The sequence below is a fragment of the Serratia sp. JSRIV001 genome (assembly GCF_019968745.1).
Classification (GTDB): domain Bacteria; phylum Pseudomonadota; class Gammaproteobacteria; order Enterobacterales; family Enterobacteriaceae; genus Chania; species Chania fonticola_B.
Genome location: NZ_CP074147.1, coordinates 2304564 through 2360914, shown reverse-complemented (window position 1 = coordinate 2360914; position 56351 = coordinate 2304564). Strand labels below are relative to the sequence as shown.

General features: G+C 53.0%; 59 protein-coding genes, 3 tRNA genes and 1 riboswitch (2 of these 63 cut by a window edge). Of the genes, 31 read left to right on the top strand and 31 right to left on the bottom strand.

Translation table 11 applies throughout. The annotated features are described in order from the left end of the window. The 6 genes from pyrC to KGP17_RS10650 form a co-directional block, all read left to right on the top strand. Nucleotides 1-526, top strand: the 3' portion of a protein-coding gene (gene pyrC, locus KGP17_RS10675) for a dihydroorotase (protein WP_223499280.1). The gene continues 524 nt to the left of window position 1, outside the view; 526 of the gene's 1050 nt are visible here — the last part of the coding sequence; the start codon falls outside the window, past its left edge; the stop codon is at nt 524-526. A gap of 74 nt (nt 527-600) precedes the next feature. After that, on the top strand, nt 601-840 hold the full coding sequence (dinI, locus tag KGP17_RS10670) for a DNA damage-inducible protein I (protein ID WP_021178315.1): 240 nt from the start codon (nt 601-603) through the stop codon (nt 838-840). Between the two features lie 134 nt (nt 841-974). Further along, nucleotides 975-1253: a hypothetical protein gene (locus KGP17_RS10665; protein ID WP_021178316.1), complete on the top strand. Its 279-nt coding sequence runs from the start codon at nt 975-977 to the stop codon at nt 1251-1253. A gap of 241 nt (nt 1254-1494) precedes the next feature. Further along, entirely contained in the window at nt 1495-1749 is a 255-nt protein-coding gene (gene bssS, locus KGP17_RS10660; protein WP_024485935.1) for a biofilm formation regulator BssS, read from the top strand. Nucleotides 1750-1894: 145 nt separating this feature from the next. Then, complete coding sequence (solA, locus tag KGP17_RS10655) at nt 1895-3007, top strand: N-methyl-L-tryptophan oxidase (RefSeq protein ID WP_223499279.1); 1113 nt, start codon at nt 1895-1897, stop codon at nt 3005-3007. A 214-nt stretch (nt 3008-3221) separates the two neighbouring features. After that, nucleotides 3222-3863, top strand: coding sequence for a LuxR C-terminal-related transcriptional regulator (locus tag KGP17_RS10650; RefSeq protein WP_037374869.1), 642 nt, complete (start codon nt 3222-3224; stop codon nt 3861-3863). A 3-nt stretch (nt 3864-3866) separates the two neighbouring features. Here the strand turns inward: KGP17_RS10650 and KGP17_RS10645 are convergent, their stop codons facing one another. Next, nucleotides 3867-4925 carry an AI-2E family transporter gene (locus KGP17_RS10645; RefSeq protein ID WP_094982283.1) on the bottom strand — a complete coding sequence of 353 codons (1059 nt, stop codon included), beginning with the start codon at nt 4923-4925 and terminating at the stop codon, nt 3867-3869. 427 nt (nt 4926-5352) lie between these two features. Here KGP17_RS10645 and KGP17_RS10640 point away from each other — a divergent pair, with 427 nt between their 5' ends. Then, nucleotides 5353-5907: a cytochrome b gene (locus KGP17_RS10640; RefSeq protein WP_021804727.1), complete on the top strand. Its 555-nt coding sequence runs from the start codon at nt 5353-5355 to the stop codon at nt 5905-5907. Between the two features lie 26 nt (nt 5908-5933). Continuing rightward, the gene (locus tag KGP17_RS10635) at nt 5934-6512 is read left to right on the top strand and encodes a YceI family protein (protein WP_021804728.1); all 579 of its coding nucleotides are present in this window, start codon (nt 5934-5936) and stop codon (nt 6510-6512) included. A 71-nt stretch (nt 6513-6583) separates the two neighbouring features. Here KGP17_RS10635 and KGP17_RS10630 read toward each other — a convergent pair whose 3' ends face one another. Then, the gene (locus KGP17_RS10630) at nt 6584-7636 is read right to left on the bottom strand and encodes a rhodanese-related sulfurtransferase (RefSeq protein WP_021804729.1); all 1053 of its coding nucleotides are present in this window, start codon (nt 7634-7636) and stop codon (nt 6584-6586) included. Nucleotides 7637-7844: 208 nt separating this feature from the next. Here KGP17_RS10630 and KGP17_RS10625 point away from each other — a divergent pair, with 208 nt between their 5' ends. After that, entirely contained in the window at nt 7845-8942 is a 1098-nt protein-coding gene (locus KGP17_RS10625) for an NADH:flavin oxidoreductase/NADH oxidase (protein ID WP_223499278.1), read from the top strand. 19 nt (nt 8943-8961) lie between these two features. On the opposite strand, the gene KGP17_RS10620 is transcribed toward KGP17_RS10625, so the two are convergent. After that, nucleotides 8962-9123 carry a hypothetical protein gene (locus KGP17_RS10620; protein ID WP_059200549.1) on the bottom strand — a complete coding sequence of 54 codons (162 nt, stop codon included), beginning with the start codon at nt 9121-9123 and terminating at the stop codon, nt 8962-8964. 327 nt (nt 9124-9450) lie between these two features. Here KGP17_RS10620 and KGP17_RS10615 point away from each other — a divergent pair, with 327 nt between their 5' ends. The 4 genes from KGP17_RS10615 to KGP17_RS10600 all read left to right on the top strand — a co-directional run bounded on the left by KGP17_RS10615 (nt 9451) and on the right by KGP17_RS10600 (nt 14169). Further along, nucleotides 9451-10371 carry a Kdo(2)-lipid IV(A) acyltransferase gene (locus KGP17_RS10615; protein WP_024486561.1) on the top strand — a complete coding sequence of 307 codons (921 nt, stop codon included), beginning with the start codon at nt 9451-9453 and terminating at the stop codon, nt 10369-10371. A gap of 59 nt (nt 10372-10430) precedes the next feature. Beyond that, the gene (locus KGP17_RS10610; RefSeq protein ID WP_021804733.1) at nt 10431-10715 is read left to right on the top strand and encodes a YciI family protein; all 285 of its coding nucleotides are present in this window, start codon (nt 10431-10433) and stop codon (nt 10713-10715) included. Nucleotides 10716-10902: 187 nt separating this feature from the next. After that, the gene (mdtG, locus tag KGP17_RS10605; protein WP_209522166.1) at nt 10903-12138 is read left to right on the top strand and encodes a multidrug efflux MFS transporter MdtG; all 1236 of its coding nucleotides are present in this window, start codon (nt 10903-10905) and stop codon (nt 12136-12138) included. 477 nt (nt 12139-12615) lie between these two features. Next, nucleotides 12616-14169 (top strand): peptide MFS transporter, encoded by a 1554-nt coding sequence (locus KGP17_RS10600; RefSeq protein WP_037374874.1) that lies wholly within the window; start codon nt 12616-12618, stop codon nt 14167-14169. A gap of 47 nt (nt 14170-14216) precedes the next feature. Here KGP17_RS10600 and KGP17_RS10595 read toward each other — a convergent pair whose 3' ends face one another. Next, on the bottom strand, nt 14217-14615 hold the full coding sequence (locus KGP17_RS10595) for a VOC family protein (RefSeq protein ID WP_037374876.1): 399 nt from the start codon (nt 14613-14615) through the stop codon (nt 14217-14219). 132 nt (nt 14616-14747) lie between these two features. Between KGP17_RS10595 and KGP17_RS10590 the strand changes: the two genes are divergently transcribed. Then, nucleotides 14748-15548 (top strand): helix-turn-helix transcriptional regulator, encoded by an 801-nt coding sequence (locus KGP17_RS10590; protein ID WP_223499277.1) that lies wholly within the window; start codon nt 14748-14750, stop codon nt 15546-15548. Here KGP17_RS10590 and leuA read toward each other — a convergent pair. Then, nucleotides 15520-17187 carry a 2-isopropylmalate synthase gene (leuA, locus tag KGP17_RS10585; protein WP_223499276.1) on the bottom strand — a complete coding sequence of 556 codons (1668 nt, stop codon included), beginning with the start codon at nt 17185-17187 and terminating at the stop codon, nt 15520-15522. The two genes, KGP17_RS10590 and leuA, sit on opposite strands and share 29 nt — an antisense overlap. A gap of 175 nt (nt 17188-17362) precedes the next feature. On the opposite strand from leuA, the gene KGP17_RS10580 reads away from it, so the two are divergent. Both KGP17_RS10580 and KGP17_RS10575 read left to right on the top strand, forming a co-directional pair. After that, nucleotides 17363-17740: a MysB family protein gene (locus tag KGP17_RS10580; RefSeq protein ID WP_021804739.1), complete on the top strand. Its 378-nt coding sequence runs from the start codon at nt 17363-17365 to the stop codon at nt 17738-17740. Nucleotides 17741-17838: 98 nt separating this feature from the next. Continuing rightward, complete coding sequence (locus KGP17_RS10575) at nt 17839-18387, top strand: GNAT family N-acetyltransferase (RefSeq protein WP_223499275.1); 549 nt, start codon at nt 17839-17841, stop codon at nt 18385-18387. 3 nt (nt 18388-18390) lie between these two features. Here the strand turns inward: KGP17_RS10575 and KGP17_RS10570 are convergent, their stop codons facing one another. From KGP17_RS10570 to KGP17_RS10560, 3 genes are all read right to left on the bottom strand, one after another. Next, nucleotides 18391-18630, bottom strand: coding sequence for a YceK/YidQ family lipoprotein (locus tag KGP17_RS10570; RefSeq protein WP_021804741.1), 240 nt, complete (start codon nt 18628-18630; stop codon nt 18391-18393). Nucleotides 18631-18711: 81 nt separating this feature from the next. Further along, nucleotides 18712-21273: a glucans biosynthesis glucosyltransferase MdoH gene (mdoH, locus tag KGP17_RS10565; RefSeq protein WP_037374880.1), complete on the bottom strand. Its 2562-nt coding sequence runs from the start codon at nt 21271-21273 to the stop codon at nt 18712-18714. Then, complete coding sequence (locus tag KGP17_RS10560) at nt 21266-22834, bottom strand: glucan biosynthesis protein G (protein WP_223499274.1); 1569 nt, start codon at nt 22832-22834, stop codon at nt 21266-21268. Before KGP17_RS10560 ends, mdoH begins: the two co-directional genes overlap by 8 nt. 252 nt (nt 22835-23086) lie before the next feature. On the opposite strand from KGP17_RS10560, the gene mdoC reads away from it, so the two are divergent. The 3 genes from mdoC (at nt 23087) to KGP17_RS10545 (ending at nt 26749) form a co-directional block, all read left to right on the top strand. After that, entirely contained in the window at nt 23087-24214 is a 1128-nt protein-coding gene (gene mdoC, locus KGP17_RS10555; RefSeq protein WP_223499273.1) for a glucans biosynthesis protein MdoC, read from the top strand. A gap of 310 nt (nt 24215-24524) precedes the next feature. After that, nucleotides 24525-24749: a hypothetical protein gene (locus KGP17_RS10550; RefSeq protein WP_021178338.1), complete on the top strand. Its 225-nt coding sequence runs from the start codon at nt 24525-24527 to the stop codon at nt 24747-24749. Between the two features lie 278 nt (nt 24750-25027). Next, complete coding sequence (locus KGP17_RS10545; RefSeq protein ID WP_021804745.1) at nt 25028-26749, top strand: potassium/proton antiporter; 1722 nt, start codon at nt 25028-25030, stop codon at nt 26747-26749. A gap of 417 nt (nt 26750-27166) precedes the next feature. On the opposite strand, the gene KGP17_RS27910 is transcribed toward KGP17_RS10545, so the two are convergent. The 3 genes from KGP17_RS27910 to KGP17_RS10535 form a co-directional block, all read right to left on the bottom strand. Beyond that, nucleotides 27167-27298, bottom strand: a complete 132-nt coding sequence (locus KGP17_RS27910) for a hypothetical protein (RefSeq protein WP_021178340.1) — start codon at nt 27296-27298, stop codon at nt 27167-27169. Between the two features lie 68 nt (nt 27299-27366). Next, on the bottom strand, nt 27367-27870 hold the full coding sequence (locus KGP17_RS10540) for a YlaC family protein (protein ID WP_223499272.1): 504 nt from the start codon (nt 27868-27870) through the stop codon (nt 27367-27369). A gap of 119 nt (nt 27871-27989) precedes the next feature. Beyond that, nucleotides 27990-28295 carry a hypothetical protein gene (locus tag KGP17_RS10535; RefSeq protein WP_021804748.1) on the bottom strand — a complete coding sequence of 102 codons (306 nt, stop codon included), beginning with the start codon at nt 28293-28295 and terminating at the stop codon, nt 27990-27992. A gap of 144 nt (nt 28296-28439) precedes the next feature. On the opposite strand from KGP17_RS10535, the gene KGP17_RS10530 reads away from it, so the two are divergent. The 3 genes from KGP17_RS10530 to KGP17_RS10520 all read left to right on the top strand — a co-directional run bounded on the left by KGP17_RS10530 (nt 28440) and on the right by KGP17_RS10520 (nt 32279). Further along, nucleotides 28440-28853 (top strand): Exc2 family lipoprotein, encoded by a 414-nt coding sequence (locus KGP17_RS10530; RefSeq protein ID WP_094982293.1) that lies wholly within the window; start codon nt 28440-28442, stop codon nt 28851-28853. A gap of 433 nt (nt 28854-29286) precedes the next feature. Further along, a complete protein-coding gene (gene proP / locus KGP17_RS10525; protein WP_059200539.1) occupies nt 29287-30789 on the top strand; it encodes a glycine betaine/L-proline transporter ProP in 1503 nt (500 codons plus the stop codon). Nucleotides 30790-31028: 239 nt separating this feature from the next. Continuing rightward, nucleotides 31029-32279 carry an MFS transporter gene (locus KGP17_RS10520; RefSeq protein WP_223499271.1) on the top strand — a complete coding sequence of 417 codons (1251 nt, stop codon included), beginning with the start codon at nt 31029-31031 and terminating at the stop codon, nt 32277-32279. A 46-nt stretch (nt 32280-32325) separates the two neighbouring features. On the opposite strand, the gene KGP17_RS10515 is transcribed toward KGP17_RS10520, so the two are convergent. Next, nucleotides 32326-33282 carry a DMT family transporter gene (locus KGP17_RS10515; protein ID WP_223499270.1) on the bottom strand — a complete coding sequence of 319 codons (957 nt, stop codon included), beginning with the start codon at nt 33280-33282 and terminating at the stop codon, nt 32326-32328. Between the two features lie 139 nt (nt 33283-33421). Between KGP17_RS10515 and KGP17_RS10510 the strand changes: the two genes are divergently transcribed. After that, the gene (locus tag KGP17_RS10510) at nt 33422-33916 is read left to right on the top strand and encodes an Lrp/AsnC family transcriptional regulator (RefSeq protein WP_024485698.1); all 495 of its coding nucleotides are present in this window, start codon (nt 33422-33424) and stop codon (nt 33914-33916) included. An 86-nt stretch (nt 33917-34002) separates the two neighbouring features. Here the strand turns inward: KGP17_RS10510 and KGP17_RS10505 are convergent, their stop codons facing one another. Beyond that, entirely contained in the window at nt 34003-34422 is a 420-nt protein-coding gene (locus KGP17_RS10505; RefSeq protein ID WP_115158355.1) for a hypothetical protein, read from the bottom strand. 256 nt (nt 34423-34678) lie between these two features. Here KGP17_RS10505 and KGP17_RS10500 point away from each other — a divergent pair, with 256 nt between their 5' ends. Then, nucleotides 34679-35131 carry a hypothetical protein gene (locus tag KGP17_RS10500; protein WP_223499269.1) on the top strand — a complete coding sequence of 151 codons (453 nt, stop codon included), beginning with the start codon at nt 34679-34681 and terminating at the stop codon, nt 35129-35131. Between the two features lie 55 nt (nt 35132-35186). Here the strand turns inward: KGP17_RS10500 and KGP17_RS10495 are convergent, their stop codons facing one another. The 8 genes from KGP17_RS10495 to uvrY all read right to left on the bottom strand — a co-directional run bounded on the left by KGP17_RS10495 (nt 35187) and on the right by uvrY (nt 40875). After that, nucleotides 35187-35591 (bottom strand): hypothetical protein, encoded by a 405-nt coding sequence (locus KGP17_RS10495; RefSeq protein WP_059200536.1) that lies wholly within the window; start codon nt 35589-35591, stop codon nt 35187-35189. Nucleotides 35592-35770: 179 nt separating this feature from the next. Beyond that, complete coding sequence (locus KGP17_RS10490) at nt 35771-37099, bottom strand: PD-(D/E)XK nuclease family protein (protein WP_059200535.1); 1329 nt, start codon at nt 37097-37099, stop codon at nt 35771-35773. 243 nt (nt 37100-37342) lie between these two features. After that, nucleotides 37343-37428, bottom strand: a tRNA-Leu gene (locus tag KGP17_RS10485). Between the two features lie 10 nt (nt 37429-37438). Continuing rightward, nucleotides 37439-37512, bottom strand: a tRNA-Cys gene (locus KGP17_RS10480). Nucleotides 37513-37568: 56 nt separating this feature from the next. Then, nucleotides 37569-37644, bottom strand: a tRNA-Gly gene (locus KGP17_RS10475). Nucleotides 37645-37788: 144 nt separating this feature from the next. Next, a complete protein-coding gene (pgsA, locus tag KGP17_RS10470) occupies nt 37789-38337 on the bottom strand; it encodes a CDP-diacylglycerol--glycerol-3-phosphate 3-phosphatidyltransferase (protein ID WP_021804755.1) in 549 nt (182 codons plus the stop codon). 56 nt (nt 38338-38393) lie between these two features. Next, entirely contained in the window at nt 38394-40226 is a 1833-nt protein-coding gene (gene uvrC / locus KGP17_RS10465) for an excinuclease ABC subunit UvrC (protein WP_071680541.1), read from the bottom strand. Beyond that, the gene (gene uvrY / locus KGP17_RS10460; RefSeq protein WP_021178351.1) at nt 40219-40875 is read right to left on the bottom strand and encodes a UvrY/SirA/GacA family response regulator transcription factor; all 657 of its coding nucleotides are present in this window, start codon (nt 40873-40875) and stop codon (nt 40219-40221) included. The genes uvrC and uvrY overlap by 8 nt, the downstream gene beginning before the upstream one ends. A 792-nt stretch (nt 40876-41667) precedes the next feature. Between uvrY and KGP17_RS10455 the strand changes: the two genes are divergently transcribed. Next, nucleotides 41668-41892, top strand: a complete 225-nt coding sequence (locus tag KGP17_RS10455) for a DUF2594 family protein (protein WP_021178352.1) — start codon at nt 41668-41670, stop codon at nt 41890-41892. Between the two features lie 373 nt (nt 41893-42265). Here KGP17_RS10455 and KGP17_RS10450 read toward each other — a convergent pair whose 3' ends face one another. Further along, on the bottom strand, nt 42266-42694 hold the full coding sequence (locus tag KGP17_RS10450; RefSeq protein ID WP_021804757.1) for a universal stress protein: 429 nt from the start codon (nt 42692-42694) through the stop codon (nt 42266-42268). A 630-nt stretch (nt 42695-43324) separates the two neighbouring features. On the opposite strand from KGP17_RS10450, the gene cycA reads away from it, so the two are divergent. Continuing rightward, nucleotides 43325-44725, top strand: coding sequence for a D-serine/D-alanine/glycine transporter (gene cycA / locus KGP17_RS10445; protein WP_024486730.1), 1401 nt, complete (start codon nt 43325-43327; stop codon nt 44723-44725). 66 nt (nt 44726-44791) lie between these two features. Here cycA and KGP17_RS10440 read toward each other — a convergent pair whose 3' ends face one another. Continuing rightward, entirely contained in the window at nt 44792-45706 is a 915-nt protein-coding gene (locus KGP17_RS10440; RefSeq protein WP_218519463.1) for a DMT family transporter, read from the bottom strand. 146 nt (nt 45707-45852) lie between these two features. Then, entirely contained in the window at nt 45853-46026 is a 174-nt protein-coding gene (locus KGP17_RS10435) for a hypothetical protein (RefSeq protein ID WP_021804758.1), read from the bottom strand. Between the two features lie 389 nt (nt 46027-46415). Here KGP17_RS10435 and KGP17_RS10430 point away from each other — a divergent pair, with 389 nt between their 5' ends. Further along, nucleotides 46416-46730, top strand: a complete 315-nt coding sequence (locus KGP17_RS10430; protein WP_024528493.1) for a hypothetical protein — start codon at nt 46416-46418, stop codon at nt 46728-46730. Between the two features lie 114 nt (nt 46731-46844). Here the strand turns inward: KGP17_RS10430 and KGP17_RS10425 are convergent, their stop codons facing one another. Next, entirely contained in the window at nt 46845-47078 is a 234-nt protein-coding gene (locus tag KGP17_RS10425; RefSeq protein ID WP_024486733.1) for a hypothetical protein, read from the bottom strand. A 502-nt stretch (nt 47079-47580) separates the two neighbouring features. On the opposite strand from KGP17_RS10425, the gene KGP17_RS10420 reads away from it, so the two are divergent. The 3 genes from KGP17_RS10420 to KGP17_RS10410 are packed head-to-tail and all read left to right on the top strand — an operon-like array spanning nt 47581 to nt 50015. After that, entirely contained in the window at nt 47581-47991 is a 411-nt protein-coding gene (locus KGP17_RS10420; RefSeq protein ID WP_021178360.1) for a GNAT family N-acetyltransferase, read from the top strand. Between the two features lie 25 nt (nt 47992-48016). Beyond that, the gene (locus tag KGP17_RS10415; protein WP_037374900.1) at nt 48017-48706 is read left to right on the top strand and encodes a PAS and helix-turn-helix domain-containing protein; all 690 of its coding nucleotides are present in this window, start codon (nt 48017-48019) and stop codon (nt 48704-48706) included. Nucleotides 48707-48725: 19 nt separating this feature from the next. Further along, nucleotides 48726-50015, top strand: coding sequence for a cytosine permease (locus KGP17_RS10410; protein WP_218519464.1), 1290 nt, complete (start codon nt 48726-48728; stop codon nt 50013-50015). 92 nt (nt 50016-50107) lie between these two features. Here KGP17_RS10410 and cobT read toward each other — a convergent pair whose 3' ends face one another. From cobT to cbiB, 6 genes are read right to left on the bottom strand one after another with little or no spacing between them, the layout of a single operon-like run. Further along, nucleotides 50108-51166: a nicotinate-nucleotide--dimethylbenzimidazole phosphoribosyltransferase gene (gene cobT, locus KGP17_RS10405; protein WP_223499268.1), complete on the bottom strand. Its 1059-nt coding sequence runs from the start codon at nt 51164-51166 to the stop codon at nt 50108-50110. 3 nt (nt 51167-51169) lie between these two features. Beyond that, nucleotides 51170-51787 (bottom strand): adenosylcobalamin/alpha-ribazole phosphatase, encoded by a 618-nt coding sequence (locus tag KGP17_RS10400; RefSeq protein WP_218519466.1) that lies wholly within the window; start codon nt 51785-51787, stop codon nt 51170-51172. Nucleotides 51788-51796: 9 nt separating this feature from the next. Continuing rightward, nucleotides 51797-52537, bottom strand: coding sequence for an adenosylcobinamide-GDP ribazoletransferase (gene cobS, locus KGP17_RS10395; protein WP_218519467.1), 741 nt, complete (start codon nt 52535-52537; stop codon nt 51797-51799). Beyond that, nucleotides 52534-53079 (bottom strand): bifunctional adenosylcobinamide kinase/adenosylcobinamide-phosphate guanylyltransferase, encoded by a 546-nt coding sequence (cobU, locus tag KGP17_RS10390; RefSeq protein WP_059200491.1) that lies wholly within the window; start codon nt 53077-53079, stop codon nt 52534-52536. The genes cobS and cobU overlap by 4 nt, the downstream gene beginning before the upstream one ends. Further along, the gene (locus KGP17_RS10385; RefSeq protein WP_223499633.1) at nt 53076-54617 is read right to left on the bottom strand and encodes a cobyric acid synthase; all 1542 of its coding nucleotides are present in this window, start codon (nt 54615-54617) and stop codon (nt 53076-53078) included. Before KGP17_RS10385 ends, cobU begins: the two co-directional genes overlap by 4 nt. A gap of 49 nt (nt 54618-54666) precedes the next feature. Next, nucleotides 54667-55623: an adenosylcobinamide-phosphate synthase CbiB gene (gene cbiB / locus KGP17_RS10380; protein ID WP_223499267.1), complete on the bottom strand. Its 957-nt coding sequence runs from the start codon at nt 55621-55623 to the stop codon at nt 54667-54669. A gap of 148 nt (nt 55624-55771) precedes the next feature. After that, nucleotides 55772-55965: riboswitch (cobalamin riboswitch) on the bottom strand. A gap of 222 nt (nt 55966-56187) precedes the next feature. Here cbiB and cobD point away from each other — a divergent pair. Next, on the top strand, nt 56188-56351 hold the 5' portion of the coding sequence (gene cobD / locus KGP17_RS10375; RefSeq protein ID WP_223499266.1) for a threonine-phosphate decarboxylase CobD. It continues 910 nt past the right edge of the window; 164 of the gene's 1074 nt are visible here — the first part of the coding sequence; its start codon is at nt 56188-56190; its stop codon lies beyond the right edge, outside the window.

Here is a 56351-nt window from a genome sequence, read left to right as displayed (position 1 = left end):
GTTCGAGCATATCACCACCCGGGAAGCCGCTCAGTACGTGCAGGAGGGCAATCGTTTTCTTGGTGCCACCATTACGCCACAGCACCTGATGTTTAACCGCAACCACATGCTGGTAGGCGGGATCCGGCCACACCTGTTCTGCCTGCCAATCCTCAAACGTAACATCCATCAGGAAGCGTTACGCAGCGCCGTTGCCAGCGGTTGTGACCGCTTCTTCCTCGGCACCGACTCGGCACCTCATGCCAAACACCGTAAAGAGACCAGCTGTGGCTGCGCAGGGGTATTTAACGCCCCGAACGCGATGCCCGCCTATGCCACCGTATTTGAACAATTAGGCGCGCTGGAGCACCTGGAAGCCTTCAGCTCGCTGAATGGCCCCCGCTTCTACGGCTTGCCGGTTAATCAGGACTTTATCACGCTGCAACGCCTGCCGGTGGCCCAGCCAGAGGAGATCACTTTGGGTAATGAAGCCGTGGTGCCCTTCCTGGCCGGTGAGACCATCAACTGGTCAGTGACAGACTGCTAAATATTTTATTTCTGCTCTTGCCTCCGGCGCCAGTTGACTGTATAAATATCCAGTAGACAGTTCCGGGGGCAATTATGCGTGTTGAAGTCACTATAGATAAAACCAAACCACTGCCGCCGGGGGCTATCGAAGCCCTGACCGGCGAATTCAGTAAACGGGTCAATCGCCAGTTTCCTGACACTACCGTCCAGATCCGTTATGCCGGTGCCAATGGCCTTTCCGTCATGGGCGGTGCCAAAACAGATAAAGACCTGATCGAGGAGATACTCCAGGAAACCTGGGAAAGTGCCGACGATTGGTTCAGTGCAGAATAATTCTGCAATGTCGTTGTTGCCGGGGGTCGCTCTCCGGCTTTTTTGTTTCTGCCGTATCGTCGTTTTGCCTGGAAGAAACAGCACTTGTGGTCTGTAATGATTAGACAACTTATGGTGCAACAAAGGTATAAACAATGGTTCCTGATAAAGACAAGCCCGAAGAAGCGATGACCTTTGGCGAGTTGCTGGCCCTGATCGCCGATCAAAAACGGCGACTGAGCGTACTCGAGGTCGCTTTCTCTTATTTGTCTTTTGGCTTGAATGACAAAGCCAACCAGTTGCTGATCCACAGCCTGAAACTGGAAGCACAAAATCAGAACCGCGATCCTGAAATGCAAAAGCATTTCGCCCATTTGGCAGCCGAATTGGAAAGTCATGCGCACGTGAAACTTCCTCCTGCCGCCGAAGAGTAATATTGTTAGATGACTTAAGCACGGGCGCAGCATGCAGCTGCCCCAACCCTTTACCTAAAACCCCCAGCTATCCACTCCGCTAGCCGATTAATTACGCAAAAAATATTTATTTGCAATAAACCGCAGGAAAACACCCCACGCCAGATCCTGAATGCGTATACTGTAAAAGCTCACCATGAAGGTGAGACACATTGATCCTCGTTAGTAACTCCAGCTAGTCACTACTTGATAAGGGGTCTTTATGGACAGAAATGATGAAGTAATACAGACACATCCGCTTGTTGGCTGGGATATCAGTACCGTCGATGTTTATGATGCCATGATGATTCGCCTTCATTACCTGTCTTCACTAGACCAAACAGCCGAAGAAGCGCAAGTGGATCGGACTCTTTGGCTAACCACAGACGTTGCCCGCCAATTAATCAATATTTTAGAGGCTGGCATCGCCAAGATAGAATCTACGGATTATTTAGACCTTGATCGAAGAAAACATTAACCCATTCACCCTCAACCGCTAAGGCGTCGGCAATTAACCGGCGCCTTTTCTTTTGTATCGACCCGCATCGGTTCATGGTGCATTACCGCCGCCAAACTCTTATCATATCTGCCATCAGCGACACATCAAAGAAAGGACATGGCACGTGGAATATGACTTGATCATCGTGGGTAGTGGCTCGGTTGGGGCTGCTGCAGGCTATTATGCGACAGCCGCAGGCCTTAAGGTCTTAATGATCGACAGCGCTTTCCCCCCGCATCGTCAGGGCAGCCACCACGGCGATACCCGTATCATCCGCCATGCTTACGGCGAGGGCGAAAAATATGTGCCTTTTCTGCTGCGTGCCCAGGCACTGTGGAATGGATTAGAGCAGAAAAGCGGCGACAAGCTGTTTCATCCCTGTGGCGTGCTCACCCTGGGGCCACAAGACAGTGAATTTGTCACCACGGCACAGCGCAGTGCCAAAAACTTTAACCTCAATACCGAGTTACTGAGCGCCGAACAGATCCAACAACGCTGGCAAGAGTTCACCGCGCCAGCGGGTTATGTCGGCCTGTTCGAACCAGATGCAGGAATACTGCGCTCGGAACTGATTGTTGCCAGCTACGTCAGATTGGCCAGAGAAGCGGGCTGCGCCCAACTGTTTAATTGTCCGGTAACCGCCATCGAGCCAATCGAACAAGGGGTTGAGGTCGTGACTTCAGAGGGGCGCTACCAAGGGCGTAAAGCCGTGGTCTGCGCGGGAACCTGGGTCAAAAATCTGTTACCACAGCTTCCTGTTTCACCGGTGCGTAAGGTGTTTTCGTGGTATCAGGCAGATGGTCGTTACAGCGAAAACAACCGCTTTCCGGCTTTCACCGTTGAAGCGCAAGACGGCTGCCACTACTACGGTTTCCCCTCTGAGAATGACGGCTTAAAGGTCGGTAAACATGATGGTGGACAACCGATGGAGACAGCGGATCAGCGCAAGCCGTTCGGCTCCCTGGCCAGCGACGGTACCGAAGTATTCGGCTTTCTGCGCCACTTCCTGCCAGGGCTTGGCGTCTGTCTGCACGGTGAAGCCTGTAGCTATGATATGAGCCCGGATGAAGACTTTATTATCGACACCCTGCCTGACTGCCAGCGCCTGATGGTGATCACCGGCCTGAGTGGCCACGGATTTAAGTTTGCCAGCGTACTGGGTGAGATAGCCGCGCTGTTTGCGCAAGATAAGCCTTCATCCCTGGATATCACGCCCTTCAGCCTGCGGCGTTTCTGACCGTTCAATCCCCTGTTCGCCCCGCTCTGGCCAGCGGCAGGGGAAAACCCCAGCGATATGAATACACCAACCTACTGATATTAATGAAAAATAAGCTATGGACGGAAATATCTTCCTATAGCCACTGGATTTCCGAATTGATCCCACAACCGGGTAAGGCCTATTTTACATAATTAGGCTCTAGCCGTTTTGTATCTTCAACAAGGACGTCACTATGAAACTACTCGTTGTGGACGAATGCTGTTTCACTCGTATTGGGATCGCCAACCACTTTACTGACAACGTGTTTGCGTCAGTAAACTGCTGCCCAGACATCGACACCGCGCTTCCTCTACTGGCCAGTTTCAAACCCAGCCATATTTTGGTGAATCTGTCCAACTACTGCCGCTGCACAACAGACAATCAACTGCTTTCAGCGTTTATCACGGCGGCCTGGCGTGCAACGGTATATATTTATCTGGATGCTCCTTATCCCTACAGTGAAAGCCCGCTGCGTATTGCCAGCAATACTTTTTTATTCAACAAAACCGTGCTACCCATTGCGCTAAAAACGCTAAGTAAAAGCCCAAGTGAGCTAATGAAGGATGAAGAGGCTCATTCGCTTTTCAGCCCGCAAGAATTGACGGTAATGCGCTATTGGATGTCCGAAATGCCGAATTATCGCATCGCCAAAAAATTACAGATCAGCGCCCATACGGTGTACGTGCATAAACGCCATATCACCGAGAAAATAAACGTGCGTAACCGGCTTGAATTTTATTCACTGTATAACATACTGCGTTATTTCTATCCGCCAGAACCCACCACCTTTAAGCCGGTGGGTTCGGCTTCGTTAGAGCTGCGGGCCGCCGTTTAAGCCTTATTTCGGCGTGATTTCGTTTATCTGGCGCCCATCGCCGAGGAGCATGGCCACCTTGCGTCCTCCGTCCATAGTTTCCAACGTGATGCGCGCGATAATGGTCAAGGGGACCGAAAGCAACATCCCCACGGGCCCCATCAGCCAGCCCCAGAAGATCAGGGAAAGAAACACCACCAACGTAGAAAGCCCCAGCCCACGGCCCATGATCCGCGGTTCCAGCATATTACCGATGATCAGGTTGATCAGGATATAACCCGCAGCCACCACGGCCGCATCGGCAAAGCCGTTAAACAGCAAAGCCTGGATCAGCGGCGGAATAGCGGCAATGATCGAACCAATATTGGGCACATAGTTGAACATGAACGCCATCATGCCCCAGATAAAGGCAAAACGAACGCCAACCCAGCTCAAAAAGCCCCAGACGATCAGACCTGTGGCCAGGCTGATGGCGGTCTTGATCACCAGATAGTGCGTGACCCCTTGCAAGGCCCTGCGGATAGTGGCCATCCCTTCGGTGGGATTATCCAGCGCCTGCTGCAGCTTAAAGGGCAAGACCTTTACCTCAAACAGCATAAAGACCACCGTCATCAATAACAGGAAGATGCTGGTCATCGCGCCGGAAAGTTGCCCTAGCAGGCGGGTCACCAGGTTCATGGTGGCGCCAGGATCGACATATTTGACCACCGCATCTGCCGAGAAGGTAATATCCAGATTGAAGCGTTGCGCCTGGTATTGCAGTTCACTCAACTTCTCCAGCATCATGCCCCGATACTGCGGCAAGGAGCGAGCAAACTCATTTAATGAAGCACCCAGCATACCGATCAAGGTCAGCAACAGCAGGACAATGGCAATCACCAACAGCGTCACCCCCAGCGCTCTGGGCACCCGAAAGCGTTCCAGTAGCAGCACCAGCGGGTTTAACACGATGGCCAAGAACACCGCCAGCAGGAATGGCACCACAATATCTGCCGCCGCCTTTATGCCAGCCAGGATCACCACCAGCATGGCCAGCATCATGATCAAACGTAGCTTGCGGTCATTAAACTCGGGTATGCCCATGAAAGTTCCTTGTGTGATACTGGCCCGCCAGGCCATTGATAAATACATGTTAGCAAATTATTCCTTGCTGTCGCAGGCATATCATCCTCAAGTTGCTGAAGGAATTAAATTAATCTTGGTCGACAGAGTGAACAAATAATCGTCGCTAGTCGTTATTCAATTATTTGCCAAGGTTTTTGGTGGTATTTACGAAAAATGACAAAAGCTGACAATGAAGAATAAAGTCGATAGATTTCAATTGGCCAGCATTTCCCCAATATCGCCAAAAAAACACCCTCTCCAACGATTCCTTTGACCAACTTGCCACAACTCAAACAAATCTACTGATTAATATTTTTATGATGTTACTTAGTTAAATTTATTATTGATTTATGTTTCTTAAAGTTTAAGTATTGCTGTCGGTAAATGAGTTTTGTAAGGAAAACTGATGCTCTGGAAAAATACCGCCGACCGCTTTGGTCACGTTTCTGTACTGATCCACTGGCTGGTGGCGCTGACCGTTTACGGCATGTTCGCCCTCGGATTATGGATGGTGACGCTGGGCTACTACGACGTTTGGTATCACCAGGCGCCGGAGATCCACAAAAGTATTGGCACGCTGCTATTTATCGTCATGGTGGTACGAGTGGTTTGGCGTTTTATCTCGCCGCCGCCCAAGCCCCTGGCAAGTTATAGCCGTCTTACGCATATCAGTGCCGTGCTCGCCCATATCGCACTTTATACCGTGCTGTTCGCCATCCTGATCAGCGGCTACCTGATCTCGACCGCCGATGGTCAGGCAATCAGCGTATTTGGCTGGTTTGACGTACCGGCCAGCGTGACCGGTTTGCCACAGCAGGCCGACACCGCCGGGACTATCCACCTTTATCTGGCTTGGGCCGTCGTCGTGCTTTCAGTACTGCACGCCCTGGCCGCGCTTAAACATCACTTTATTGATGGTGATGTGACTTTGAAACGGATGCTGGGACGCAGCACCGATTAACCCTTTGGATTTATGGAGATATTGCTATGTTGAAGAAAACCGTATTAGGCTTGGCCGCGGGTGCCCTGCTGTTAAACGCCGGTTCCGCTCTGGCTGCCAACTATAAAATCGACAAACAAGGCCAGCACGCCTTTATCGAATTCCGCATCCAGCACCTGGGCTACAGCTGGATTTATGGCTCTTTCAAAGATTTTGACGGTGGCTTCACCTTCGATGAAAAAGACCCTGCTAACGACAAAGTCAACGTAACCATCAACACAGCCAGCGTAGACACCAACCACGCCGAGCGTGACAAACACCTGCGCAGCGCCGATTTCTTGAACGTCGAAAAGAACAAGCAGGCTACCTTTACCTCTACCGAAGTGAAAAAAGACGGTGAAGGTTATGCCGTAGTCGGCAACCTGACGTTGAACGGCGTGACCAAGCCGGTCACGCTGGCAGCCAAACTGGTCGGCGAAGGTAAGGATCCTTGGGGCGGTTACCGCGCTGGTTTCGAAGCCAACGGTAAAATCAAGCTGAAAGACTTTGGCATCACCACCGACCTCGGCCCGGCTTCCCAGGAAGTTGAGCTGATCATCTCGGTCGAAGGCGTTCGCGAGAAGTAATACATTCTTTATACAACAAGGGCGCTGAATTTCAGCGCCCTTGTTTCTATTTCTATCCTACGCGCAACACCCTACTCTTTCGGTTCTGGGATATGCATGGTGGTTTGCAACAGCCCTTTGGACTTATTGAAGATTTTTACGCCATTCTCGCGGCCAGCCCGGCGGGCTCGCTGTTCTTCACGCGGTAATTTCAGCTCTTCACGGCAGGTCTCGCTGCAGCAGCCAGCAAACTTCTCGGCACAGCTTGGGCACTGGATAAACAGCAGATGGCAGCCGTCGTTCAGGCAGTTGGTGTGAGTATCACATGGCGCACCGCACTGATGGCAGTTGGCGATCACGTCCTCTGAGATACGTTCCCCCATGCGCTCGTCAAACACAAAGTTCTTGCCGATGAACTTCAGTGGCAACCCCTTCGCCTTCGCCTGGCGGGCATACTCGATAATACCGCCTTCCACGTGATAGACGTTTTTGAAGCCATTATGCAGCATATAGGCGCTGGCTTTCTCACAACGGATCCCACCGGTACAGTACATGACAATATTTTTGTCTTTCTGCTCCTGTAGCATCTCCACCGCCATCGGTAGCTGATCGCGGAACGTGTCGGAAGGCACTTCGATCGCCTTCTCAAAGTGCCCGACCTCGTACTCATAGTGGTTGCGCATATCGACGAACACCGTATTCGGATCGTCGATCATCTGGTTAACGCGATCGGCCTGCAGATACTCACCCACATTGGCAGGGTTGAAGGTCTCATCTTCAATCCCATCGGCCACAATACGTTCACGCACTTTCAGACGCAGTACCCAGAAGGATTTGCCATCGTCTTCCAGCGCAATATTCAGGCGCACCTGGTCCAGAGCCGGGTGCGAAGCAAACAACACGGTTTTGAACGCGTCAAAGTGACTCTGCGGCACGCTGATCTGCGCATTGATGCCCTCTTTGGCCACGTAGATACGGCCAAACACCTTCAGCTTATCGAACTGAATATACAGGCTATCGCGAAATGCTTTGGGGTCGTCAATGGTGAAATATTTATAAAAAGAAACTGTGGTGCGTGGCTCGGTTTCGGCCAGCATACGCGCCTTCAGTTCCTCATTAGAAATTCGGTTATGTAACACTGGCATGGTGTACTTTCCTGTCTTTCGGGAGGTGACTGATTGAGTGCCCACGGGCCGTTAGCCCGCGCGCGGCGCACATCATACCCGAAAATAGGCGGCAACACAGCATTAACCCGGCGGCAATGATTTCCGCACAAAGCTTGACGTTATTGGCAAATACCGATAAGCCTAGTGCAAGTTGTAGCAACGAATTTTGACGGACCATGAGGAAATTATGAGCCAGCTGTTTACTCCGATCACCCTGGGGCTACTGCGGTTGCCTAACCGTATCATTATCGCCCCCATGTGCCAGTACTCTGCCGACAACGGTAAAGCCACCGAATGGCATACGATGCACCTTGGCCATCTGTCTCTTTCCGGGGCGGGTTTGCTGATTGTGGAAGCCACTGCGGTATCACCAGAAGGACGTATTTCTCCGGGGGATCTGGGCCTGTGGGACGACGCTACCGAACAGGCACTTGCCGACGTGGTACAGGCGGTGAAAAAACACGCCACCATGCCTTTGGGGATCCAACTGGGACACGCTGGCCGCAAAGCTTCCTGCGCTCTTCCCTGGCAAGGTGGAGCCCAGTTGGCCAGGAGTGAGGACGGTTGGCAAACGCTCTCTGCCTCTGCCCAGCCCTTTAACCCTCTGGATGAGGCTCCACAGGCCATGAGCCTGGAGCAAATTGAGCAGTTGAAGGCGCAATTTGTTGCAGCGGCACGGCGTGCCGACCGTCTCGGCTTCGATCTGATCGAACTGCACGGGGCACATGGTTACCTGTTGCACCAGTTCCTTTCGCCACTGGCCAATCAGCGCACCGATCAATACGGCGGATGTCTGCAAAATCGGATGCGATTGTTGCTGGAAATTTTCAGCGAGGTGCGGGCGGTGTTCCCCGCCAACAAAGCGCTTGGCGTGCGGATCTCCGCCAGTGACTGGGTTGAAGGCGGCTGGAACGAACAGCAGTCCGTTGAGCTGACCAGCGCTTTAAAGGAATTGGGCTGCGATTACATTCATATTTCCAGCGGCGGCCTGTCGCCGCAGCAAAAAATCCCGGTGGGGCCGAACTACCAGGTCCCCTTTGCCGAAACCATCAAACATAAAGTAGGGATACCAACCATCGCCGTGGGGTTGATCACCGAACCGGAGCAGGCAGAAGCGATCGTCGCCACCGGTCAGGCCGATATGGTCGCGCTAGCGCGCGGTATTCTCTATAACCCACGCTGGCCGTGGCACGCAGCCGCCAAACTGGGGGCCCAAGTGCAGGCTCCGCCGCAGTATTGGCGCTCAGAACCACACCGGGTGAAAGGATTGTTCAAAGACCATTAAAACGGCCTCAAGCGGGTGTCTAGCGCCCGCTTGACCATTCCGTTGCCCCAGAAATAACCGCTCCAGCCAGCAGTCCGCCCCCCGCTACGGCTAGCAAAGGGTTGTACTGCATATAGGCACCAAGACAGCCAAGTAACCCACCGATCACCAATAGCCCAGCGCTTAACCATGATGTCAACATAGTTACCTCCTGAATCAATAAACGGATAAAACACTGCCTGACTTATAGGCCGATTCTTACTTCATTTGGCCAAAAAACCAACAACCGCACCTAATTTAGGCCTAAAAAGGGTGTTTTAATGCGGTGAGTTTTCCTGTTACATAAGAAAAATGTCACAATACGCTACTATAAACGGCAGAAAACCATTGCATAGACCGAGTCGTTCAAGCAACCCGTGGCCAGCAAAAAATTCTGATGGCGACCCACAACAAGACTTATGGCAACTCGACGTGCCTATGCATTTTATCTGTTATTACTGTTAAATGACTGCTTCTAAGCTGAGAACCTATGACGCAAGTTCCTTCTTTCAATCGATCTTTACTGCATCCACGCTACTGGCTTACCTGGTTTGGCATCGCCTTACTCTACCTGCTGGTCCTGCTGCCCTACCCAATCATTTATCGTTTGGGGACCGGATTAGGTCGCTTTTCAATGCGTTTCCTCAAACGCCGGCGAGCGATAACTGAGCGTAATCTGGAGCTGTGCTTTCCGGATATGCCGAGAGCCGAACGTGATGCGTTGATCGCCAAGAACTTCGAATCCGTGGGGATGGGGCTGTTTGAAACCGGCATGGCCTGGTTTTGGCCCAACTGGCGTATCGAGCGCTGGTTCAGCGTCAGCGGCCTGGAGCACATTCAAAAGGCACGGGACAATCATCAAGGGGTGCTGCTGATCGGCCTGCACTTCCTGACGCTGGAGTTGGGTGCTCGTATCTTTGGCATCCACAATCCGGGGATCGGCGTCTACCGTCCACACGACAACAAGCTGATGGACTGGCTACAGACCTGGGGCCGTATGCGCTCGAACAAATCCATGCTGGATCGTAAAGACGTCAAAGGGATGATCCGCGCCCTGAAACAGGGTGAGATCATCTGGTACGCACCGGATCATGACTACGGCCCGCGCAGCAGCGTGTTTGCCCCGCTGTTTGCAGTGGAAAAAGCAGCGACCACCACCGGCAGCTATGTGTTGATACGCATGGGGAAACCGGCGATCATTCCCTTTACGCCACGCCGCCTGCCAGAAGGTAAAGGGTACGAACTCATCATGCAGCCAGCAGTGGAAAATTTCCCGCTGGATAACGAAGTCGAGGCTGCAGCCTTTATGAACAAGGTGGTAGAAAAAGAGATCCTGATGGCGCCGGATCAATATATGTGGCTACACCGCCGCTTCAAGACCCGCCCAGAAGGTGAGCCTTCTCTCTATTAATCGCTACGGGCCGAGATGGCCCGCATGATATTGTCGCTTTCCCAGCAACAGGAGCTTCTATGTATATCGTCAGCCTGACCTACCACCGCCCGATTGAAGAAGTAGAAGGCCATCTTGAAGGGCATATCGCCTGGTTGAAGCACCATTTTCAAGCTGGCAGCTTTATTGCCTCTGGCCGTAAGAACCCACGTACTGGCGGCGTGATCCTGGTAAAAGACATGGAGCGCTCCAAGCTGGATGCCATCCTGGCAGAAGATCCCTTCGTCGCCGTGGCCAATTATGAGGTGACAAACGTCGCTCTCACCACCACCAACGCCGGATTCGAAGCCTTGGCCGGTGTCTGAAACCCTCGTTCCCGCGTTGTCCTGCGCGGGAATAATTGTCATTCCCTGTTTTAAAACTTTATTTCATTTTCACGCAAAATCACACAGTTGCTCAATTGATAACCTGCGTTATTAGGCGCATACTTACCAGGCTAACTTTTTTTGCCTTGCGTAATCGCCAGGCATATCTTCCCCCGCACGGAAACCTATGGCCCCGGCAGCAGAACCTATCAATTGGCAACGTAACCTGTTCATCACCTGGCTGGGCTGCTTTCTGACCGGTGCGGCCTTTAGCCTGATCATGCCGTTCCTGCCGCTTTACGTTGAAGCTCTTGGTGTTACCGGCCATCAGTCGCTGAATATGTGGTCCGGATTGGTATTCAGTATCACTTTCCTGTTCTCCGCTATTGCCTCACCGTTCTGGGGCAGTCTCGCCGATCGCCGTGGGCGTAAGCTGATGTTGCTGCGTTCTGCGCTGGGAATGGGCATTGTAATGGTGCTGATGGGCATGGCGCAGAACATCTGGCAGTTTCTGGCACTGCGCGCGGTGCTGGGGCTGCTCGGCGGCTTTATTCCCAACGCCAATGCGCTGATTGCTACCCAGGTGCCGCGCCATCGCAGCGGCTGGGCGCTGGGCACTCTATCGACCGGCGGCGTCAGTGGCGCCCTGATTGGCCCATTGATTGGCGGTTTGCTGGCTGACCAATATGGCCTGCGCCCCGTGTTCTTCATCACCGCCACGGTGCTGTTTATCTGTTTCCTGCTGACGCTGTTCTGCGTACGAGAACAGTTCACTCCGGTACAGAAAAAAGACATGCTGCATGCGCGCCAGGTGTTTGCCTCGCTCAAAAGCCCCAAGCTGATCCTCAGCCTGTTTGTTACCACCATGATTATCCAGATCGCCACTGGCTCGATTGCCCCAATCCTCACGCTTTACGTGCGCGAACTGGCGGGCAACATCAGTAATCTGGCATTTGTCAGCGGTTTGATCGCTTCGGTACCCGGCGTTGCCGCCTTGATGAGTGCGCCACGGCTGGGCAAACTGGGCGACAGGATCGGCCCAGAGCGGATCCTGGTGTTTATGCTGGTGATTTCCGTGCTGTTGCTGATCCCGATGGCCTTTGTCCAGACACCGTGGCAACTCGGCGTGTTGCGCTTCCTGCTCGGCGCTGCCGATGGCGCACTGTTGCCTGCTGTGCAAACCTTACTCATCTACAACTGTACCAATCAGGTTGCCGGGCGAATATTCAGCTATAACCAATCTTTCCGAGATATCGGCAACGTTAGCGGCCCACTGCTCGGCGCTGCCATTTCTGCCAGCTATGGATTCCGCGCGGTATTCTGCATGACAGCGCTGGTGGTGCTATTTAACGCGTTCTATTCCTGGTGGTGTCTGCAGCGGCGGCCAGCCAGAACGCGTGAAGACACGTTGCAAGAAGAGTAATAGCGCTATTTATCGCCAGTTGTTCTGATAAATATTACCCAAGCCCCGTTTCCCTTACTTTTACTATTGTTACCATCCCGCTTCATCCCGCCCCCAATCTCGAAGAATAATATTATTAACACCTTGTTTTTATACATAAAAATCAAAAACAGAGCAATAAACCACCTGTCAATAAAAATAACGCCACAACCAACATAAAAACCAATAAAGTAGATGTTTGTCGACTTTTCGTCTAAAAAATGGGATACAGGTACTAGACAAAGCCACCATTCAGTTATCAAATGGTTAAATAATATCACGCCAGAAGTAACATTCTGACCAAGTGAATAAAATAGCCTGCAGGGTTTTCAAGCTTAATAGGCACTGCGGCTGAGGTTTTGTCAGGTAATCCGCATCAGCGGGATTACCTCACTTACAGACACAGACATACCACAGTATCTGCTGCCGGCGCGCAGCACATTATATTGGGAAGACTTTATGCAATCCTCTGTTAATCAGAAAGAAAGCCGGACGTTCCTCGGCCATCCATATCCTCTCGGCTCGCTGTTCTTCACTGAAATGTGGGAGCGCTTCTCGTTTTATGGCATTCGTCCGTTACTGATCCTGTTTATGGCCGCCACGGTTTATGACGGCGGCATGGGTTTGGCGCGCGAAAACGCCTCGGCGATCGTTGGTATCTTTGCTGGCAGTATGTACCTGGCGGCACTGCCGGGTGGCTGGTTAGCCGATAACTGGCTCGGCCAGCAAAAAGCCGTTTGGTACGGTTCGATTCTGATCGCTTTAGGCCACCTGTCGATTGCCCTGTCCGCTATTATGGGCAACGACCTGTTCTTCGTCGGCCTGATGTTTATCGTGCTCGGTTCCGGCCTGTTCAAAACCTGTATCTCGGTGATGGTCGGTACCCTGTACAAAAAAGGCGATGCACGCCGTGACGGTGGCTTCTCGCTGTTCTATATGGGTATCAACATGGGCTCCTTTATCGCCCCGCTGATTTCCGGCTGGCTGATCCGCTCACACGGTTGGCACTGGGGCTTTGGCATCGGTGGTATCGGGATGTTGGTGGCCTTGGTGATTTTCCGTGTGTTCGCAGTACCGGCCATGAAGCGCTATGACAGCGAAGTGGGTCTGGACTCAACCTGGAACAGCCCGGTTGCCAAGAAAAATGGCGTGGGTGCCTGGCTGATTGCGCTGGCCGTGGGCGTTGCCGCGATCGTGATTATGATCTCACAAGGTATCATCGTGATTAACCCGGTCGCCGTTGCCAGTATGCTGGTTTACGTCATCGCCGCCTCGGTCACGCTGTACTTTATCTACCTCTTCTTCTTTGCTGGTCTGAGCCGCAAAGAACGTGCGCGTCTGCTGGTCTGTTTTATCCTGCTGATCTCTGCCGCCTTCTTCTGGTCGGCCTTCGAACAGAAACCGACCTCGTTCAACCTGTTTGCTAACGATTACACCAACCGCATGATCGGCGACTTCGAGATCCCGGCGGTATGGTTCCAATCGATTAACGCACTGTTCATTATCCTGTTGGCGCCAATCTTCAGTTGGGCCTGGCCAGCTCTGGCCCGTAACAAAATCCGCCTGAGCAGCATCACCAAATTCGTGATTGGTATTCTGTTTGCCGCCGCAGGCTTTGGCCTGATGATGCTGGCCGCGCAACAAGTGTTGGGCAATGGCGGCGCTGGCGTGTCACCGATGTGGCTGGTGGGCAGTATCCTGATGCTGACGCTGGGTGAGCTTTGCCTGAGCCCGATTGGCCTGGCGACCATGACGCTTCTGGCACCGGATAGAATGCGTGGCCAGATGATGGGCCTGTGGTTCTGTGCCAGCGCGCTGGGCAACCTGGCCGCGGGCTTGATCGGTGGCCACGTGAAAGCGGATCAGTTGGACATGCTGCCAACCCTGTTCGCCCGCTGCTCTATTGCTCTGGTGATCTGTGCCGCCGTGCTTATCCTGCTGATCGTCCCGATCCGCCGCATGCTGGAAAACACCCAGGGCAAAAGCGGTGACAAACCGGTCACGCATGCCTGATAGACACTAAGTAATCAGCCTTTAGCCAGCGCAAAGCGCTGGCTTTTTTATGCCTGCCAGGCACGTGCTTGCAACACCACGCGATAACCATCCAAATCTTCAAACGTTTGTCCATGCACATCCCAATAAGGGTTGTAGGCCTGCACTCGTTCAAAACCACTGGCTAGCATCCGATCGCACCTTCTCTGCCAACATGTTATTTCCGGCACATAAAATACCAACAGGTTGTCCTGTGTCGGTGCGCGTCCAACCAGTACACCACGGTGATGAGTGAATTCCAGATGATAGGCATGGCGCGGATGGCCAAGCATAATGCCATCGAACCCCTGGTGATCTGCAAACTCACCCAGTTGTTCAAACCCGAGCCCCTGGCAATACATTTTGGCAATCGCGGCCAAATGATCGGTGGGCCGGGCGATCCGTAATACCGCGTTGGCAAGCTCCATATTTCCTCCCGTTGGCAAACAGCTAGCCTAAGCCGTTTCATGGCAAAACGGCGTACAGGAAATGCGCTTTGCGGTAGCGGCAAGACATGGCATGCTGCAACAGACACGTCATCAGGATCCAGAGGAGAAACAATGCTGTTTAACGTCGATTTTCTCCCAGAGAATCAGTCTATCGTGCCATTTTCAAAGGACTATCAGGATGGTGATAGCGAACCGGATCACAGCCACAACTGCGCTCAACTGATCCATAGCCTTAGCGGTGTGGTACAGGTGAATACACACGTGGGCAGTTGGGTAGCCCCCCCAGGCCGTGGCGTTTGGTTACCGGCCAAAGTGGAACATAATCTGCGTTTTAGCGGTAACGTGGCGATACGCACGCTGTTCGTCGATCCCCTGGCCCGTGCCGATTTACCTGCTCAGTGCCAGGTTGTGCAGATTTCTCCCTTATTGCGTGAACTGATTATCAGCGCGATGGATATTCAGCCCGGCTACCGGCCCGGCGGACGAGAAGAACGTATTATGGAACTGATCCTCGATGAGTTGCGTATGCTGCCGATCCTGCCCCTACACCTTCCCGAGCCACGCGATGGCGTCTTATTGGCCCTGTGCCAGCACATTCAGCAATCTTTGGCGCTGCCTTGGGAGTTGGAGCTGGCGGCGCAGCACATCAACGTCAGTGGCCGTACGCTGTCCCGTCGCTTCCAACGTGAGACTGGCCTACGCTTTAGCGACTGGGTGCGTCGTGCCCGCCTGCTGGCGGCGCTCAACGCCCTGGCCGCCGGAAGATCGGTGCTGGAGGTGGCTTTGGATCTGGGCTATGACAGCCCCAGCGCATTTAGCGCCATGTTCCGCCGCCTGCTTGGCGTTTCCCCCAGCACCTATTTTGCCCAGGCTCAGCCAGCGATCACGGCAAACAGCGGCCAGCCACGTTGAACAGAGCCTGGAGCGAGGCACTGGCCGAGTCGGCGTCAATCCCTACGCCGTAAATTGCCTCCCCCCTTGCTGGGGTACAACGGATATAGGTTACTGCCCGGCTATGGCTCTGATGCCCCAGGGTGTGTTCATGGTAATCGTCGATAGCCAGCACCAGGCCAAAGCGCTGGCATAACGCATCTACCGCGCTGGACAACAGCCCATTACCGCTGCCTTGCAACTGCATGGGTTCCCCCGCCAGAGCCACCTGCGCCGTAAAGCTGTAAGCCGCCCTACCCTGGCTTTGCGTTTGATAGCTGAGCAGCTGTAAGCGCGGCTGTTCCACCAATCCGTAACTGTTGCGGAACAGTCGCCAGATTTCCGCCACCGTCATCTCCTTGCCGCTTTCATCCGTGGCCTGTTGCACCACTTTGCTGAAATCGATCTGCAAGCCACGTGGCAAACGCAATCCATGATTCTGCTCCAGCAACCACGCGGCACCGCTTTTGCCAGACTGGCTGTTAACGCGGATCACCGCCTCATAGCTGCACCCCACGTCCGCCGGATCGAGCGGCAGATAAGGCACCTGCCATAACCCATCTTCACGCTGCTGTTGGGCGGCAAAGCCTTTCTTGATGGCGTCCTGATGCGAACCCGAGAACGCGGTAAACACCAACTCACCGGCATAAGGATGGCGCGGATGTACCGGTAACTGGTTGCACTGCTCCACCACTTCAACCACTTCCTTCAACCGGCTGAAGTCCAACCCTGGCGCGATGCCCTGGGTGTACAAATTGAGCGCTAACGTCACCAGATCGACATTGCCCGTGCGTTCGCCGTTGCCAAACAGGCAGCCTTCCACTCGGTCAGCCCCCGCCAGCATGGCCAACTCGGCGCAAGCAACACCGGTACCGCGATCGTTATGCGGATGCACGCTGATGGTCACCTGCTTCCGCTGGCTGAAGTGGCGACAGAACCATTCGATCTGGTCGGCATAAATGTTCGGGGTACTCATCTCCACGGTGGCCGGCAGGTTGATAATCATGGGCCGCAGGCGTTCAGGTTGCCACACGTCCGCTACCGCCTCACAGATTTGCAGGGCAAACTCCAGCTCGGTAAAGCAGAAAGTCTCTGGAGAGTACTCGAAGCACCAGTCGGTTTCCGGATGTCGATCGCACCATTGGCGAATACGGCGTGCGCCATTCACCGCCAGCGCCACGGTAGCGGCCTTGTCCTGCTTGAAAACGATATCGCGAAACATCGGGGCGGTGGCGTTATACAGATGCACGATGGCACGTGGAGCCCCTTGTAACGACTCCATCGTGCGATCGATCAGATCGTCTCGTGACTGCGTCAGCACCTGGATTGAGACGTCATCCGGGATCAGCCGTTGCTCGATCAAGTGACGCACAAAGTCAAAATCGGTTTGCGATGCGGAAGGAAAAGCCACCTCGATTTCCTTAAACCCGCAGGCCAGTAACAGTTGGTAGAACTGTAGCTTGCGAGCGTTATCCATCGGCTCGGCCAACGCCTGATTGCCGTCACGCAGATCGCTGGAACACCAGCGCGGTGCCTGCTGCTGGGTACGCCCCGGCCACTGACGATCGGGTAAATCGATGGCCGGGAACGGCCGGTACTTGCTTGCTGGGTTGGCTAACATCCTGATTCTCCTACAGACCAAAGGGTGTAGCCATTATTTCCTGCCCGTAGCCAGGCGTCTCCCGGCTGATGGACAATCATCGTCGCAAAACGGACAACAAAAAATTTGCATCCTGCGACGATGCGACAACAATTAATGCTGATGTTCCCCAAGATGATTGAAAAAGGAGATGAGCATGAGCCTGTATGCCACGCTGGAAGAAGCGATCGAAGCCGCTCGCGAAGAGTTTATCGAAACGGCGGAAGGCGGCGATGATGATGAGCCGCCGGTACCCCAACAGTTTAACCTGCAGAAATACATCATGCTGGATGGCGATACGATGTGGCAGGCCGAGTTTTTCGAAGAGGAAGGTGAGTCTGTCGAATGCATGACGATGCGCAGCGGTGCTGCCGCCCAGGCCATTTTTGACGGTGACTACGACGAAATTGAGATCCGCGCCGAGTGGATCAACGAAAATACGCTGCATGAGTGGGAGGAAGGGGATTTTCAGCTCGATCCTCCGCTGGATACTGAAGAAGGCCAGAGCGCTGCCGACGAATGGGATGAACGTTGAGCCAGTTGGGTGGGCGCCTGGTCGCCCACCCTCGCCTTGACGCCCCTGGCTACGCATTGCATGCTACTACATTCTCCCCCTTGACACAGGCAGGTATCATGCTCATCAGGCAAGCGGTTCCCAGTGATTATCCCGCAATTCTGGCGCTACAGGCGCAAAATACTCCAGAGCAACTTAGCCCCCAGCAGCGGCAACAGGGCTTTATCGTCTCGCAGATGAACGAAAAACAGCTGGCAAGTATCAACAGCGGCCTGGGTATTTTGATCGCTACCGAAGAAGAACAGTTGGCTGGTTTTGTCTGCCTGATGCCAACCGACGCCCAACCCCGACCGCCGGTAGTGGATGCCATGCTGCACACGTTGGCCACACAGCGGTTTCAAAGTCAGGCATTGGATCAACAACGGGTATTTCTGTACGGCCCGGTATGCCTGAGTGCCGATTGGCGGGGAAAAGGCGTGCTACGCCAGTTGTTTACAGCGGTGAAAGCGCAAACTCAGCAGGATTTTGACGTTGGCGCGCTGTTTATTAATGAGGATAACCCGCACTCGCTGGCCGCCCATGTCGCTGGCCTGGGAATGACGTCGTTGACCACTTTCGATTGCAATAACCAAAGCTATCAACTGGTGGTCTTCGCAACCAGAGGCTAGAACCTATTCGTAAGGCCCGTGCTGAGCATCAAACGGCAGCATAAAGGTATCCACCACCAGCGAGAGCGGTACATCAATCACCATAACACTGCGCCAGGGAGTATCACGCAAATCCCATTGCACCCCTGGATAATATTGGTGCCCGTGGCCTGCACCAGGCACCGTACGGCTGATAATGCTACCGCAGCCAGATAATGTCGTCGCCATAGCGGCCAACAGTGCCAGACGGACTAGTGAAGCCATTTTCAACATCCAAACTTTTTTGAGATTGAAACGAAAAAGGGGAACACGCAGTGCGCATTCCCCTTTAATTAATACTAACCGTCAGCGTTGGCCGACGGGGTGAGCCAGTTCATTATGCGGTAATTGCCGATAATGTTCGCGCCAAGCCTCGCCCTGCGGCAGCAGCCAAATGCGCTGATGCAGGCGTGACAACGCCACCGGATCGCTTAGCAGCTCAAGGCGTTTGGCTTTCGCCAACTTCTCTGGCCCTACTTCCAGCGCCTCGTTCACCCGCTCTTCCCGCGTCCGATCGATAATGGCGCGCAGATGGTGACGAGCCGTTGCCAGCGCGGCAGCCAAGGCGTTGTAGGACGGGTCCACCGCAGCATGCATAAAACCGTTGCGCAAGGCACGCTGGCGATTAAGCTGCAGATAGGTGTCTGTGGCAACCAGCTCACGCGGCGGATCGTACTCTTCCGGGATCAGGAACAGCTTGGCTCGCTTGCTCTTGAGACCGAGCGTAGCGCGACTCGACAGCGCCGAAACAAACGGTGACAGGATCAGCGAGAAGACGATCGGTGACAGCCACCACAGGAAGTTCAGATCCAGCAATGCCATGCCGCCACCCCAAACCAGCCCCAGCAACATTTGCGAACCGTGACGCTTGAAGGCTTCGCCCCAAGGGGTGTCATCATCATCACGCTGCGGCGAGTTCCACACCACTTCCCAGCCCAGGAAGGCGCTGACCACAAACACGGTATGGAACAGCATGCGCACCGGCGCCAACAGCACAGAGAACATCACTTCCATCAGCATGGAGATCAGCAGCCGGATCGGCCCGCCGTACTGCTTCGAGCCTTTTGCCCAGACCAGCACGATACTCAGCAACTTCGGTAAGAACAGCAGCACCATGGTGGTAGAGAACAGCGCAATCGCCAACTCTGGCTTCCACTGTGGCCACACCGGGAACAACTGCCGGGGTTGCAGGAAGTATTGTGGCTCCACCAGGGTATGTACTATCTGCAAGGCAGTGGACAGCGCCAGGAACATAAACCACAACGGTGCCGACAGGTAGGACATCACGCCTGTCAGGAACACCGCGCGGTGTACCGGGTGCATGCCTTTTACCAGGAACAGACGGAAGTTCATCAGGTTGCCATGACACCAGCGGCGGTCGCGTTTCAGCTCGTCCAGCAGGTTAGGCGGTAACTCTTCATAACTGCCCGGCAGATCGTAGGCGATCCACACGCCCCAGCCAGCACGACGCATCAGTGCGGCTTCCACAAAGTCATGGGAGAGGATGGAACCGGCAAACGAGCCCTCACCCGGCAACGGTGCCAACGCGCAGTGCTCGATAAAGGGTTTTACCCGGATGATGGCGTTATGACCCCAGTAATGGGATTCGCCCAACTGCCAGAAGTGCAGACCAGCGGTGAACAACGGGCCATAGAGGCGCGTGGCGAACTGCTGCACACGGGCATACAGCGTATCCATGCCTGAGGCTTTTGGCGCAGACTGGATGATACCGGCGTTCGGGTTGGCTTCCATCAAGCGCACCAGACCGGTGAGGCACTCGCCGCTCATCACGCTGTCCGCGTCCAGGATCACCATGTAGCTGTACTCACCGCCCCAACGACGGCAGAAGTCGTCGATGTTGCCGCTCTTGCGTTTCACACGACGGCGGCGACGGCGGTAGAAGATACGGCCGTGGCCCTCAACATCGCGGCACAGTTCCATCCAGGCTTTCTGTTCGGCGACGCAGATATCGGGATCGTAACTGTCGCTCAGCACATAGATATCGAAATGCTCGAGCTGACCCGTCGCCTTCACCGACTCATAGGTTGCCCGTAACCCGGCAAAGACCCGTTCGACATCTTCGTTACAGATCGGCATGATCAACGCGGTACGGTGCGCTGGGTCGATCGGCTCATCACCTTTGATAGTCGAAGAAATGCTGTATTTATCTTTGCCAATCAGCAGTTGCAGGAACCCCATCAGCGCCGTCCAGAAACCGGCAGAGACCCAGCAGAACAGAATGGCAAACAGGATCAGAATACCGGTCTGCAAAAGATAAGGTAATATTTGCAACATCGACTGCATCAGATCCTGATCGAACATGGCGATAGGATCGATCAGCGCCCAGCCCTGATAAGGCAGGATGGTTTTCATGTACCAGGTGGCGATACCGGTTTGCACCAACATCAGGATCAACAGCACGTAACGGCGCATTGAACCAACAATACGCCAGCGGTTTTCCGCCTCGGCTTCTTCTTTGCTGGCATGACGATTGTGCGTCTTACGGCCCAGCAGAGTATCCCAGAAACGCCCCACCGGGTTGGTGCGCCAGGCTTCAGGGAACATGGTGGTCCGTTTTACCGGCGGCGTGGCTTTCAGGATGGTGCGCCCTTCCGGGTCACAATCAAAATCGTCATCATCGACAGCATCCGGCCAAGCCTGGCTGATGCGTGCCTTGACCGAGGCCAAGGCAATGTCATCGGCAGGCAGCGACGCCACATTGACATCAGCGGCTCCCATCTGCCGATGCAAAGCCTCCAGTGCCGGGGTATCACCCGCCATCACTTGTTGTTTGAGCACCCCTGACCGCTCATCGGTCAGGGGCATTGCCGCAAGATATTCCTGGGCAGTTTCAGTAGACTTATTCATTGGCAGGTAGCTGATAGCTCCAGGTTTCCGTCAAGGTCTTGTCACCGTTGACCAACGCAGCACGCATTTCTACCGGCTGTTTCTCGTCTTTCACTTTCAGACGCACCGTCAAACGCCAGCCTTTGGTGACCGGATTATAGCGAACGCTGTTTTCCACCATTTCGCCGTTGTCACCAATGCTGATCTGAGAAGCCACCGGCGTATCGGCATCCAGCGCTTTCAGTGCCGGGCCGACGAAGTCAACCAGGAAGGCCACGCTGCCGTCCGGCTCGCGGATCAGGTTTGACTGCTTCACATCACCGGTTGAACGCATGGTTTTACCCACGTAGCCGATATCCTGTGAATGCAGCTTCTCTTCGTCGCGGGTGAAGTACAGGCGGTAGTTCAAGGCCAACGGCGTTTTTGCATCAGGCAACACGTCCGGCGTCCAGAACGCCACGATGTTATCGTTGGTTTCATCCGCAGTTGGGATCTCTACCAGCTCAACCTTGCCTTTGCCCCAATCGCCGCGCGGCTCAACCCAGGCGCTTGGACGCAGATCGTAACGATCGTCCAGGTCCTGGTAATCACGGAAATCGCGGCCACGCTGCAGCAGACCAAAACCTTTCGGGTTTTCGATGCTGTAAGTGCTGACGGACAGGTGCTTAGGATTGTTCAGCGGACGCCAGATCCACTCGCCGTTACCGGCATGGATAGACAGACCGTTGGAGTCATGCAGCGCCGGGCGGTAATTCAGCGTTGGCGAAGGATTGCTCGGCCCGAACAGGAACATGCTGGTCAACGGTGCCATACCCAACTTGCCCACTTTGTCGCGCAGGAACACTTTGGACTGGACATCTACCGTGGTATCGCGGCCGGGGTAAACCACAAAACGATAAGCGCCGGTAGCACGTGGAGAATCCAGCAAGGCATAAATCACCAGGTGTTTGTCGCCCTGCTTAGGACGTTCGATCCAGAACTCGCGGAAACGCGGGAACTCTTCGCCAGATGGCAAGGCGGTATCAATCGCCAGCCCACGGGCAGAAAGCCCATAAACCTGCCCTTTACCCACTACGCGGAAATAGCTGGCGCCCAGCATGCTCATGATTTCGTCGTTCTTATCCGCACTGTTGACCGGATAGAGCACTTTAAACCCGGCGAAACCGAGCTTCTTCACCGAGTCGGGATCGTGCTTGACGGGGCCAAAGTTGAAATAGTCCGGGCTGTATTTGATCTCTTTGACGCTGGTGGCCGTGACCTCATTGATGGTAACCGGCGTGTCGAAGTACATCCCTTGATGGTAGAACTCAAGCTTGAAAGGGGTTTTCAGCTTACTCCACACGGCTTTATCGTGATTGAACTGGATCTGCTGATAGTCCGCGAACTTCATATCGCGAAACTGAGAAGGAAGGTTGCTCCTCGGGGCTTCAAAGCCTTTTCCTGCCAGATCCTGTGCCTGTTTGGCCACATCGTCGATAGAAAAAGCCCAAGCCTGCGAACTCAACAACGTGCATAAAACGGTAGCACCTAACCAACGTACGCTCGTGGCGCGTGGTTTTTTTGATAATAGATTTACTAGCACATCCCCCCCTATTCGTGTGCTCAAAATATTCAAAATCCATATTAATGGATTATTCTGCTCGCCGACAACATGATAAACGTGAGCTGATGTTTACGGCCTAGAGTTTAAGCAGTTGTGCAGCGTAGCAAGCCGTGCTCCAAGACGCTATGGAAAAATGTCGGTCGCTATAGTAGGGTTTGAGTTTGCGATTACCCCATTGCCGACTTATTAAGCGGGTTTACACTCCCCTGATGCAACCACCAGCGGTAACCTATGACTAACAGCACTAACCAGCGCGAGTTTTTCCTGGATTCGATCCGGGCCTATTTGATGCTGCTGGGCATTCCTTTTCATCTTTCTCTGATTTACTCCAGCCACTCGTGGGCGGTAAACAGCGCGGCCCCGTCGTTTTCGCTGACGGTGCTGAACGACTTTATTCACGCCTTTCGCATGCAGGTGTTCTTCATTATCTCCGGCTACTTCTCCTACATGCTGTACGAACGCTATGACAGCCACCGCTGGTTGAAGGTACGCCTGGAGCGGGTTGCCATTCCGCTGTTGAGCTCTATCCCATTGATTACCCTGCCACAGTTTTTTTTACTCAAGAACTACACCGATAAATTAACCGGTTGGGATGATTTTACCCCTTATCAAAAAATAAACGTGGCGGTTTGGGAGTTGGTCTCCCATCTGTGGTTTTTATTAACCTTGTGCTTATTGACCTGCGCCTGTTTTTATCTGTTTAAAAAAATTAAGGCGATAAAAACGCCGATGGCACCGCGGCCAATAAATAAAATGACCACTCTCAGCAATATCTCATTGTGGTTTTTATTGTATGCCTTTATATACGGCGTGTTTCATCGCATTATTTTAATCACCGCCCCGCATCTACTGTCTAACGGTCTGTTCAACTTCGTGGTGATGGAAACCCTGTTCTACCTGCCGTTCTTCATTGTGGGTGCCTATGCGTTTAAGTACTCATGGCTGAAAGCGGTGTTCCTCAAACCCTCGTGGCCAGCCGTACTGGGCTCACTGCTGCTGTTGGTAGCCTACATGCTCAACCAGAAACTGCTGGCGCACAGCAGCTTCGGGTTTGAACTGGAGATCATGATCAAAGCCGTGCTCGGGGTCCTGATGGCCAACGTGGTGTTCGCATTTGGCCATGCGCTGCTCGATTTCCATTCGCCCCGCATTACCTATCTGGTCAACGCTTCGCTGTTTATCTATCTGGTTCACCATCCGCTGACGCTGATATACGGCTCCTTCGTGACTCCGCTGATCGATAATAATCTGCTGGGTTTCCTGCTGGGTCTGGTGTTCGTCTTTGCTTGCGCCTTCCTGTTATATGAATTGCACAAGCGCATCCCGCTGTTACGCTTCCTGTTCTCTGGTAAAGCCTAACCTCCTGTGTAAGGGCGTTGCTTGCAGCGCCCTGCAAACATAATGTGGCCCTCTCAAGGAGACCGCATGCTGCGCCCGCTTAGCTATAATTGATCGGTGGTCAGGCACATAGTGCTCAACCTATCACGACCCGTTGATGCAAAGTTGTGCTGGAGCATATTGCGGTGAGTTGTTATAACTACCGTGCATAAGAAAAAATCCACATCCCTGCCTTACGGTAGCGATTGGGCTCACGAACCCTAAGGGATGGCGCATCACCATCGCGTGCGCCGGTAACATTTCCCTTCCGTCACGACAGAGAGGATTTTTAATGACCGATAAACCGACCGCGGCAACCGAAGCCGTAGCAGAAAACGCCACACTACTGAAAATCTTGGGTAGACTGCTGTCCGCACTGGATTCTTCCATCAGTGGCAAAGATCGCAGCGTATTGGTCACCGAGCTTTCCAGCCTCAACCTGGACGGGATCTCTGAGGCCGAAAGGAAACTGGCAGCCGAATTAATCAAGCGTGCTCTGCAATCACTCGATCACTAACCTCACGCCTGCAAACCATTAAGCCTCCTGCTGGGGGGTTAATGGTTTTTCATCAATAACCTGTTTCCTACCGTCCTCAATGAGCTGATAAATAGGCACAAAAACCGCAATACCCACCTTTCACCTCTCTTTTCATCAAAATTTGCGGCAAGTAGCCATAATGACACCGTTTTTTTGGCAATCAGCCTTGGCGTTGCACAGGACAAACAGGCTATTATGATGCGGTGTCTTTGCTTTGGCGCCCCCCCTTTCAGCTCAACTCGCAGGAGAACATTATTTTGGATGCCAGCACGATCAATAGCTTGTTCATCATCGGTGCCGTGTTGGTGGGAGCAAGTATTCTGCTCAGTTCTTTCTCTTCACGCCTGGGTATTCCCATTCTGGTGATCTTCCTGGCGATAGGCATGCTGGCCGGTGTTGACGGCCCTGGAGGCATCGCCTTCGATAACTATCCCGTCGCTTATCTGGTCAGTAACCTGGCTCTGGCCGTGATCCTGCTCGACGGCGGTATGCGTACTCGCGTCAGCTCCTTTCGTGTCGCGCTGTGGCCAGCATTGTCACTGGCTACCATCGGCGTACTGATCACCGCCGGTCTGACGGGCCTGGCCGCCGCCTGGCTGTTTAACCTCGATTTGATCCAGGGGCTACTGATCGGTGCCATTATTGGATCGACCGATGCGGCTGCGGTGTTCTCACTGTTGGGTGGCAAAGGCCTGAACGAGCGTGTCAGCGCGACGCTGGAAATTGAGTCCGGCAGCAACGACCCGATGGCGGTGTTTTTAACCATCACCCTGATTGCCATGATTTCCGCTGGCGAAACCTCGCTAAGCTGGATGTTCATCGTCCATCTCTTGCAGCAGTTCGGCATGGGCATCGTACTCGGCCTGGGCGGAGGCTGGTTGCTGATAACGCTAATCAATCACATCAAGCTGGCGGAAGGGTTGTATCCGCTGCTGGCGGTAAGCGGCGGCATCTTGATCTTTGCATTAACCACGGCCCTGGATGGCAGCGGCATTCTGGCGGTCTATCTGTGCGGCCTGCTGCTGGGTAACCGCCCAATCCGTAACTACCACGGCATTGTGCAAACCTTCGACGGCCTGGCCTGGCTGAGCCAGATCGGCATGTTCCTGGTGCTCGGCCTGTTGCTTAACCCGCACGACCTGTTGCCTATCGCCATCCCTGCCCTGCTGCTCTCGCTGTGGATGATCCTGTTTGCCCGCCCGATATCGGTGTTTATCGGCCTGCTGCCGTTTCGCAACTTCAACCTGCGCGAACGCATGTTTATCTCCTGGGTGGGTTTACGCGGCGCGGTGCCGGTGATCCTGGCGGTGTTTCCGATGATGGCCGGGCTACCCAATGCCAATCTGTTCTTTAACGTCGCGTTCTTTGTGGTGTTGGTTTCACTGCTGTTGCAGGGCACTTCGCTGTCCTTTGCCGCCAAAAAGGCCAAGGTGGTGGTGCCACCGGCATTAGCCCCGATCTCCCGCGTGGGGCTGGATGTTCATCAGGAAAACCAATGGGAGCAGTTTGTCTATCAGCTAAGCGCAGAAAATTGGTGCGTTGGCGCGGCGCTACGCGAACTCAAGATGCCACCGGGAACGCACATTGCCGCGCTGTTCCGTGGCAAAGAACTGTTACACCCTAGCGGCAGCACCCGCTTGCTGGAAGGCGATACCCTGTGCGTTATTGGCCATGAACACGATTTGCCTGCATTGGGTAAACTGTTCAGCCAGGCACCAACGGTTACGCTGGATGAGCGGTTCTTCGGTGATTTCATTCTGCAATCTGATGCGCGCCTGAGTGATATCTCTCAGGTCTACGGCCTGAATCTGCAAGACGGTGTGGACGATCAGCAAACGCTCGGCCAGTTCGTTAGCCGGTTAATCGGGGGCGAAGCCGTGGTGGGGGATCAGGTGGAATGGGATGGTTTGACCTGGACTATCGCGGAGATGGATGCTAATCAAATCAGCAAGATAGGCGTCAAGATCGTCACCGATTAACCCGTTAATCGCCATTAACCATTCCCTTGCGGGAACTAATCCGGCCCGGAAAACTCTTAATGACAGTCATTAATGCCCGCCCCAGCGTTGAGGTGGGCCGTTTGCGGCACATCAACCGTCGGATAAGATCTTGAGCAGCAAAACGAAGTTCTTTTCAGCCTTGACCGTCATCGCTTTAAGCGTTGCCTTGCTGGATTTGGGTATCGCCGATTTGGTCCATCGAATACTACTTGGATGATGTAACCTGATGCAAAAACAACAAGAGAAAGATTTACTGGGAAAAGTGCTGCTGACCGTTTCTGCCCTGTGCCTCGTTACCGTGGCCGGGCTGTTGATCTGGGGTTTTGTGCTGGATTGAGGCTATGTCTGGCGGGCGGGCATAAAAAAACCGCCGCAGCGGTTTTTTTGGCAATTCAATCAGATTTTGCAGCCTTCGCAGTCTTCTTCATCCTCAAGAATTTCAGGAACTTCCCTAGCCTTCTGCGCCGCATTTTTTTCCGCTTTGGCTAATTCATCATCAATGTCAAAATCAAAAATATCATCACTCATCGCTATTTCCTAAGAATAGTCTCATGCCAACGGCTATTATAGCCAACCTCGACACCGGTGCAACCTATTCAGCTCAGCGCGGCTTGTGGCACTGACGGGGTAGCTAATTTTTTGGCATAAGCCAGATCGTAAACGTCATAGAAATCAATCTCGCCCTTGTTGGCGATGATTTCCTGCATACGGGTTTTCAACACCGAGCTTACCGTAGGTTCGTTCAACAGTGCCTGAATAGCCTGCGGCGACAGTGCGCGCGTAAAGTACCATTCCCCATTGTAACAAACTCGCAGATCCAGTACGCCGATGTCCTCAAAGCGGTAAACCGGCTTGATTTCTATCAGCAGCATGGCAAACATAAACAGCACAAAGGCAGTAAAACCCAGGAACGAATACAGCCCCATGTAGGGCACCGGGTACATCACCGCGATCACCGCAAAATAGCCAGCGAACATGGCAAAACACAGCCAGCGATGGGTACGTGCAAACTCGCTGTTGAAGCGCGGCTTACCATCACGCCCTTCCCGCCGGTTAATCTGTTCTATCTCCGCAACCAGGATGTTCTTAATTGTATCCATCGCCATACCTTAATGCCTCAGCGCATCGTGACTATCACCAATCTCAGCCCAAGCTATCACAATGACAGTTTATTGAGGTAGATCAATTCCTGCATTATTCGCCGCAAACTGTTATAGGATCAGCGTGACTGTGATGCCCTTCCCTGCCCCTGCGCGACCATAAACATACGCTGTGCAACATCATCCGCCTGCTTGATTTTACGTTTCTGCGGTTCGTCACAGCGATGTGCAGCACGTACATAGGCGATTTCATGTGCCTGATCGATCATCGAAATCACCTTGTCGCACGCTGTTTTATCCATATTACCCAAAATGGTGGTGATGATTGCCTGGTAGGCATTGGAGGCCGCAGTGAGTGCCTGTTCACGGGCTTCCAATGCCTCTATACGCTGCAAAAGCACTTGAAGCAGTTCGGTATCAGACATATCCACCTCCACTCACCAGGCAACGCTGCCTGTAATAAGTGTAGCAAGGGTTGCGCTATCATGATGGGTTTCAATATGTTGCTACTGGGATAGAATAGCGGCACATCCTTTGGGACCTTCAATACCTATAACAAGGAGCATCACATGCCATCAAAACGTTATCGTTCTATCCCGTTGCTTGCCGCGCTGTTGCTTTGCGCCTGCTCCGCCTCACAAAGTAGCGTTGAAAGACACGCTCGCCATGCCACCTTCCAGTTGGCGGAGGCGCATTTCGGCCCTGATACGCGCACCGATATCTCAAAATCGACGAAAGCCGCCATCCCATTCTTTGAGCAGTTTTACCAGGCAGGAAAAAAAGATCGCCAGGATGGACTGACCCGCGAAAAGGCACAGCAAAGGGTGAATGAGTTCCGCAACCCTGATTTTTTACCTGAATCAGAGCAAAAGGCGACGATGTATAATCAATCCTATACGGCTGACTCGCCGAAAAAACAGCGCGAGATCCTGATCGAAAATGCTATCGCCACTTACTGGGATGGCTATGACGGCAAGCCTTAACCAGACGACCAGCTAACAGCACCGCCTCTGCTCTTGCGTCTGTGTGGGGGCCTTAACTCTGTATCATTCCTGTACTGTTCGGGGACATCGTAGACAGGTGTTCGGGGACATACTGAACACTTTTCAACCCCCTTTATTGATGAAAATCCACCCAGCCCTCAAACTTTCCTGCCGTAAAAGTCACTGAAAAACATAACATTTTTTACTCGGTTTGATTCAAGCTCCAGATAACGCTAAGCTATATGACAAGAAAAACTAATCCTAAGGATGACTTTTTTTGTTTAAAACCCTAATTATTGTGATGAGACTCTCAGAAAAAAACCACGAGGACGATCTGCAAAACAGAGGTAACATTAGCCTGACTGATATCTTGACCAATAAAAATGAGCGGGCCGACGAACTCGCCGACGATCAATTTTGCATGGGATGATTTATGAAGCTAAGAAAAAAAAAGCATAAACCACTACAGATTAATGACATCACTATTATTGATGACAGCAAGTTAAAGAAAGCCATTACCGCCGCCGCATTAGGCAACGCCATGGAATGGTTTGACTTCGGTGTTTACGGCTTTGTCGCCTACGCACTTGGCCAGGTGTTCTTCCCTGGCGCCTCGCCTGGCGTGCAGATGATTGCCGCTCTGGCCACCTTCTCGGTTCCTTTCCTGGTACGTCCTTTGGGCGGTGTCTTCTTCGGTGCCATGGGCGATAAATTCGGCCGCCAGAAAGTGTTATCCGTTACCATCATTATCATGGCGATCAGTACCTTCTGTATCGGCCTGATCCCGTCTCACGCCTCGATTGGCATCTGGGCCCCTATCCTGCTGTTGCTGGCCAAACTGGCACAGGGCTTCTCCGTCGGTGGGGAGTATTCTGGCGCAGCCATCTTTGTGGCCGAGTATTCACCGGACCGTAAACGCGGATTTATGGGTAGTTGGCTCGACTTTGGCTCCATCGCCGGCTTCGTATTAGGGGCAGGTGTGGTGGTACTTATCTCCAGCATCGTGGGTGAGGCCAACTTCCTCGACTGGGGCTGGCGTATTCCGTTCTTCCTGGCAGCACCGCTGGGTATCATTGGCCTGTATTTGCGCCACGCCCTGGAAGAAACGCCAGCGTTCCAGCAGCATATGGACAAAATGGAACAGAACGATCGTGCGGCAATTGAGAACCCGCCGAAAACCTCGTTCAAAGAGATCGCTACCAAGCACTGGAGAAGCCTGCTGGTGTGCGTAGGTATCGTGATCTCGACCAACGTAACCTACTACATGCTGCTGACCTACATGCCGAGCTACCTGTCGCATAACCTGCACTATTCTGAAGACCATGGCGTGCTGATTATCATTGCCATCATGCTAGGTATGTTGTTCGTCCAGCCACTGGTCGGCATGACCAGCGACCGCATTGGCCGTAGACCCTTCATCATTGGCGGTAGCCTCGGTCTGCTGGTGCTGGCCATCCCTAGCTTTATCTTGATCAACAGTAACGTTATTGGCCTGATTTTTGTAGGCCTGCTGATACTGGCCGTGTTGCTCAACTCCTTTATCGGGGTAATGGCCTCCATTCTGCCTGCGATGTTCCCTACCCACATCCGTTACAGCGCGCTGGCGATTTCATTCAATATCTCGGTACTGGTTGCGGGTGTCACACCAACGCTGGCCGCCTGGCTGGTCGAAACCACCGGTAACCTGTATATGCCAGCCTATTATCTGATGGTGGTAGCAGCGATTGGTCTGGTTACCGGCCTGTATATGAAAGAAACGGCCAACAAGCCGCTGCGCGGTGCTGCTCCTGCCGCCTCTGACCGCTCAGAAGCCAAAGAGCTGCTGCAGGAAACTTACGATAATATCGAGCAGAAAGTCGAAGATATCAGCCAGCAAATCGCCGATTTGGAGAAGAAAAAGCAAACGCTGATCGACCAGCATCCAAAACTGGATTAATTCTCCACGGTGAACAAACAGGCCAGAGCTCGTTAGCATAACGACTCTGGCCTTTTTATTACTCTCAATGGGCGCTGCATGAAGCCGGTCAAGATGTTGCCAGCGGCCTCGATCTGTTTGCTTCCCCCCACGAACATGCTAACTTGCCATGACTATTCAGGAAGGCCGTAGTTATCAGGTTCGGATACCTCATTGCTCTGCGCCCCTTAACTTCACCAGTAATAATCAAGGGGGTGCCCTTGCCCGCCCGGCTTTTCAATCCCGTCGCCATGTACCAAGGGTTGCCAAACGACGTCTATTTTATTGCCTTAGCCAGGTTTGTTCTTGGCCTTGGTAATTTCATCATACCGTTCATGGTTCTGCTGCTAACGCAAAAACTAGGCTATTCAACAACCCTTGCAGGTGGCCTGGCGATGGGAGTCACAGGATCCTATCTTTTGGGGAATCTGGTCGGCGGCAAGATGTCCGATAGTTTTGGCCATAAGAACATGATGATTTGGGGAGAGATCGTCGGTTCGATAATCTTGGTCGTGAGTGGTTTCTTTACCGATTGGCACACCCTGCTGCCCGCGTTGCTTTTTGTCAGCTACTTCTTTTTTGGTGTAGCCCTCCCGGCAAGTAATGCCCTTGTCGCCGACCTATCTACCCCTGCCAATCGCAATGCTGTGATGTCGTTAAGCTATCTTGCCTACAATCTGGGCTCTGGCGTTGGCCCGGTACTGGCTGGCTATCTTTTCTGGAACTACACCGCCTGGATTTTTTGGGGCAATGGCCTCGCTGGCCTGATAGGCGTAGTCATCGTTTTATTGTATGTAGCCAATCCTGCCGACAATCGGACAACAAACTATCGGGAACATTCCGAACTGGAAACAGCCACAGAAGCTTCGGTATGGCAGGTGTTCAAGCAAAGGCCTAGGCTGCTGGTATTCGGCGTGTTGTGTATGCTGCTGTGGTTTTCGTTAAACCAAATGACCATGACTACCCCGCTCTACCTTAGCCATATCTTTGGCCAGCAAGGGCCGGTTTTGTTTGGCCAGTTAATGACCTCCGCCAGCATTTTGGTGGTGGTGATGACACCGCTGATTATCAGAATGACCATCAACATCTGCGACATTAAAAGCCTGGCCATTTCCGCGTTTGCGTTAGCGTTGGGATATGGCATTACCCTGCTATCCCCTCTGGTTGCCATGCAGTTTATTGCCTGGTTTTTCCTTACCATCGGCGAGATCTTGCTCGTCACCAGGGAGGGCATTTATTTAGCCAATAACTCCCCACGCAGCCATCGTGGGCGCATCAGCGGAATAATCACCACCATTCGGAGCCTGGGCCTGATGCCCACGTATATCTTGATGGGGGCGTATATACAAAGTTATGGCTACCAGGACGCCTGGACATTAATCATTGGTATCTCATTGCTTACGGGAGGGATGTTGGTGGCCCTTTCGGCCCAGCAGAGAAAGGTTGGCGAGAAATCATTAGAACAGACCTGACTCACAGACGTTAGCTGGCCAAGGAAACTTGGCCATACTGATAACGCTAGGAAGTCTTAACGCCACTTGCCGATGGTTTTACCGTCACGATAAAAATACCCGCCATAATGACCAGCAGGCCAATACCCAGCGTGAGAGTCAATTGCTCCCCCAGGAAGACAACGGACATCAATAAGCCTATCACCGGCACTCCGAGCATCGCCGTTGACATGCTGGTGCTCGACAACCACATGCTGGCGGCATTCACCGCAACAAAGCAGAATGCGGTCGCCAGCGGCCCCATAAACAGCAGTATTTCGATTAACGATGTAGAACCATCGCCGGTATACGGCCCTTCAAAGACCCGAGCCATCAGTGCTAACGGTACGCTTGCCAGCAGCATCTGCCAGGGAGCAAGCTCATACGCGCTGCACACCCCTTTATGATAACGCAGGTGCAAAATGCACATCGCCCAGGCAAATGAGGCCGTCAGCAACATCAGGTTAGCCACAATCAGAACCTTATCGCCCCAGTTAAACGTGAACGGGTTGAACAGCACAATTACCCCGACACCACCCAGCAACGATCCCATCAGTTGCCGACGTGAAAGCGACTGCCGGAAAAATAACACAGCGATAGGCGTGACCCAGAGCGGCGTGGTGTAAGCCAGGATAGCGGATCTGCCTGCAGGCACTTCGGTCATGGCAAAGGCACCGAGCACGGTAAATGTCAGCATTTGCAGCAACCCGACGCTCACCACCAACGGCCAATCCTTGCGGGGCGGGAATCGCAGCTGTTTGGTCAATATCTGTAGAGCAAACAGGCACAGCGCACCACTGACAAATCGGGTGGTAGAAAGCCAAATCGGCGTCATATGAGAAAGCCCAGCCTTCATCACCGGCCAGTTCGCCCCCCAAATCACAATGGCCCCAACCAGCAGCAGGACGCCCTTGATTTTCACGCTATCGGGCGCGTAGCTCGACACGTTTGGCGAGCCGGTTAAGTATTTACCCTCAGTATCCACAGCGGTTTCTCATCCATTCATTCAATATGCCAATTTTATCTGGATAACCGGGGAAACTTTCTCTTATTATGTTTATCAAATCGGTTTTTATGAGTCATTTTAACCTCATAAATCATATTTTAAGGGTAAATTTTCTCATATGAAGAAGCTTGATCGCACAGACGTCGCCATTCTGAACTCTATGCAGACGAACTCGCGGATCACCAATGCGGAGCTTGCCCGTTCGGTCAATCTATCCCCAACCCCCTGCTTCAACCGTGTAAAAGCCATGGAGGAGTTGGGCATCATCAGGGGACAAGTGACCTTGCTGGAACCGGCTGTGCTTGGGCTCCATGTGAACGTATTTATTCAGGTGAGTTTGGAAAAGCAGGTTGAAGGTGCACTCAGCAACTTTGAACAGGCCATTGATCAGCGCCCAGAAGTGATGGAGTGTTACCTGATGACGGGCGATGCCGATTATCTGCTGCGGGTATTGGTGCCCGATATCCGCGCGCTTGAGCGTTTCATTCTGGATCATCTGACCAAGATACCGGGCGTAGCCAACATCCGCTCCAGCTTTGCCCTCAAGCAGGTACGCTATAAAACGGCGCTGCCGCTACCGGCCGAAGGCATCAGCATAGTCTCGACGAAATAGCCGTTTGATCACGAGTCACGCCTGAGCTGACAAACTTCAACCTGAAATAAACTGCGCGGAAACGGGCGCCTCCGCGCATAGAAGGATTATTTTTTCTTGGCTGTAGTCGGGTTTGGTTTGGCTTTCTTTGGCTTGGCAACGACTTCTGCAGCAACGGTTGACTCTTTAACCGCTGGAGCCGATGTCTTGGCCCTCGATTTTGCCGCTACGGGGGCCTTGTCGACATTGTTTTTTGCTTTGGCCGCAACCACTGCAGGTTTACTTGGCAATGTAGCCATCTTAACCTCCGAGGCAGGGAGCGCTGTAGGGTTGTCCTTAGCCTGAACAGCACCGGGCTCTGCAGCTAATGCCTTATACTTTTCCACCAGGTTTTGGTAAGTGTTTAACGCTTTGGCACCATTAAAGGCGTTGTCAATTTTCCCTGCGCGGATCAACTCGATAACCACCTGCTGGGCCGCTAGCTCTGGATGTTTCGCCGGGTTAATAATCTCAATTTCAAATTCCATCGTCATCTCCTGAGTGAATAGCCGAGTCTTGTAGCATACCAGTTGCCGCTGGCAACAAAATCGGGCTGAATCCATTCAATTTATAAATCGACGATAGAGAAGCCATAGCGCTCCGTTTATATTCGACCACCGTGCTTCGTTGCTTGTTGAATCGCGTTAAGGGCTATTGAGTGCTAGATTTAGATATACCCCTCAGCCACCGAAATACCCGGTCCGTTTCCGTGGCTATAGATCGGCTCATTTTGGAGGAACTACAATGTCAAAAAATGCTGCTCTTATGCTGACACTTACCCTACTTGGCATCGCCCCAGCCCACGCCATCAACGCAAAATTTGCCCAGCAGTTGGAGCGTTCTGGCTGTACCCAAGTGACCGAGACTCAAGGCTGTGACATTCACAAAACCAAGGCCGAGAATGCCAAGGCCGGCTTTGGAGCCGCCCCCACTGCTGACACCAGTGCCAGCCCATATGCCGGTGAGTGGGTTGCCACCTTTCCAGAGACGGGGGCCACGGTAGCGACAATCAGTATCGATGGTAAGGATCGTGTATTGGTGAACGGCAAGCAGGTCAAGGCAAAAAAATCTGATGGCGCGCTGGTGTTCAGAAGTGGCACCATCACTTATACCATTCAAGGAGATCGTCGCCTCAAGGGGCAAGATGTCTGGGTGGATAATGATGCAGGCAGCAAAGGAGTGATTAATGCCAAATAGAGAAAACGAGGAAAATAGTAGATCGCAGAACTAGCGGCACCAGCAGCTCAGTACGCTAAAGGATTTTTTGGGTTTCCTTTAGCATTTTCAGCATGATTTTCCCTGAGTCAGGGGCACTTTTGTAAATACTCAATGCTTTATTTCGGTATATCCCACGATACGTTTTGGCCATGAGCGGGAGAGGTATGAGCACAAAAGGGATCATGCCCGCACCAAACGCTGCCAAACCAAACACCCAGTCCATTAGAGTAACGATCAGTAGAACAAAGCAGTAATGGGCTGCGAAAGCTATACCCGCGCATTTTTTGGCCCAGCCAGGTACAAACAGCTGCGCATAGATCTTGTCATTTCCAAACTCTTCCACAATGCTCCGGGCGGTGGCAAGCATACCCGAAAACCAAAAACAGGGTATATATGTGATGACCAATGAAAACACGACAATAATATCCCACTGACTCATGCTTACTCCCCTGTTTTTATGGTGCGAACCTTTCAGTGTTATTTCCATGAAGATGGGATAGTGACAAGGACTAGCATAAAATGACGTGCTATGCACTTGATTATACCAGCTAATTGTTCTGCATTACACCTTCGAGGATAACGCCCAAGGCAAATCAAATGTTTCAGGTATCTGCACAGCTATCGAAGTATCTCGCTTTGCCGAGCCGCGTCGATTTGCGCCCCTACTTTAGCGGCGATCTCAACCGCTTTTTTTACTACCTCGCCTGCGTTTAATTTGGAACCTACGACTAATCGCCTCTCTACGCTGTCGCAAAATTTTTCTAACCCAGGGAAACTTTTCGCCATGAGTTCTCTCAGCGCTTGACTATCACATTCATCGTCATTGAACTCGTCCTTCACCCAGATAAGCCTTAACGTGAATTTCGATTTTTCATCATCATTTTTGGTCTCACGAAAGATATTCAGATAAATTGGCCAATATCCATCAGAGCTCTGCATCAGCGATTGCATCTCTGCCGTGGAAAATCTAAGCCATAAGCGTCCATGCTCAATGTTTTCATGATCAAGGTCTGGTAATTGCTTGCGCAAGCTGACCAAAACAGAGCCGATCCCTCGGGCTTGCACCAAGAGATCGCATAACTGACGGTTTTGTTGAATGAACAGCAATAGTTCGCTTTCTGGCCCACTAAAGTGCAGAGGTTTCCACTCTGTTGGACCTATCCTTCTGGTTTTTTTGATCGCTTCCACCACAGTCTCATGCTGTGAAGCTAACTCTGCCGCCAGCTCTGAAACGCGTTTTTCGTTCGGGCCTTGCCATCCCGTCTGCTTTTGGCAGTATGCCATCAGCAGTTGGGCAGCTTGGTTATTACGCTCTATGTGATGGCGAGCCCGATTTGCAGACGCTTCCAACCAGCTATAGTCGAGCAAAGCCCACTTATTGCCTAACGACTTTAAATGTTCTTCGGTGTACTGCGACAAATCGCGATCTACCACCAAATAGGCAAAGTCGTAATCTTTAAACACCTTGCGACTGCTGATTTGAGCATTCACAGCGGTGTAATAAGAACTCAGTTGACCTTCCGTTAAGGCGGCTCCAGCCTTATTTTCTATGGTCACGACGATACGATTGTTCGGATCAATCAAAAATAGGTCAAGACGCCCCCTTTTATTGGCCTCGCTGATTGACAAACTGAATTCCCTGGCGATGAACGCAGAACCGAAGCTTGATGTGCGTACACGACCTGGTGTCCATTTCTCAAAGAAGGCCTTATTTGAGAACTTATTCGTCTGTGCGCCTGCATTGTAGGCAGCCACCAACAAGTCCTTAACCACGGCATCACCTTGCCCATGGCCTTCGTTAGGATGGAGACACCAGGCGAGCATATCGGAGTGTTGTGTTTCAGACAGCGAGATAACGTCCAGAAAGTCGTCCGAAACCTTTACACACTCGACCAAGTCGACCAATCGATTATCAGAGAGAAATGAATACAGGTCCTGCGATTCCATAGCTAATTGTCCATTAATAGTTGGGATTGCTGGAAACTCTTTGGGAGATTTCCGTAGTAGGAATAACGAGAAAAAGTTGCAGGGGGTGCCGCTAGTGGGGTTGAATAGTATGCCGACTGCGACTTCTATCTTCCGAGAGCCTCTTCCGAAAAGGTTCCAAAGCAGATTTCAGGCACAAAAAAACCGCCTCTCGGCGGTACGACATTACTACATATTGCTTTGATTATTCTTAGTGTATTTTCCTGGTACCCGGGGCGGGACTTGAACCCGCACAGCCATAAGCCGAGGGATTTTAAATCCCTTGTGTCTACCGATTTCACCACCCGGGCTCGGGAAAATTGGAGGCGCGTTCCGGAGTCGAACCGGACTAGACGGATTTGCAATCCGCTACATAACCGCTTTGTTAACGCGCCTTAATTCTGTTTTGCCTTTGCAGGCTAAAGCTCGCAATCACCAGCTTTACTAAATTTGGAGCGGGAAACGAGACTCGAACTCGCGACCCCGACCTTGGCAAGGTCGTGCTCTACCAACTGAGCTATTCCCGCATTAATCAGAACTTGCTGATTTTTTTAAATCTTTTGGCAACTCACCGCTGCCGTCTGATGCGATGCATTCTACTTATCTGGCGTGGTGAGTCAATAAAATTGTTATCTCACCGGGTTCGTTTGCCGATTTTTACATCGCTTCGATCAAGGTTCCAGCAAATCGCGGCGTGCCGCGTTCAAATATTGGAACATTGACCAGAAGGTCAGCACGGCCGCGATGTACAGCAAGCCGAACGACAGATACTCCACCGTAGGCTCTGGCCGCCACAACAGGCCAACCAATGACATCATCTGCGCCATGGTTTTCACCTTGCCAATCCACGAAACCGCCACGCTGCTGCGCTTGCCGATTTCCGCCATCCATTCGCGCAACGACGAGATAATGATCTCGCGGGCAATCATGGTTGCCGCAGGCAGAGTGATCCACCAGGTGTGATAATGCTCCGCTACCAGCACCAGGGCCACCGCCACCATCACCTTATCGGCAACCGGATCGAGGAACGCACCAAAGCGGGTTGTCTGCTTCCAGCGACGGGCTAAAAAGCCGTCAAACCAGTCGGTTACAGCAGCAAACACGAAAATGACCGCACAGAGCATCGGAGCCCAGACGAACGGCAGGTAAAACGCCAGGACGAAGAATGGGATCAAAACTACGCGGAACAGGGTAAGCCAAGTCGGTATATTCAATTGCATAATGCTGGTAACTATCTGGCTGGAGTGGAAATTAAGAGTATGTTGCTACATTGCCCTCAGTGTTTCAATGCATTGTAGATCTTTTCTGCCAATGCTTGTGAAATACCCGGCACTTTTGCAATTTCCTCAACGCTGGCGTTCAATAATGGTTGAAGTCCACCCATATACTTCAACAGCACCTGACGCCGTTTTGGCCCAACGCCGTCAATCAGTTCAAGGGCGCTGGTGTTTTTGACTTTCGCCCGTTTCTGGCGATGGCCGGTGATCGCATGGTTGTGCGAGTCATCACGAATATGCTGGATCACGTGCAGTGCCGGCGAGTCCGAAGGTAGCGAAATCCCCTCCCCCTCAGGGACGAAGAACAACGTCTCCAGCCCGGCTTTGCGATCGCTGCCTTTGGCAATACCGATCAACAATGGTTTGTTCTTGTCCCAGGTCACGTTGAGCGAATTGAACACGTCAATCGCCATACCCAGTTGCCCTTTCCCGCCATCAATAAAGATGACGTCCGGGATCTTGCTCTCTTCCAGAGCTTTGCCATAGCGCCGTTTCAGCACTTGCGCCATCGCGGCATAGTCATCACCCGGCGTGATGCCGGTAATATTGTAGCGCCGATACTCCGAGCGCAGTGGACCATTGCTATCGAACACCACGCAGGAAGCCACGGTCTGCTCGCCCATGGTGTGGCTGATATCGAAACACTCCATCCGGTTTATTTCGGTCAGGTTCAGCGTTTTCGCCAGTTCCGCCAGCCGCTGATGGATAGTCGATTGCTGAGAAAGCTTGGTGACCAGCGCCGTCGAGGCATTGGTACGTGCCAGCTTCAAGTAGCGGGCACGGTCGCCACGCGGCTTGCTCTGGATCTGGATCTTGCGGCCAGCCAGTTCGCTTAGCGAGCTAGCCAGCAGATCTTTTTCCGGTAACGTAAAGTCCAGCAGGATCTCGGCTGGCAAAGTGCGCGCCTGGCTGCCTTGTAAATAGAACTGGCCCACAAAGGTCTGCACCACTTCACTCAATTCTGTACCACCCGGCACTTTCGGGAAGTAGCTGCGGCTGCCTAACACTTTACCCTGGCGAATAAACAGCACGTGTACGCAGGCCATACCCGCATCGAAAGCCACGCCGATCACGTCCAGATCGTCGCTGTCTCCTGAGACAAACTGCTTTTCCGTTACTCGCCGTACCGCCTGGATCTGATCGCGGATGCGCGCAGCTTCTTCAAAATTGAGCAGTTTGCTGGCGTTTTCCATCCGCGCAATCAACTGGTGCAAGACCTGCTGATCCTTACCGGACAAAAACAGGCGCACATAGTCTACTTGCTGACGGTAATCTTCCTCACTCACCAAACCGGCGACGCATGGCCCCAGACAACGGCCAATCTGATACTGCAGGCAAGGACGGGAGCGATTGCGGTAGACGCTGTTATCGCATTGACGCACGGGGAACAGTTTTTGCAACAGCGCCAGCGTTTCACGCACGGCGTAAGAATTGGGGAACGGGCCAAAGTATTCACCTTTGGCATGCTTGGCACCACGGTGTACCGTCAGCCGTGGGTGGCTATCGGCACTCAAAAAAATCAGCGGATAGGATTTATCGTCACGCAACAGAACGTTATATCGGGGCTGATACAGCTTGATATAATTATGTTCCAACAGTAGCGCCTCGGTTTCCGTATGGGTAACGGTAACGTCAATTTGCGCGATATTTTTGACCAGCGTTTCCGTCTTGCGGCTACTGACCTGAGTGCGAAAATAGCTCGCGAGACGTTTTTTCAGGTCCTTGGCTTTACCCACATAGATCACCGTCCCCGTCAGATCATACATGCGATATACGCCAGGCTGACTGGTTACGGTTTTAAGAAATGCCGGTGCATCAAAACGATCATTCACTGCTTAACAATGTCTCCGCGTTGAACAGCCCGTGTCTGATCGCCAGATGGGTCAATTCAACATCCCCGCTGATATTCAGCTTGGTGAACATACGATAACGATAACTATTCACTGTTTTAGGGCTGAGATTCAGCTGTTCTGAAATCTCATTCACTTTCTTCCCTTTAGTGATCATCAACATAATTTGTAATTCACGCTCAGACAAGGTACTGAACGGGTTTTCCGCCTGCGGCTCCAACTGGCTTAATGCCATTTGCTGGGCGATGTCCGAAGCGATGTAGCGCTGGCCGGCATGTACCGAACGGATCGCATTAATCACCTCTTGCGGTGCTGCGCCTTTGCTCAGATAGCCAGCTGCGCCCGCCTGCATCACCTTGGCAGGCAACGGATTCTCAGTATGAATAGTCAACATGATGACTTTGATATCGGGCGTGTAACGCACAATCTTACGGGTGGCTTCCAGCCCCCCAATACCCGGCATATTCATATCCATCAAAACGATATCGACAGTGTTGCCACGGCACCATTTTACGGCATCTTCACCGCATTGTGCTTCGCCAACAACTTTAATGCCTTTGATATCTTCAAGAATGCGTCGTATCCCTGCGCGCACCAGTTCGTGGTCATCAACAAGAAGAACGCTAATCAAGGAAAATTCTCCAAAATAAGGGAGTAACGCAATCAATCAGCCTCTGTCATCTAAACAGATATTACTTGGTTTTCAGCAAAGAATGAATACAGATTAATACTTACTCTCGGTTAACTATGGTCAGGTTTGTCGACCCCTGTACCACCTTTGTTACGATTAAAGCACTGGTTAACGGATAAAAAACCATCAAGCCTATTAGGCTCAATACATTACCACCATGATACGCCATTTTACGCCTTCTGGCGGGAAAATTAATCGCTGTTTTCACAAAACCAGATAATAACCACCCTGCCAATTATCACCCGTAACTATATGAATTACAAAAAAATAACAAAATTACGCCATTTTTAATCACGTACAAACCGCTGTAGGTAAACCCTTATTCAGAATACATAACCGTTGTAGATGGGGAAAAAGGTGACATTTCAAGAGAAAATAACCGTCCTAAATGTCAATAGCTTGCAGATGAAATAGTTATTCATCACGTCGAATTAAGCCAGTATTACTTTATAAAATCCACGTTATCTGAAAGCGCACATCCCGTCGCTAACTATAAATGAGTATACAGAGGAATTACACCTCTAGCGCAAAAAAATGCCCTGCCGACCAGCCCTAACGGGCATCGTGCCCACGCCACGCGGCCTCAGCGATACGAACTGCCGATGCTGTGATATACTCCGCGCCCTAAATGAGGCACGGGGTCTGCCTGGGTGGGTCGGCAGCGGGTTGTTGTGCATCAAACCACATTTCATATTTCACTTCAGGCTTACGCCTTAAAATTCAGGAGATAAAATGAGCAACGTTGACTTCACTACGTCTGCAAACCCGCAAGCGCTGGCCACCGAAGTGGCCTGCCTCAAAGCTACTTTGACGTTGATATTAAAGGCAATTGGCCAGGCTGATGCCGGTAAAGTGATCATCAATCTGGAACGTTTTGCCGCTCAGGTAGATGACCCGGATCAGGCTGAAATCTTCAAGAACAGTATTCAGCAGATCAAGCACGCCTACCGCCAATAATCCGTGCGCTATCAGGCCCCCGTTTGGGGTCTGATAACGGCTTGGCGATGTAATTAACGCCCCTCCTGAACGGTTGAATGATAAGTTTCGTAACAGAATATTTTCTATCATTAACTTAACCTACATTCACTCTAGCGCATTAATCATTAGTTGAAAAAACAACAATAGGATTAGTCCCATTTAATCATTAATAATATTGTGGGATTTTTATTACCCCATTATTGTTCACGACGCGAATAAATAGCCCTATAGATTAGGAATTAACTTACCTTTCGCGCAGTATCTGCACGGGCATGCTGGCCAGCACCGTTTTCTTTGGGGGGGTGATTGGCCCGCAAGGTGCGGGCCGGGTTTGATGAAGACTCACTACTGATTATCGGACTACCATCACCGAGATCTTGGCGTGGCGGACAATGGCGGCCGCATTCGAGCCGAGCAGGTAGGTTTTGACACTAGGACGGCGAGAGCCAATCACGATCAGATCGGCTGAGATTTCCTCGGCAAGTTGTAACACCTCGTCACGTGGCGAACCGAAGCTGATGGTATAAGAAAGACGCTCCAACGGCAGGTCGATCTTCGCCATGAGTTTCTTCAACCCCTCCACCGCCTTCACTTCAGCCTGATTTTCAAACTCTTTGATGCCAAACGAATAGGCGGTGACAAACGCAGAAGCATCCGGCAAGGCATGGAAGAAATGCACCTTGGCCCCAGACATCTTGGCCAGATACTCCACGTGTTCGAGCGCATGTTCAGTCAATACGTCTTCTGCAAGATCTACCGGTACTAAAATGGTCTTGTACATATTCAATCCCCTCTCTGTATTACCGTGATGAACACAGCTTACCGCTGGCCAATGGGAGCTTGTACCTATTTATGATGCTTTTGTGATCAACAGGTGTAGCTGGTGGCTTCTCGACCTTTTGACCCTCGTTACTCAACCAATGATTTATACTTTTGTGATTTGAACCGCAAAACCAACCAAATGTACGCTGCACGCCCGGCGATCCACTGCCAAGCCGCGCCAGCTGCAGCAATAAACTGATTAGAACTCAACTGCTCCCCGCGCAAAGCCCGCTATTAACGCCCCTCAAGCACAGACAGAGATCAGCATTAGTTTAATCGCCTTTTAGCATTAGTTTTTCTCATGCGAATTTTATAAGCCCCTGTTTAATCAATGAGATAACCACTGCTGGTACTGTTCATTTGCCGCGGTAAAGAGTAATCTTCCGCCCCCTGGACGTCCGATTTGCCTCCCCCTGAGTAAAGAATAATCGGCTTTGATCCCACCTCATTATGTTGTAAAAATGTTGCACAAAGGTGGTGATATTGAGTTACCTTACTTTTGTCGGAAAAACCGGCTAATACAGATAAAAAAGAGCCACTTCAGAGCTCGCCATTCCACTCATGACAGGTAAAAACAGGACAGCATACGATGGTAGATCATTCTAAAATAGCAGTGGACGCCACGCCCGGATCAGAAGATCACCTCAGGCGAAACCTCTCAAACCGACATATCCAGCTGATCGCTATCGGCGGTGCCATTGGTACAGGTTTGTTTATGGGTTCCGGTAAGACCATCAGCCTGGCCGGGCCTTCCATCATCTTCGTGTACATGATCATCGGCTTTATGCTGTTCTTCGTGATGCGCGCGATGGGCGAGCTGCTGCTCTCCAATCTGCAGTACAAATCTTTCAGCGACTTTGCTGCCGATCTGCTCGGCCCCTGGGCAGGGTTCTTCACCGGTTGGACTTACTGGTTCTGTTGGGTGGTGACCGGTATTGCCGACGTGGTGGCCATTACCGCCTACGCGCAGTTCTGGTTCCCCGACCTCTCCCAATGGATCGCCTCTTTACTGTGCGTGTTGCTGCTGCTCAGCCTGAACCTGGCAACGGTGAAAATGTTCGGTGAGATGGAGTTCTGGTTTGCGATGATCAAAATCGTCGCGATAGTGGGCCTGATCATCGCCGGTCTGGTGATGGTGGCGATGCACTTCGAATCCCCAACCGGCAGCGTAGCCTCCTTCTCCCACTTATGGAATGACGGCGGCATGTTCCCGAAAGGCATTAGCGGCTTCTTTGCCGGTTTCCAGATTGCGGTGTTTGCCTTTGTGGGTATCGAGCTGGTGGGAACCACCGCGGCCGAAACCAAAGATCCGGAAAAAGTGCTGCCACGCGCCATCAACTCCATCCCGATCCGCATTATCATGTTCTACGTTTTCGCGCTGATCGTGATCATGTCGGTAACGCCTTGGAACTCGGTGGTGGCCGATAAGAGCCCGTTCGTCGAGCTGTTCGTACTGATTGGTTTGCCAGCCGCAGCCAGCGTGATCAACTTCGTGGTGTTGACCTCTGCCGCCTCTTCCGCCAACAGTGGCGTGTTCTCCACCAGCCGTATGCTGTTCGGCCTGGCGCAGGAAGGCGATGCGCCTAAATCCTTTGCCAACCTGTCCAAGCGTGCGGTACCGGCAAACGGCCTGACCTTCTCTTGTATCTGTCTGCTGGGCGGCGTGGTGCTAATCTATCTGATCCCGAACGTCATGACCGTATTCACGCTGGTCACCACCGTGTCGGCCATTTTGTTCATGTTCGTCTGGACCATCATCCTGTGCTCGTATCTGGTCTACCGTAAGCAACGCCCGGCACTGCACCAGAAATCGATCTACAAGATGCCTGCCGGTAAGTTGATGTGCTGGGTATGCATGGCGTTCTTCGCATTCGTGCTGGTGCTGCTGACGCTGCGCGAGGACACACGCCAGGCGCTGGTCGTCACGCCGCTGTGGTTTATCATTCTGGGGATCGGTTATCAGTTTGTGCGCCGTAAGAAGGCGGCCTAACCCTAGTTATTACAACGCCGCGTTCTCACGCGGCGTTTTTACAGTTGCGGCATGCAGCGCCCGCCCCTATGTCAACTCTACTGGCTTTGGTTTACGCCGAATACGCAACTCACTGACAATCACCCCCAGCACAATCAACCCTGCGCCAATCAGCGCCAACCCAGGCAAACGCTCACCGGCGATACGGCCGACTATCCCAGCCCATACCGGTTCACCGGCATAAATCACCGTGGCACGGGTAGGTGAAACGCTGCGTTGTGCCCAGTTCATCGTCAGTTGGATCACCGCACTGGCGATCCCCAGCCCTACCGCGCTGTAAAGCAGATAGTTGGAAAACGCCGGAACCGACTCCCCGGTAGGAGCCATCATCAAAAACGATAACAACGACGCAGTAGCCAACTGTACAATGGTCACCCGCCGCACATTGACCTTGCCCGCAAAAGCACCGATTAAAATCACCTCGATAGCGATCGCCAGCGCACTGACCAACGTCAGGAATTCACCGCCGCTGAATGCCAGGCTGGAACTGCTTGGCCCACTCAACAGCATCAGCCCGACGAAGGCCAGCAGAATGCCAATCCAGGACATAATCCCCGGCATACGGCCAAGGACTAACCACTGCAATAACGGCACAATCGGCACGTACATGGCGGTAATAAATGCCGACTGGCTGCTGGTAATGGTTTGCAGCCCCATGGTTTGCAGGCCATAGCCGAACATGATCGAGGTGCCGATAAACACCCCGGCCTTGATTTCGTACCAGGTCATCCCCCGCAGCGAACGCAGAGAAAACAGCACCAGCGCCAACGTCGCGGTGCCAAAACGTAGCCCGACAAAAAAGAATGGCCCGCTGACCAGCATCGCCTGATGCACGGCCAAAAAGGTGCCGCCCCAGAGCATGGTGATAAGGACCAGCACGGCCTCCTGGGGTTTGATTTTCAGAAACAGCGCGGGAGTAGAGTTTTTCTTGACCGTTGACACTGACTTGCCCTTCCTGCTGGGTGCAATAAAATACACAATTTCTGCCAGTATGGGGAAAAGGCTAGCAATGGGCAATATCGTGCCGGATTGGCAGCAGCAATCGCCGCCCGGTGCCGAGGGTTGACAACCCATCCTCCTGGGTCTTTTTACTCTTCCTGGGCCGGGACTTCCGGCAGCGTTTCCAACGGCGGCTGTATCCCCTCAGAGATGTAATCTACGGCAGCCAGGGTGCGCTCGTTGCCCATAGCGTCTTCCACCACCACATGTTTGATAGCGCCATCAGAAAGTATCACTCGCTTAATGCCACGTTCGGGTTCCATATCTCCTCCCTGTGTGAATATCTGCCCCTCAAGTTTAGCCTGTGCAGCGCTTGTCGGGTTGCGGTCTAAGCGTTTATCTGAATACCCTTCGCATTTTTTATCATAGGGCACCGGTTATCAGAGCTCCAGGCGGCAATACACTTTGTATAGACAGCGAAAAACCATCACTAGCAGTTATACATAGAAGGCAAACCATCAATCATCCCTATCTTGTTTGCGGAACCCGAGCAGGGTTAAAATGCCGACCAGCCTACCGCTCACCCGTTGAACGTCCGGTCGATTCAAGCTGTGTCCGCCTGTCAGCCAACCAAAGCCAGGCGTTCTATTTTTTGCGTACTGCAAAGGGAAATAAGTCAGTGTCTAAAGATTTTGATGAACTAATAAGAGACATGGATCTTATTATTGAAAATGTAGACAGTTTCAAGGCTATGGCCCCACGCATGCCGCCACCGGCGGTAGAAGCGCCGCCAACAGCCCACTCCTACGATTCATTCTGCGAAAACATTGCGCTGAAAGTGGTACTGAAGGTTCTGCTGTCATCGGTAGACAAGATCGTCAAGGTGCAAATCGCCAACCGGGTTGAGCAAGAGATCACCCAGATCGAGCAACAGGTCGTCTTGGCTGGCGGTGGCCCGGTTGCGCCCGAAGACCTGGCGCAGATGACCCACTACGTGCGCCGCACCGTTCACGATTTACTCAATTGAGTTCCGCCAGAAAAACGGCGATGCGTCAGGGATGGATTACTTCAGGCCGGATAGCAAGGCTTGGCGAGTATCGGCATTCAGGGATGGGTTGAATAATCATCGGGCATACCCGAATCAAGCGTACTCCAGGCGTTTCGGCTGCAAGCCGGGCGTTTGGGGTTTCGTCACCTTGACGGCTTTCGCCGGATCGCCTGCCACAAACTCCAAGGTGGGCGAGTAGTAAAAAGGCAACCATGCCTCGAAATTCTCTTCCCACTCCCATTTGACTGGGCATGGCCACAGAATATCTTCGTGCAGAATGTAATAGATCCACCGCCCATGAGGGCGGCGCGGCTTAAGTGTTTTCATAATGCCATCAATACTTTCTCACCTGTTGCGAGCTGGCCGCGAAATCGGTCGCTCAGTCATAATACCTCAGTGGGGCCACTTGAAGCGAGGAGCACCACGAAACGCGGTGCTTAACAGGTAATTATACGATAAAGGCACGGATTTTGCGGCAAAGTAGCGGAGTTTAATCCGCTACTTTGCGCAATGCATTACTGCAAAGTGATGGTAAATCTTACTACATGTTCAGTGAGGCATAGTGCGGTTGGCAAGTTAGCTTGCTCTTGTCACTATCCTCTGCCCTAAAGGGCGTATCCCTGGTGAAGCACAATATTCTCTATTCGGTATACTCTTGAGAAAGGTCAATTATTCCCTTCTCTTACCAACAACATACCCATTTTTTGCCACCAGGAAAACAGGTGAAAAACACCCTTGTAATCATTGACAATAAATGTTAACAAAAGCTAATCAATACAGAGACCTTAATGAACATTTGAATTATTAGCATGAAAAGGAAAGATTGACCATGAAGATTAACGTAACGGACACTCCAAATCCGCAGGATGAAGAGTTCGTGATTGACAGCCTCTGGGCGCACAACCATCAGTATGATGCGGTAGATATTCATCCGTTATTCCTGACCGTCACCGACGATCGCGGGCAGATTGTGGCCGGGCTGGTTGCCAGAACCTGGTGGGGTGGATTAGAAGTCCAGTACCTGTGGGTGGGCGACGAGTATCGTAAAAAAGGCTACGGCCGTGATCTGATGCTGCGGGCAGAACAGGAAGCCGTCAAGCGCGGTTGCCATATGGCCTATGTCGATACCTTCAGTTTTCAGGCGCAGGCGTTTTACGAAAAACTGGGGTACCAGCCGTATGGCAACTTAGCGGGTTATGCGCACCGCCATACTCGCATCTATTTAGCGAAAAACATCTGATAGCGCTGAAGTATGAGGGGTTCAAATGGATTCATTTTGGCAGAGCAATGAATTATATTTAAAAGGTCTCATCACCATGATGGAACATTTAAATGAGCCTTGGGGCATTAAAGATTTATCTTCACGCCATATTTATATGAATAAGGCGGCCTATCTTTATACCAACACACCTCTCAATTTCGATATTGCGGGCAAGCTTGATGCCGAGTTCCCCGCCGATTGGGCAGAGTTTGCCCCCGACTTGCAAGAACACGACAGGAAAACCGAAGGAACGCGGGATCGCGTAGCCGTTATCGAGACGCACTTCTGGTACGGCAGCGACAGCCTGGTCCCCTTTATCAGCGAAAAACTGCCTATTTATAATGACAAGGAAGAGCTGGTTGGCACCATGTGGAACGCCCGTCCGCTGGACAGTTTTTCACCGCTAAAATATATCAACCAGCAAAAGCCCAGCATATTAACCACCGAAGTCAGCATCCAGATTTTTACCCAGTCGGAGCTGGACATCATATTTTTAATGCTGCAACGCTACACCAACAAAGAGATTGCCAGGTTATATGACGTCAGCAATAAAACCATAGAAAATAGAATCTACAACATCTACCAAAAAGCCGATGTGCATACGCTCCAGCAGTTCGAAGAGTATTGCAAACAGGTGAACTTGGACAGCTACATTCCAGTACGCCTGATTGAAAAAGGCATCCAATTTATTTAAACGTTAACGAGAGATTATCGTGATTAAAATTGAAGACTACCCACTGAGCCGGGTACCGCAGGATAAGAGGGTCTCCTTCCTCAGCGTCGCCATCGTGCATATGGGTATGCTAACGGCCTTGGACCAGTTTATGCTGGGTGCCGTGTTGGGCAACTCAATGACCCTGACCGATGCCTTTATCGCCATCTCGATTGGCAGCTTGATTTTTGGGGTCGTGACGTTTGGGCTAGGTTTGGCCGGGATGAGAGAAGGTATTTCCGGCAGCCTGCTGGCTCGCTGGTGTGGCTTTGGCCGTATAGGCTCGGTGCTTATCGGCCTGGTAGTGGCCGTCAGCCTGTTGGGCTGGTTTGGCATTCAGAACGCCATCTTTGCCAAATCGCTTAACTTCGCCTTGGGCGATCGCCTGGGCTTCCCGCTGTCGGCCTCACTCTCCGGCCTGTTTTTGACGGTGCTGGTCGCTTTTGGTTTTAAAGCGCTGCGCATCACAGCTCGTATTGCTGTGCCGCTGTTTATCCTGCTGGTGTTCTTTATTTCCTATCACGTCCTCTCCGGGCAGAAACTGCATGAGGCCATTCTGCTGGCACCGATGGGGGACGCATTGACCATCAGCGCGGGCATCACCATCGTCGTTGGCGGTGCCATTGTTGCCAGCCTGATGACCCCTGACCTGACCCGTTACTCCAAAAACAAACGCCACGTGTTTGGCATTACGCTGCTGACCATTATTGCCGGTGAATTCGTGGTTAACGGCCTGGCGATTTTTATTGCCAAAACGCTCGGCACCGCAGACGTGGTGACGATCATGGCTCAGAGTGCGGGCGGTATCGGTTTGTTGGTGGTGGTATTCTCCACCCTGCGCGTTAACGATCTGAACCTCTATTCGTCGTCCTTGGGCGTGGTGAATGCGGTTGAAGGGATCACCGGTAAAAAGCTGAAATATACCGCGACCACGGTGATTATCGGTCTGTTGGGCACGCTGCTTTCGGTTCTGGGGATCCTGGATCGGTTTGTGGATTTCCTGACCGTGCTGGGCGTGGTATTCCCACCGATCCTCGGCGTCATGCTGGTGGATTATTTCGTGCTGCGCAGCCACCGCGATGCGCTGGACGCCAGCCGCCAGCTCGGCCAACTGCCGCAGGAAACGCCACTCATCGGCTGGGCAGCGATTATCGCCAGCATTGTCGGTAGCGTGATCGGCCTGGTGACGGAATGGGGCGTGCCAACCATTAACTCACTGCTGGCAGCCAGCGTGATTTACTGGCTGTTTAAACGCCTGTTTGGCCGTGCAACCAACCTGCAAACTGCTTAATTTGTCGAATTAACAGGGTCGAGCATATGTTCGACCCTAGCTAAGCGGGCGGCGTCCCTACAAGGTAAAATCTTGGTGGTGGTATCAGCCGTTCAGGTCGCGTTACCGGGAATAACGATATTACTGTCCGCCAACGATCCCATCTGATTAAACATCACGCAGGCCGCATCCACGATATGCATGGCAATGGCGGCACCGCTGCCCTCCCCCAGCCGCATATCCAGATGCAGATAAGGTGCCAATTGCAGGTGCTCGAGTGCGGCAGCCGCGCCCTTCTCCGCAGAGAAATGGGACGGCAACAGGTAATCCCGAGCCTGAGGCGCAATGCCGCAAACCGCCAGCGCGGAAGAATATGAGAGAAAACCATCGAGGATCACCGGCAAGCCGGCCGCAGCAGCCCCCAGCATCACGCCAGCCATTCCTACCAGATCGTATCCACCCAGCTTCGCCAACACGTCCAACGCGTCTTGGGTATCCGGCTGATTTACCTCAATCGCCCGACGCACCACGTCCACCTTGTGGTGCAAACGATCGCTGGGGAAATTGGCCCCAATGCCGACTACTTCCTGCGGATCGCGGCCGGTAAAGACGCTAACTAACGCAGCGGCTGGCGTAGTATTAGCCATCCCCAACTCACCAACGCCAAACAGCTTCACCCCAAGCGCCGCCTGTTCCAGCGTCAATTGAGCCGTGGCCAACAGCAACTCCTCCGCCTGCTGGCGCGTCATTGCCGCACCACGCGCAATGTTGCCGCTGCCGCGCCCAACTTTCATGTCGATCAGGCCCGGCAAGGGTTCGCTGTCGATGCCAACATCCACCAGCTTCACCTCGGCACCGGCATTGGCCGCCAATACGCAGACGCCGGTATTGCCTTTCACCATATTCAGCGCCTGGATCACCGTTACTTCACGCGGTGACACCGCTACCCCTTCGGCATAAACGCCGTGATCGGCCATCATGACGATGATTTGCTTGCGGCTGGCGACCATCCCGCTAAAACCGCGCATCCCGGCCAGTTGGGTTGCCAACTGTTCCAGGCGGCCAAGGCTGCCCGGTGGCTTAAGCAGGCCATCAATCTTTGCCGCTGCCTGTTGCATGGCAGCCGCGTCCAACGGCTTAATCAGGTCGATTAACGATGACAATGTTTGCATACTTTATTCTCTACTTGCAGGCTGCCAATGAGCCTGGCTGTTAAATACCTTTAGCGTGACAAACCCCTGGTTGAGTTCCACCACGCTGTAGGCTCCCTGGGTAAACGGGAAGTGCCACATCCCGGAGGCAGGCAGCTTTAGTAACCCTGCCAGCAACAGGCTCAGGGAGCCTTGGTGCGCCACCAGCAGACGATCGCCATCGCCCTGTTCGTCCAGCAGACGTTGGGCCTGCAGGCTAATCCTCTGGGAAAACAGTGGAAAGGACTCCCCCGCTGGCGGGCAGGCTCGCTGCCAATCCGCCACCCAGTCGGCCCAGGCTGCACTATCCTGCTGCTGCAAATCCTGGTGATGGCACATTTCCCAGTCACCAAAATTCATTTCGTTAAAGCCGCCGTCAGGTTGGATCGCCAGTTCCCGCTGCCCAATCACAATCTCGGCGGTATGCCGGGCACGTAGTAACTCACTGCTGATCGCCTGGGTAAAAGGCACCTCGGCCAGCCATTGTGCGATCTGCCTGGCCTGCTGTTCACCTTGCTCGGTCAACGGTATATCGGTCATGCCACAAAATACGCCCTGTCGATTCGCCGCCGTTTGCCCGTGTCGTACCAAAAATAGCCGCATAACGCCCACTCACAGCAGTGCCAGTAAGAAGATCAATTCGGCAATTTCTATCGCCGCCCCCAGGGTGTCGCCCGTTTGCCCGCCCAGACGGCGGCGCAGATAGGCCCGCAGCAACAGCACGGCGATCAGCGCACAGCCAAGCGCAAACAGCCCCTGCCCTAACAAGGCGACCAAAGCGGCCCCTAGCGCCAGAGTGAACAGCGTTTGCCCCCCGCTGATCTTGCCAATGTAAAGGTTCCCCAGCCCGTTACCTTCACGGGCATAAGGCTGGCGATACATCATCAATACCACCAGGCTCCGGCAGGCCACTCCCGCTGCCGCCAACGTGGCCAACATCGGTACCCCACGCAGTGCCAGTTCGCTGATCACCAACACTTTGGCCACGACGATAAAGATCAGCGCCAACCCCCCATTGGTACCAAGGCGGCTGTCACGCATGATCTCCAGCATTTTTTCCCGGGTGCGGGCCGAGAACACGCCATCACAGGTATCGGCCAATCCGTCGAGGTGAAAGGCGCCGGTAACCAGAGCCAATGCCAGCACGTAGCCCAATGCCGCCAGCGGCACCCCACACCAGGAGGCCAACAGGGTAAAGACGGCCCCACCGATTGCACCCACGATCAGGCCAATCAAAGGGAAACCGACGATGCCGCGCTGGTAATTATCCATCGCCAATCCCTGTGTCCAACTGGCGGGCAGCGGGATACGCGTCATCAGTTGCAGGGTGGCCCAAAATAGTCGCAGACTCATTTGATCTTGACCTCAATACCAGAAATCACCAATAGCACCGACTCGGCGGCGGCGGCCAAACGCTGGTTAACACGCCCGGCAATATCACGGAAGTGTCGTGCCAAACGGTTTTCCGGCACGATGCCCATCCCCAGTTCATTGGTGACCAGATAGATCGCCGCCGGACTGCGGGCGCAGGCGGCCAGCAGATCATCGATCTGCCGTTGGATTGCCGTTTCAACCACGGCAAAATCGATGCTTTCCACCGGCGTCTCCCCGGTCAGGTCAAACATCAGGTTGGCGATCAGCGTGGTAATACACTCCAGGATCACCGCATCTCCCGCCCCCGCCTGTTGGTCGATCACACTGGCCAGTTGCTGGCTCCCCTCCCAGGTACGCCAATGAGCGGGCCGGGCTTGGCGATGCAGCTTGATCCGTTCGGCCATTTCCTCATCGGTGACCACCGAGGTGGCGATATACAACACCCGGTCACTGACACCGCTCGCTAACCTTTCGGCCAGCGAACTTTTGCCGCTGCGTGCTCCGCCGGTGATCAGGATCATTGTGCCTCCGTTTGCTGGTGCTCGGTCATCAAGCGGTAAATTTTATCCATATCAATATGTTCCCGCATCTTATCGGCCAACAGATCAAACTGTTGCTGCTTGTAATCGGCATAATCGAAATCCGGGCCGTCGTAAACCGCTAGCCCTTTACGCTGGCGCAATTGGTTTAGCAGCGCACGGCAAAAAGGCGCGCTGTCGAATAAGCCATGGATATAGCTGCCCAGCACGTTACCGGTGGGGTTCACTGCACCGTCGAAGGCGCTATCCGGCTGCCCATTGCGTAGGGAAAGGCGGGAGAAAGGCGTAGCCTCTGAGCCAAGCTGGGTGGTGCCCATATGGATTTCATAACCAACGACATCCTGCTCGCCACAGCCAGACCAGAGGCCGGGCAACCCAGGCTCACATTGTGCTGTCACCTGCGTAGTGACTTTTTGCGGTGCGAAGCGGGTGGTGACATCCAGCAAGCCCAAACCCGCCATCTGTTCCACACCGGACTCCACGCCATCAATAATGTGCTTACCGAGCATCTGGTAGCCGCCGCAAATACCCACGATCTGCACTCCGGCCCGGTGCTGATCCTGTAACGCCGCCGCCAACCCGCTGTGCTGTAGCCACTGCAGATCCCCCAGGGTATTTTTGCTACCCGGCAGGATAATCAGATCGGCACCGGCCAGCGCCGCCGGGTGCGAAACATAGCGCAGCCCTACGTCCGGCTGGGCCGCCAAGGCATTAAAATCGGTAAAGTTGGACATATAGGGCAGTTGTACCACCGCGATGTCCAGCTCATGGCTACTGCCTGTCGGGGCATATTTGCCATTTTGCAACGCCACACCATCCTCATCTTCCAGATCGATATTCAACCAGGGCATCACGCCCAGCACCGGCACACCGGTCAGCGCCTCAATCTGCTCCAAGCCCGAATAGAGCAAGGCAATATCACCACGGAATTTATTGATGATCACCCCTCTCACCCGAGCTTTTTCTTCCGGTTCTAGCAGTGCCAGCGTGCCATAAATGGCGGCAAATACCCCGCCGCGATCGATATCGGCCACCAACAGTACTGGCGCATCGGCAATCGCCGCCATGCCCATATTGACGATGTCGCGGTCGCGCAGGTTGATTTCTGCCGGGCTACCCGCCCCCTCCAGCACCATGATGTCGTAACCGCTGGCCAGGCTGTGATACACCTCGCTGATTTGTTGCTGCAACTGCGGCTTATACTCGTGATAACTGACTGCGTCCATATTGCAGGCCACTTTGCCCATCAGCACCACCTGTGCCTGGCAATCGCTGGTCGGTTTCAACAGTACCGGGTTCATTCGCACATCGGGTGCGATACCGGCGGCCTCGGCCTGAAAGATCTGCGCCCGGCCCATCTCTTCGCCACGGGCGGTAATGCCAGAGTTGAGCGCCATATTCTGCGATTTGAACGGCGCACAGCGATAACCATCCTGCATGAAGATCCGGCACAGGCCGGCCACCAGCACGCTTTTACCCACATCAGATGCGGTTCCCTGCACCATCACACACCGTTTCATCACATGTTCTCCGCGTCGCGCTAGCTGAGCCGCGCAAACCATTATTATTTCAAGCGCCAAGCCATAGCAGGCGTAACGCTGCAAACAGCAGCAGAGCCAACAGCGAGGCCGTCATCATCAGACGCGTACTGCGTGGAATATCTGCCAGCTCGATCTCCCGCCGAGCCTCACCGATCCACGGCTTTTCGACCCGCTGACCAAAGTAGTTGTTAGGACCGCCAAGCCGCACTCCCAGCGCTCCAGCCACGGTCGCTTCCGACCAGGCGCAGTTGGGGCTGGTATGCTGATAGCGATCGCGCCAGCCGATACGTAACGCCTGGCGATAGTCCAATCCGTGCATCCGGGCCGCACAGCTCAGCAGTAGCCAGCTAAGCCGGGCGGGTAACCCGTTGGCGAAGTCATCCATCCGCGCCGACACATAGCCGATGGCGCGGTATTTCGGCGTTTTATAGCCCACCATTGAATCGAGAGTGTTAACCGCTTTATACGCCATTGCCAACGGTGCCCCACCGATCAGTAAAAAGAACAGCGGCGCAATTACGCCATCCACGCTGTTTTCCGCCACCGTTTCCACCACCGCCCGGGTGATTTGCGGCTCTTCCAGTTGTGAGGTATCCCGCCCGACAATCCACGACAGCTTGCGGCGGCTCTCCTCAAGATCGGCACTTTGCAGTGCCCGGTGAACCTCCATGGCCGCCTGTTCCAGGCAGCGCCCGGCGAGCAGGGTATAAATCAGCCAGACTTCCGCCAACCAGCCCAACCACGGGTGGATATGCTGCATCAGCGTTAAAAAGCTCCAACTCACCAGCCAAACCAACCCAACGACGCCCAGCCACAGCAGCCCGCCGCCAAGTTTTAGCGCCCTCTCGCTATGGCAAATCCGGCGGATCGCGCGCTGTAGCGCCGTGATCAGGTTACCGATCCAGCGCACCGGATGCGGCCAGTGTGGCGGGTCCCCTAACAGACTGTCGAGCAGAAAGGCCGCGAACCAGGCTAGCAGCGTCATGGCGCGCACCTTATCGAAGCCTGATGGTGGGTTAATGGCATAAAAAAATCCCGACCTCTCGGGCGGGATTTGGGTGTCAACAGGATACGACCAAGCGGTGCAACATAGCTGCTCGTATCTCATGACAACCCCCTTCCCACCGAAGGTGTTGAATGTGTGACCAACTGGTCGGTCTTCTGGCTTAGCGTCATCCTTATCCACTCCCTTCCCAATCCTCAGATCAGTGGCGCAGTGGACTCGTCGGCATCACAGCAGCGGGGGCTGCGGGGGAGTTACACCCCCTTCCCAACCACAACCTGTTATCGTTCAGGGTGTGGGTTATCCAGTTGGCAATAATTCGGTTAATTACCACGTTTTCGCTTCAATAAACGCAACGCTTCAATTTATCGCTTAGTTATCATCTCGATAGCCTCGACAATCGCCATGCCATAATAACCTGTTGATCTCGCGAATACACGCCAAGATCTGGCATTCACCAGAGCGACAGGTTTGGTTTACGCCGGATCAACGGCGATTACCCTGTGTTATCCTGCACGCAAACTTGACAGGGGGAATAGCAAAACCGTGAGTGAACATGGTGGTAACGTACTGGAAATGGCGTTGAAAAGCGGCCTGGATCCGGCCGAGATTATTGATTTCAGCGCCAATATCAATCCATTGGGCATGCCGGCCAGCCTGAAGGTGGCGATTATCGAGCATCTGACCAGCGCCGAATGCTATCCCGACGT

What these genes read in the sequence shown, in the direction of transcription:
- dinI (WP_021178315.1), top strand. Translation starts at nt 601, where the DNA reads ATGCGTGTTGAAGTCACTATAGATAAAACCAAACCACTGCCGCCGGGG.
- KGP17_RS10665 (WP_021178316.1), top strand. Translation starts at nt 975, where the DNA reads ATGGTTCCTGATAAAGACAAGCCCGAAGAAGCGATGACCTTTGGCGAG.
- bssS (WP_024485935.1), top strand. Translation starts at nt 1,495, where the DNA reads ATGGACAGAAATGATGAAGTAATACAGACACATCCGCTTGTTGGCTGG.
- KGP17_RS10650 (WP_037374869.1), top strand. Translation starts at nt 3,222, where the DNA reads ATGAAACTACTCGTTGTGGACGAATGCTGTTTCACTCGTATTGGGATC.
- KGP17_RS10645 (WP_094982283.1), bottom strand. Translation starts at nt 4,925, where the DNA reads ATGGGCATACCCGAGTTTAATGACCGCAAGCTACGTTTGATCATGATG.
- KGP17_RS10640 (WP_021804727.1), top strand. Translation starts at nt 5,353, where the DNA reads ATGCTCTGGAAAAATACCGCCGACCGCTTTGGTCACGTTTCTGTACTG.
- KGP17_RS10635 (WP_021804728.1), top strand. Translation starts at nt 5,934, where the DNA reads ATGTTGAAGAAAACCGTATTAGGCTTGGCCGCGGGTGCCCTGCTGTTA.
- KGP17_RS10630 (WP_021804729.1), bottom strand. Translation starts at nt 7,636, where the DNA reads ATGCCAGTGTTACATAACCGAATTTCTAATGAGGAACTGAAGGCGCGT.
- KGP17_RS10625 (WP_223499278.1), top strand. Translation starts at nt 7,845, where the DNA reads ATGAGCCAGCTGTTTACTCCGATCACCCTGGGGCTACTGCGGTTGCCT.
- KGP17_RS10620 (WP_059200549.1), bottom strand. Translation starts at nt 9,123, where the DNA reads ATGTTGACATCATGGTTAAGCGCTGGGCTATTGGTGATCGGTGGGTTA.
- KGP17_RS10615 (WP_024486561.1), top strand. Translation starts at nt 9,451, where the DNA reads ATGACGCAAGTTCCTTCTTTCAATCGATCTTTACTGCATCCACGCTAC.
- KGP17_RS10610 (WP_021804733.1), top strand. Translation starts at nt 10,431, where the DNA reads ATGTATATCGTCAGCCTGACCTACCACCGCCCGATTGAAGAAGTAGAA.
- mdtG (WP_209522166.1), top strand. Translation starts at nt 10,903, where the DNA reads ATGGCCCCGGCAGCAGAACCTATCAATTGGCAACGTAACCTGTTCATC.
- KGP17_RS10600 (WP_037374874.1), top strand. Translation starts at nt 12,616, where the DNA reads ATGCAATCCTCTGTTAATCAGAAAGAAAGCCGGACGTTCCTCGGCCAT.
- KGP17_RS10595 (WP_037374876.1), bottom strand. Translation starts at nt 14,615, where the DNA reads ATGGAGCTTGCCAACGCGGTATTACGGATCGCCCGGCCCACCGATCAT.
- KGP17_RS10590 (WP_223499277.1), top strand. Translation starts at nt 14,748, where the DNA reads ATGCTGTTTAACGTCGATTTTCTCCCAGAGAATCAGTCTATCGTGCCA.
- leuA (WP_223499276.1), bottom strand. Translation starts at nt 17,187, where the DNA reads ATGTTAGCCAACCCAGCAAGCAAGTACCGGCCGTTCCCGGCCATCGAT.
- KGP17_RS10580 (WP_021804739.1), top strand. Translation starts at nt 17,363, where the DNA reads ATGAGCCTGTATGCCACGCTGGAAGAAGCGATCGAAGCCGCTCGCGAA.
- KGP17_RS10575 (WP_223499275.1), top strand. Translation starts at nt 17,839, where the DNA reads ATGCTCATCAGGCAAGCGGTTCCCAGTGATTATCCCGCAATTCTGGCG.
- KGP17_RS10570 (WP_021804741.1), bottom strand. Translation starts at nt 18,630, where the DNA reads ATGGCTTCACTAGTCCGTCTGGCACTGTTGGCCGCTATGGCGACGACA.
- mdoH (WP_037374880.1), bottom strand. Translation starts at nt 21,273, where the DNA reads ATGAATAAGTCTACTGAAACTGCCCAGGAATATCTTGCGGCAATGCCC.
- mdoC (WP_223499273.1), top strand. Translation starts at nt 23,087, where the DNA reads ATGACTAACAGCACTAACCAGCGCGAGTTTTTCCTGGATTCGATCCGG.
- KGP17_RS10550 (WP_021178338.1), top strand. Translation starts at nt 24,525, where the DNA reads ATGACCGATAAACCGACCGCGGCAACCGAAGCCGTAGCAGAAAACGCC.
- KGP17_RS27910 (WP_021178340.1), bottom strand. Translation starts at nt 27,298, where the DNA reads ATGAGTGATGATATTTTTGATTTTGACATTGATGATGAATTAGCCAAA.
- KGP17_RS10540 (WP_223499272.1), bottom strand. Translation starts at nt 27,870, where the DNA reads ATGGATACAATTAAGAACATCCTGGTTGCGGAGATAGAACAGATTAAC.
- KGP17_RS10535 (WP_021804748.1), bottom strand. Translation starts at nt 28,295, where the DNA reads ATGTCTGATACCGAACTGCTTCAAGTGCTTTTGCAGCGTATAGAGGCA.
- KGP17_RS10530 (WP_094982293.1), top strand. Translation starts at nt 28,440, where the DNA reads ATGCCATCAAAACGTTATCGTTCTATCCCGTTGCTTGCCGCGCTGTTG.
- proP (WP_059200539.1), top strand. Translation starts at nt 29,287, where the DNA reads ATGAAGCTAAGAAAAAAAAAGCATAAACCACTACAGATTAATGACATC.
- KGP17_RS10510 (WP_024485698.1), top strand. Translation starts at nt 33,422, where the DNA reads ATGAAGAAGCTTGATCGCACAGACGTCGCCATTCTGAACTCTATGCAG.
- KGP17_RS10505 (WP_115158355.1), bottom strand. Translation starts at nt 34,422, where the DNA reads ATGGAATTTGAAATTGAGATTATTAACCCGGCGAAACATCCAGAGCTA.
- KGP17_RS10500 (WP_223499269.1), top strand. Translation starts at nt 34,679, where the DNA reads ATGTCAAAAAATGCTGCTCTTATGCTGACACTTACCCTACTTGGCATC.
- KGP17_RS10495 (WP_059200536.1), bottom strand. Translation starts at nt 35,591, where the DNA reads ATGAGTCAGTGGGATATTATTGTCGTGTTTTCATTGGTCATCACATAT.
- KGP17_RS10490 (WP_059200535.1), bottom strand. Translation starts at nt 37,099, where the DNA reads ATGGAATCGCAGGACCTGTATTCATTTCTCTCTGATAATCGATTGGTC.
- pgsA (WP_021804755.1), bottom strand. Translation starts at nt 38,337, where the DNA reads ATGCAATTGAATATACCGACTTGGCTTACCCTGTTCCGCGTAGTTTTG.
- KGP17_RS10455 (WP_021178352.1), top strand. Translation starts at nt 41,668, where the DNA reads ATGAGCAACGTTGACTTCACTACGTCTGCAAACCCGCAAGCGCTGGCC.
- KGP17_RS10450 (WP_021804757.1), bottom strand. Translation starts at nt 42,694, where the DNA reads ATGTACAAGACCATTTTAGTACCGGTAGATCTTGCAGAAGACGTATTG.
- cycA (WP_024486730.1), top strand. Translation starts at nt 43,325, where the DNA reads ATGGTAGATCATTCTAAAATAGCAGTGGACGCCACGCCCGGATCAGAA.
- KGP17_RS10435 (WP_021804758.1), bottom strand. Translation starts at nt 46,026, where the DNA reads ATGGAACCCGAACGTGGCATTAAGCGAGTGATACTTTCTGATGGCGCT.
- KGP17_RS10430 (WP_024528493.1), top strand. Translation starts at nt 46,416, where the DNA reads ATGGATCTTATTATTGAAAATGTAGACAGTTTCAAGGCTATGGCCCCA.
- KGP17_RS10425 (WP_024486733.1), bottom strand. Translation starts at nt 47,078, where the DNA reads ATGAAAACACTTAAGCCGCGCCGCCCTCATGGGCGGTGGATCTATTAC.
- KGP17_RS10420 (WP_021178360.1), top strand. Translation starts at nt 47,581, where the DNA reads ATGAAGATTAACGTAACGGACACTCCAAATCCGCAGGATGAAGAGTTC.
- KGP17_RS10415 (WP_037374900.1), top strand. Translation starts at nt 48,017, where the DNA reads ATGGATTCATTTTGGCAGAGCAATGAATTATATTTAAAAGGTCTCATC.
- cobT (WP_223499268.1), bottom strand. Translation starts at nt 51,166, where the DNA reads ATGCAAACATTGTCATCGTTAATCGACCTGATTAAGCCGTTGGACGCG.
- KGP17_RS10400 (WP_218519466.1), bottom strand. Translation starts at nt 51,787, where the DNA reads ATGCGGCTATTTTTGGTACGACACGGGCAAACGGCGGCGAATCGACAG.
- cobS (WP_218519467.1), bottom strand. Translation starts at nt 52,537, where the DNA reads ATGAGTCTGCGACTATTTTGGGCCACCCTGCAACTGATGACGCGTATC.
- cobU (WP_059200491.1), bottom strand. Translation starts at nt 53,079, where the DNA reads ATGATCCTGATCACCGGCGGAGCACGCAGCGGCAAAAGTTCGCTGGCC.
- KGP17_RS10385 (WP_223499633.1), bottom strand. Translation starts at nt 54,617, where the DNA reads ATGAAACGGTGTGTGATGGTGCAGGGAACCGCATCTGATGTGGGTAAA.
- cbiB (WP_223499267.1), bottom strand. Translation starts at nt 55,623, where the DNA reads ATGACGCTGCTAGCCTGGTTCGCGGCCTTTCTGCTCGACAGTCTGTTA.